This is a genomic window from Gemmobacter sp. LW-1 (assembly GCF_001303875.1).
GTDB lineage: Bacteria > Pseudomonadota > Alphaproteobacteria > Rhodobacterales > Rhodobacteraceae > Gemmobacter > Gemmobacter caeni.
Genome location: NZ_LJSC01000051.1, coordinates 121,378 through 178,594, shown reverse-complemented (window position 1 = coordinate 178,594; position 57,217 = coordinate 121,378). Strand labels below are relative to the sequence as shown.

The window sequence follows — 57,217 nt, the reverse complement described above, 5'->3', positions numbered from 1 at the left end:
GTCAACCAGGCGTTCCAGCTGGAAGGTCGCCTCGGGCCGACCCGCGCCGCGATAGGCGTCGACCGGCACGGTATTGGTGAACACCGCCTTCACGTTCACATAGATCAGCGGCGTGCGATAGTTGCCCGCCATCAGCGTGCCGTGCAGCCAGGTCGGGATCGACGGTGCGAAGGTCGAGAGGTAAGCCCCCATATTCGCGTAGGTTTCCGTCCGCAGCGCGGTAAAGTTGTTGTCCTTGTCCAGCGCCAGTTCGATCTTGGTCACGTGGTCACGCCCCTGCGCGTCGGAAATGAAGGCCTCCGAGCGGGTCGATGTCCATTTCACCGGCCGGTTCAAGGTCTTGGCGGCGAAAGTAACGAAAGCCTCTTCGGCATAGTGATAGATCTTCGACCCGAAACCACCGCCGACATCCGGCGCCACCACACGCAGTTTGTGTTCAGGGATACCCAGCACGAAGGCGCCCATCAGCAGGCGGATGACATGTGGGTTCTGCGAGGTGGTATAAAGCGTGTGCATGCCACCGGCGCTGTCGAAATCGCCGACGGCGACACGCGGTTCCATCGGGTTGGCGACCAGACGGTTGTTCACCAGTTCCAGCGTGGTGACATGGGCCGCGTTCTTGAACGCCTCTTCCACCGCAGCCTTGTTCTCTTCGACAAAACCCCAGTCATAACAGAGGTTTGAGCCGATCTCTTCATGCACCTTCGGTGCATCGGCGGCAATCGCAGCCTTCATGTCCAGCACCGGGGTCAGTTGGGTGATATCCACCTCAACCGCCTCTGCCGCGTCGCGCGCCTGTTCCAGCGTCTCGGCGACCACAACGGCGATCGGATCGCCGACATGGCGCACCTTGCCCTCGGCCAGAACCGGGTGCTTGGGCTCCAGCATCGGCTTGCCGAAACGGTCGGTCACCTGCCAGCCACAAGGAATGCCGCCCACACCCGCGAAATCGGCGGCGGTGAATACCTTCAGCACACCGGGCATCGCCTCGGCTGCCGCCACATCCACCTTGTTCAGCGTGCCATGCGCCACATCCGAGCGCACAAACCAGGCATGGGCCTGGCCGCGGATATTGATGTCGTCCGTATAGCGGCCCTTTCCGGTCAGGAACCGCACATCCTCGCGCCGCTTGGTGCTGGCGCCGATGCCACCGTCTTTCGGCATGAATACCTCCCTTATAGCGATACGTCAGAAACGCACCGCAAATCCCTGTTCCTGAAGCTTATTCCGCTGCAATCTGCCCGACATCCTGCCCCGAGGCCGCCAGCACCGCCTTGACGATGTTGTGGTAGCCCGTGCAGCGGCAGATATTGCCTTCAAGATGGTGCCGCACCTCTGCTTCGGTCGGTTTGGGGTTGTCGGCCAGCAGGGCCGCCGCGCTCATAACCATGCCAGGGGTGCAGAAGCCGCATTGCAGGCCGTGGTGATCCTGAAACGCCTGCTGGATCGTCGACAGCGATCCGTCGGCATTTGCCATGCCCTCGATGGTCCTGACTTCGGCGCCCGCCACATCCTGCGCGAAGGTGGTGCAGCTTTTCACCGCCTTGCCGTCGATATGCACGACACAGGCACCGCATTGCGAGGTATCGCAGCCGACATGGGTGCCGGTCATCCCCAGCCCCTCGCGCAAAAAGGTGGAAAGGAGCGTGCGCCCTTCCACCTCGCCGGAAACGGACTTGCCGTTCACCGTCATCGAGACTTTCGCCATTTCTTCCTCCCTGGCTTTATTGCGTGCTGGGTTGCGGTTCTCAGCTGATCAGCTTCTTGAACCAGCCCTTTTTCTGTTCCGGCGCGGCCTCGTCGGCGGCGGCTTCGGCCTCGGGTTCTGCCGGGCCTTCGACGGCCTGCTGGAACCGTTCGAAGAATTCATCGGCCATCTTCTTGGCAAAGCCGTCGATGATGCGGCTGCCAAGCTGCGCCAGCTTGCCCCCGACATTGGCCTCGACCTCATAGCTCAGGCGCGTGCCCTCGGGGATCGGCTCGAACCGGACCCTGGCGCCGCCCTTGGCAAAGCCCGCAGCACCGCCCTTGCCCTCGCCCGTGATGGTCAGGCTTTCGCCTTCCACAATGTCAGAAATGGTCACGACGCCCGTGAATTTCGCCTTCACCGGGCCGACCTTCTGCACCACCACGGCCTCATAGCCATCCGCGACGCTGCCGGTCACGCTTTCGCAGCCCGGCACCGCAGCACGCAGCATCTCCGGGTCCAGAATGGCGTCCCATACCGTTTTCGGATCGGCCTTGATGTCGCGCTGGTCTGTGAGTTGCATGGAAATCCCCCTCGTTCTGACCTACGCTAACAGCAATCCGGCGCAGGCCGCTATCAAACCATAGTCGTAAGTCTCACATCCCCGTGGGGAGTCGGGCAAGCCAGGATTCCAGCGCGCGCGGGTCCAGCGGTTTCAGGAACAGTTCTGCCCCCAGATCGAGGCAGGCGCGGCGGATGCCGGTTTCGCGGCCCGCCGTGATCAGGCTGACCGGCAGATGCGGGTGCCGTGCGCGGATCTCGCGCAGGAAATCAAGGCCCGAGCGGCCCTCGCCAAGCTGCTGGTCCACGATGAACACGTCGGGCAGGATACCGATTTCCTCGATCAGCGCCTCGGCCTCTTCGGCATTGGCGGCGTCCAGCACCGTCATGCCCCATTTTTCCAGCATCAGGCCAAGGGCACGGCGCAGGTCAGGTTCGTTCTCGATCAGAAAGACAATGCGATCCGGCGTGGGCCGCGCGGCAGGTTCGATGCGTGGCGGGGCGGGCAGTGCCTCCACTCCCGGTTCGGCACGGGCAAGCTGCACCATGAAGCAACTGCCACGCCCCGGCTCGGATTGCAGGCCAAGCGGATGGCCAAGCGCCGCGCAGGCGCGTTCGACGATGGCAAGGCCCAGCCCCATGCCTTCAGAGGCAGAGGCCGGGGCATCCAGCCGGTGAAACTCGCGGAAGATGGCGTCCTGATCTTCCTCCGCGATGCCGGGGCCGGTATCGCGCACCTCCAGCCGGATCAGCCCGCCCTGCCGCCGCACGCCCACCAGAACCCGGCCCTGCATCGTATAGCGCACAGCGTTGCCGATCAGGTTTTGCAGGATGCGCCGCAGATAGGCCGGGTCCGACACCACAACGGCCGAACTGGGCATCACGGTCAGCCGCAGCCCCTTGGCGGCGGCGATGGCGGCAAATTCCTCGCGCAGCGGATCGAGCACCCGGTTCAGCGTCAGCGCGCGCGGCGTCACCGCCAGACGGCCACTTTCCAGCTTGGAAATATCCAGCAGCGCACCAAGGATGCCTTCTACCTGCACCAGCGCGTTCTGGGCCTTGGTCACGGCCTCCTCCGCCGCCGGGTCCAGTTCCTCCGCCGGGATCGAGCCGATGAACAGCTTGGCTGCCGACAAGGGTTGCAGCAGGTCATGGCTGGCTGCCGCGACGAAACGCGCGCGGCTGGCATTGGCGCGTTCGGCATCGGCCAGCGCATCGGCCAGTTCCAGCGTGCGTTCGGTCACGCGCGCCTCCAGCGTTTCATTCACCGCAGCCAGCGCCGCCCGCGCCGCGCGTTCGGCGGTGATGTCGGTGAAGCTGAGCACGAAGCCGCCATCCGGCATTTCCTGCGCATCGGCCTGAAGGATGAACGGCCCGCGCCGCAGCTCGAAGCTCAGCGTCTGGCGTTGCTTCGCAGACGCCCAGGAGCGCAGCACCTCGGCGGTCATGCCATCGCCAAAGCTCGCCTCGGCACCAAAGCGTTCCATCAGCGTATCGAAGGTGACACCCGGGCGAAAGCGCGTCACGGGAATCGCCAGCAGATCACCCAGTCGCGCGTTCCAGCCCACCAGCCGGGTCGCGCTGTCGAAAATGCAGACCCCCTGGCTGATGTGATCCAGCGTGGCGCGGATGATGCGGGCCTGATCGTCCAGCATCTTGCCGCGTTCCTCGCGCTCCAGCCGGATGATATCGGTCACATCGGTTTGCAGGATCACGGTGCCGCCATTGGCGGTCCGGTGCTCTGACACCTGCAACCAGCGGTCCCAGATCAGGCGCACATTGAAGATGACATGCCGGTCCTGATGCCGCCGGCGCCGGCGCACCGCCCAGTCCTGCGGCGTTTCGCCTGCGGGCAGCGCCATGAAGCGCGAGCGGCTGACAAGGTCGATATAATCGTCAAAGGCAAGACCGGGGCGCAGATGGTCACGCAGGTCGAGCATCTGCATGCAGAAGCGCGAGTTGCACATGACCAGCACCTCGTCGGGGCCGAACAGGGCAAAGCCTTCCTGCACCGTCTCGATGGCATCGGCGAGGTTTCGGCGTGCGGCTTCGGCCTCGTGATTGGCGTCGGCCAGCCGGGCGTTCGACTGGTTCAAAAGGTCCAGCGCGCGTTCCAGATCACGGGTACGCGCGCGAACCTGATCTTCCAGCAGGGCCGCACGCTGGAACTGGGCATAGGCGGCACCGCTGTCATCGGTCACCTGCTCGACCCGGCGCATCAGCACCTCGGCAATGGTCATCAGCTTTTCTCGCTGACGTTCCGGCGGATCGGCGGGGTTCAGCAGGCTGGCGGCCCGCGGCGTCCGGTCAGGCATCGCGTCTCAGACCCCCGGCGGGTAGATGGCGACGCCGGTCATGGTCTGGTTCACATGCATGGAATTGAGCTGCTCGCCATAGGTGGAAAAACCGACCACCCGATGATCGCGCAGAATGGCGGACAATGCACCGGATTTCTGTTTCTCCATCGCCTCCATCCGGCGCAGGATGCAATCGCAGGCCAGAATGGCCGCTGGCGCGCTGCCGATGGCAAGCGCATCCAGCTCGCGCTGAAGGTGGGTCACCATGTCCTGCGGCTCGGCCAGCGTCAGCACGAGCCCCTCGTCGATGGCGGAAAAGAACACCAGATCGCCGTCAGGCGCGACGCGCTGGATGGCGCGCACATGATGCCGCCCGCCGATCCGCACCACTACCGGATGGGCGGCGAAGGTGAACGTATCCAGCTGGCCCGGATCTTTCCCCAAAAGCCGCGCATATTCCCGTGCCGCCGGTTCGGCATTGATGCAGCGCACGGTGCGGTTCGCAGGATTGGCTTCGGTCACCACCATGCGGGTTTCGGTCGGCACCAGATGATCCAGGTTGAACACCTTCACCCGGCAGCGTGACCGCACCATGGCAAGCACCGCCGCATTGCGCAGCGCGCGGCCCTCGTGGATCACGAATGTCTCGCGGAAGCGCGTGCCGTCGGCAGCCGATCCGCCAAACAGCGGCACCGGCCCAAGGCCCGAGGCCAGCGCGGCGGTCAGTTCATCTTCGCGGGTGGACAGGCCGTCGACCATGAGAAAGGCAAATTCATGTTCCCAGGTCGGTGCGCGTTCCGCCAACCCGTGCCGGCTGCGGATCAGCCGCCCGATCAGCGCGTCACGTTCGATGGTGGCCAGATCGGGAATCAGCAGGATGTCAGTGGCGAAGTATTCGGCATGAAGCCCGAAGGCCACGATACTGCCTTCCGCATAGCCGTCCGCCGAAATCTCGCCCGCCGTGGTGCAGCCGATCACCGGCGCGTCAAAGGCGTTTTCGGCCAGCAGTGCCGCCAGATCGGCCTCGGGCGAGATGAACAGGAAGATGCAGGCGAACGGTCCCACCCCCAGATCTGCCGCCAGACGCGCAGCGGCGCCGGGCGTTTCCGCAGGCACCTGCGCCGTCGCCACCAGCCCCTCGCCGATCCCCCCCAGCACCGGCGCCTCAGCCGTTTTCCGGCATGATGGCGCTGAAGCTCGCCTCGCCCGCGATCAGTACGGCCTGCGTGCGGCTTTGCACCCCCAGCTTGCGCATGATGGCAGTCACATGCGCCTTCACCGTGGTTTCGGCAATCGACAAATCATAGGCGATCTGCTTGTTCAGCCGCCCTTCGCAGATCAGTTGGAGGATCTTTGCCTGCTGCCGGGTCAGCAGCGCCAGCCGCGCCAGCGCCTGTTCGCGCGATGTCACCGGCCCGTCCTCGTCATCGGGGGGCACATAACCTTCGGGCTGATAGATACCGCCTGCCCGCACCGCCTCGAACGCGGCGCGAAATACCTCGCGCCTTGCGTGTTTCGGCACGAAACCCGCCGCCCCCGCCTGAAACACCGCCGCGATGACCCGGTTATCGGCAAGGCTTGACACCACCAGCACGGGCGCCGAGCCCGCCGCAGCCTTCAGCCGGATCAGCCCGTCAAGGCCGGTCACATCCGGCAGGTTCAGATCCAGCACGACGATATCGGGCATCGGCGACAGTTCCAGCCGCGCCAGCGCCGTTTCCAGCCGGTCCACCGTTTCGACCTGCGCCACCCCTGCCACGGCGCGCAATGTGATCGACAGCGCGTCGCAGAACAAAGGATGATCGTCGATGATCAGCGCCGTATTCACCACACGTTCCGCCATGGCATGACCTCCGTTCCTGCGATCAGTTTACCCCGGCGCGGGCGGGTGGCAAGCAAGCCGAAAGTCGTGGTTTCAACCAAACTTCCGGCCTGTCCGACCTCAGGTCACCACATCCGGTTCGGTCCGTCCGGTATACGCGGCGATCTTCGCCAGCGCATGTGCCGCACGGATCACCGGGGCCAGCGCCTCTTGCGGATCACGGTCCAGCCCCTCCGGCCCCGGAGTATAGCGTTCCAGATAGACCCGAAGCGTCGCGCCTTCCGTCCCGGTGCCGGAAAGCCGCATCACGATGCGCGAACCATCGGTGAACAGGATGCGCACGCCCTGCTTCTGGCTGACCGAGCCATCGACCGGATCGGTATAGGCAAAATCGTCGGCACCCGCGATCTCCATGCCTTCCACGCTTTGCCCCTTCAGGCCCGCGAGGCTGGCCCGCAACTCAGCCATCATCGCATCGGCCTTGTCGGTGGCAATCGCCTCGAAATCGTGGCGGGAGTAATAGTTACGGCCGAATCTTGCGAAATGTTCGGCCATGATCGTGGCGACCGATTGCTGGCGCACGGCCAGAATGTTCAGCCACAGCAGCACCGCCCAAAGCCCGTCCTTTTCGCGCACATGGTCTGACCCGGTGCCAAAGCTTTCCTCGCCGCAAAGCGTGGCGCGGCCCGCATCCAGCAGATTGCCAAAGAACTTCCACCCCGTCGGGGTCTCGTATTTGCCGATCCCCAGCGCATCGGCAACCAGATCGGCGGCGGCCGAGGTCGGCATCGAGCGCGCAACGCCCGCAAGCCCGCGCGCATAGCCGGGCGCCAGATGGGCATTGGCCGCCAGCACCGCCAGACTGTCCGAGGGCGAAACATAGACGCCGCGCCCGACCACCATGTTGCGGTCGCCATCGCCATCCGAGGCCGCGCCGAAGTCGGGGGCATCCGGCCCCATCATCTCGGCCATCAGTTCATGCGCCCAGGTCGGGTTCGGGTCCGGGTGCATGCCGCCGAAATCCGGCAAGGGCGTGCCATGCGTCACCGTGCCCCTGGCCGCACCGAGGCGGTTTTCCAGAATTTCCGCAGCATAGGGGCCGGTTACAGCGCACATCGCATCAAAGCGCATGCGGAAGCCGCCCGCAAACATCGCCCGGATCGCCGGGAAATCGAACAGGGTTTCCATCAGCGCGGCATAGTCGGTCACGCTGTCAACCACTTCGACCGCCATGCCATCCACCGAGGTGGCCCCGATGCGGCCAAGGTCGATATCCGCCGCGTCGGAGATGCGGTATTCGGTGATCTCGGTCGTGCGCCGGAACATGGCCTCCGTCACCGCCTCGGGCGCCGGGCCGCCGTTGGCCATGTTGAACTTGACCCCGAAATCCTCCTCGGGACCGCCGGGGTTATGGCTCGCCGACATGATGATGCCGCCATCGGTTTTATTGAGCCGGATCAAATGGCTGGCCGCCGGAGTTGACAGAACGGCATTCTGACCGACGATCACATTCGCCGCCCCGTTGGCCGCTGCCATCTTCAGGATGGTCTGCGCCGCGCGGTCGTTGAAATACCGCCCGTCACCGCCCAGAACAAAGGTCTTGCCCGCCGCGCCGCCAATGGCGTCGAAAATGGATTGCACAAAGTTTTCAAGATAATGTGCCCCCATGAACACCGGGGTTTTCTTGCGCAGGCCCGAGGTGCCCGGCTTCTGCCCGGCGATGGGCTGGGTGGCGATGGTCAATACGGTCATTCTGATCCTCGATCGAAGTCTGCCGAAAAGACAAGCACGGAATGCGCCGGAACCTCAAGCCCCGGCACGGCGGGTTCCCGCCCGGCATCGGGACGGGTGGTATCCAGTTCCAGCCGCCAGCCCGGCGCGGTATCGGGCAGCGTCAGCTTCACCGCAGACCCGGTATTGAACACGGCGAAAATCGCCTCACGGTCGGTCAGATCGCCTTCGGCTGCACGGCGCAATTCGACGCAAAGACAACGGAAGGCCGGGTCGTGCCAGTCCTCGGGCCGGGGCGTGGCGCCATCGGCGCGGCGCCAGATCACATCAGGCAGCCCGTCCACCGCGCGCGGCAACCCATGGAGAAAGCGCCGCTGCCGCAACACGCGATGATCCTGCCGCAGCGCGATCAGCCGCGCGACGAAGGCGGCCAGCCCGTCATCCGCCCGCGCCCAATCCACCCAGCCGATCTCGTTATCCTGCGCATAGGCGTTGTTGTTGCCCTGCTGGCTGTTGCCGATCTCGTCCCCCGCCAGCAGCATGGGCACGCCCTGCGACAGCATCAGTGTCGCCAGCAGGTTGCGTTTGCGCAGATCCCGCGCGGCGCGGATCGCCGGGTCGTCGCTTGGTCCCTCCACTCCCATGTTCGAGGAATGGTTGTCGTCATGGCCGTCGCGGTTGTCCTCGCCATTGGCGAAGTTGCGCTTGACGGTGAAGCTGACCAGATCCTCCAGCGTGAAACCGTCATGCGCGGTCACGAAATTGACCGAGGCGCAGGCGGTGCGCCCGGCCTTGTCAAACAGTTCCGCACTGCCCAGAAGCCGCCGCGCCAGATCGGGCACCACGCCCGCATCGCCGCGCCAGAGCCTCCGGATGCCATCGCGGAACCGGTCATTCCATTCGCTGAACGGATGCGGGTAATTGCCAAGCTGATAGCCGCCGGGGCCGATGTCCCACGGCTCTGCGATCAGCTTCACGCGGGCCAGCACCGGGTCTTGCCGGATCGCATCGAAGAAGCCGCCGTTCGGATCAAACCCATGCGGCTCGCGCCCCAGTACCGAGGCCAGATCGAAGCGAAAACCATCGACATGCATGACCTCGACCCAGTAGCGCAGACTGTCCATCACCATGCGCAGCACCATCGGATGCGACAGGTTCAGCGTATTGCCGGTGCCGGTGTCATTGACATAGAAGCGCCCGCCATCGCGCAGGCGGTAGTAGCTGCGGTTGTCCAACCCGCGGAACGACAGTGTCGGCCCCAGTTCGTCACCTTCACCGGAATGGTTGTAGACCACGTCGAGGATCACCTCGATCCCCGCCGCGTGGAAGCGGCGCACCATGGTCTGAAACTCCCAGACCTCACCCTTGGTCATATAACGCGGTTCGGGGGCGAAGAAGCCGATGCTCTGATAGCCCCAGTAATTGCGCAGCCCTTTCGCCACCAGAAAGCGGTCATCCAGAAAGGCATGGACGGGCAGCAGTTCGATGGCGGTGACGCCCAGCTTCACCAGATGCTCCAGCACCGCATCCGAGGCGAGGCCAAGGAAACTGCCGCGCAGCGCCTTTTCAACCCCCTTGTGCAGCGCGGTCAGCCCCTTCACATGCGCCTCGTAGATCACTGTCTCGTGCCAGGGACGGCGCGGCGCACGATCCGGTCCCCAGTTGAATGACGGGTCCACCACCACCGATTTCGGCACGGCAAAAGCACTGTCGCGAGGGTCAAAGGACAGATCGGCGCGCGGGCTGCCAACCTTGTAACCCATCAGCGCATCCGACCATTTCAGCCGCCCCGAAAGCTGCCGCGCATAAGGGTCCAGCAGCAGCTTGCTCGGGTTGAAGCGATGGCCGCCTTCAGGGGCGTAAGGCCCGTGCACGCGAAAGCCGTAATGCGTGCCCGGGGTCAACCCGCCGATATGGATATGCCAGATGTCGCCATCCCGGTCGCGCAGCGGTATACGGCACAGCTCACGCCGGCCATCGGGCGAAAACAGGCACAGCTCCACCCGTTCGGCATGGGCTGAGAAGAGCGCGAAATTCACCCCCTCACCATCGAAATTCGCCCCCAGGGGCCAGGGGCGCCCGGGGGTCAGCGTATGCCCGGACAGCCGGTCGGGAAGGCCGTGCGCCGCGATCATGGCCGCAGGATACCGTCATACAGCCGGGCATAGGCCGCGGCCGAGGCCGCCCACCCGACCGGCTGCGCCATGGCGCGGCGGCGGATCTGCGCCCAGAGTTTCACATCGGCATGAAGCGCCGCCAACTGCCGCAGCGCGCCCGCGAAGGCGGTGGCATCGGTCGGGTGGAAGATGATGCCGGTCGCCGTTCCCGCCGCCAGCGCCGCCGGATTCGCCGTAATCACCGTATCGGCCAGCCCGCCCACCGCCGCGACCACCGGAATGGTGCCATAGCGCAACCCGTACATCTGCGTCAGCCCGCAGGGCTCAAACCGCGAGGGCACCAGCACCGCATCGCCGCCCGCGAACATCCGGTGGCTCAGCGCCTCGTCGTAGCCGATCCGCACGCCGACCCTGCCGGGGAAGCGCGCTGCCAGATCCAGCATCGCCGCTTCCAGCGCCGGGTCACCGGAGCCGAGCATCACCAGCCCACCGCCCGCTGCGATGAATTCAGGCAGCACCTCGGGCAGCAGGTCCATCCCCTTCTGGTCGGTCAGGCGGCTGACCACGATGGCCAGCGGCCCCGGCACCTCCTCCAGCCCGAATTCGGTGCAAAGCGCGGCGCGGTTCGCGACCTTGCCCTTGATCCGGGTGGCGGTATAGGGCACCGCCTCGGCCTCGGGCGACCAGACGCTTTCGTCCACGCCGTTCAGGATGCCTTGCACCTCTGCCGCGCGCGCCGCCACGATGCCTTGCAGCCCCATGCCGAATTCGGGGCGCATCAGCTCCTCTGCATAGCGGGGCGAGACCGTGGTGATGCGATCCGCCGTCACCATCCCGGCCTTGAGGCTGGACAGCCCGCCGTAATACTCCAGCGAGGCGGCGTGGAACTCATGCGCGGGCAGCCGCAGCGTGGACAGCATCGAAGCCTCGGCCCAGCCCTGGAAGGCGATGTTGTGAATGGTCATCACCGTCGCCACATCGCGCGGGCCTCCGAAGGCAAGATAGGCGGGGGCGAAGCCCGCCTGCCAGTCATGTGCATGCAGCACCTGCGGGCGCCAGCCATCGACCAAACCATGCCGCGCGATTTCTGCCGCGACCCAGCTCAGCGCGGCAAAGCGCTGGGGATTGTCCGGCCAGTCCGCACCGCCGCTGTTATAGGGGCCGCCTTCGCGGTCATAAAGATGCGGCGCGTCCAGAAGCAGCACCGCAATCCCGTCGACCTCGCCCGCCTTCACCACGCCACGCCCGCCGAACAGATCGTCCCGCGCGAAAACCTCGGGCCAATCGGCACAAAGCGGGCGCAGGGCGCGATAGGCGGGCAGAACCACCCGCATCTCCCATCCCTGCCCGGCCAGCGCCCCCGGCAGCGCCCCCACCACATCAGCCAGCCCGCCGGTCTTGACCAGCGGCACGCATTCCGACGCCACAGACAGCACCCGCTTCATCGTCATCCCCGGCCCCTCATTTTCTGTCCACAAATATCCTGGGGGGTCGCAGATCGTGCACCATCGGTTCAAGACCGATCGGCGACGGGCAAAGCCCCCGGGTCTTTGAAGTCAGGTCACGCCCCCCATTTGGCGTGTTGCCCCTACAGCTTCACCCGCGACCAGCGGTCGATCATGTCCTGCGTGATCAGCACCACGCCGCCTTCGCTGCGCCGGAACCATTTCGCATCTTCCTCCGGGTCTTTGCCGATCACCAGACCCTCGGGGATTTTCACGCCGCGGTCGATGACGCAATGGCTCAGTTCCGCACGGCGCCCCACATCCACCTGCGGCAGCGCGACCACATGGTCAAGCGAGGCCCAGCTATGGGTGCGGCAGCCGGTGAACAGCAGGGAATTGCGCACCTCCGACCCCGAGACGATACAATCGCCCGAGACGAGCGAGGACACTGCATAGCCGCGCCGCCCGCCATCCTCGTCATGGATGAACTTCGCAGGGGGCACCAGCTCGGCATAGGTCCAGATCGGCCAGGAATTGTCGTACAGGTCCAGCTTCGGCACGAAATCCGTGAGGTCGATATTGGCCTGCCAGAAGGCGTCGATAGTGCCGACATCGCGCCAGTAGGGTTCATCCTCCAGCCCCGTCGTCACGCAGCTTTCGCTGAAGCGATGGGCCATGGCCTTGCCGTTCTTCACGATGTCGGGGATCAGGTCATTGCCGAAATCGTGGCTGGAGTTCGGGTCTTCGGCATCGCGCAGCAGCAGGTCGCGCAGGAAGTCCCAGTTGAAGACGTAAATCCCCATCGAGGCAAGGCTGTGCGCCGGATCACCCGGAATGGTCGGCGGGTTCTTCGGCTTTTCCAGAAAATCGGTAATGCGCCCGTCGCCGTCCACATGCATCACGCCAAAGGCCGTCGCCTCGGCCTTCGGCACGGTGAGGCAGCCGATGGTCACATCGGCGCCGGTCGCCACATGCTGCACCAGCATGATTTCGTAATCCATCTTGTAGATATGATCACCCGCCAAGATGATGACGTATTTCACCCCGTAGCTGTCCACGATGTCGATGTTCTGCGCCACCGCGTCGGCGGTGCCCAGATACCATTTGCTTTCATCGACGCGCTGGCTGGCGGGCAGGATGTCCAGATATTCGTTGCGTTCGGCGCGAAAGAAGTTCCAGCCGCGCTGCATGTGGCGGATCAGGCTGTGCGCCTTGTATTGCGTGGCAATTGCCATCTTGCGCACACCCGAGTTCAGCGCATTCGACAGCGCGAAGTCGATGATCCGGGTCTTGCCGCCGAAATAGACCGCCGGTTTGGCGCGCCGGTCGGTCAGCTCCTTCAGGCGCGAGCCGCGCCCGCCTGCCAGCACGAAGGCCATGGCCTGCGAGGAAAGTCTCTGGTTCGGTCTTGCCTTCATGGTGTCCTCCTCCGGGCCTCCTCGCCCGCACTAATGAATATCTTGCCGCAAAAAGACTGCCGACAGCGGCGGAAGCGTGATTTCGGCGGAATGCGCCTGTCCCTGATGCGGCACGGCTTCGGCGGTCACGCCGCCCATGTTGCCAAGATTGCCGCCACCATAGATTTCGGCATCGGTGTTCAGCGCCTCGGTCCAGGCACCACCTGCGGGCAGCCCGATGCGCAGGCGCCGCTCCACCGGCGTCATGTTCACGGCCACAGCCACCTGCGCCTCGCCCGGCGCGCCCTTGCGCAGCCAGGCATAGGTCGATCCCTCGGCATCATTGGCCTCAAGCCACTGGAATCCCTCGGGGCGGCAGTCGTTCACATGCAGCGCCGGTGTCGCACGATACAGCGTGTTCAGATCGCGGATCAGGCGCTGCATGCCCCGATGCTGCGGCCCCTCGCCCGGGTCATCCAGCAGATGCCAGTCAAGGCTCTGGCTGTAGTTCCATTCCCGCGCCTGCGCGAATTCGCAGCCCATGAACAGCAGCTTCTTGCCGGGGTGCCCCCACATGAAGCCGTAATAGGCGCGCAGGTTTGCGAACTTCTGTTCACCATCACCCGGCATCCGCGCCAGCATGCTGCCCTTGCCATGCACCACCTCGTCATGGCTGATCGGCAGGATATAGTTTTCCGACCACGCATAATGCAGGCCGAAGGTCATCTGGTGGTGGTGGTATTTGCGATAGACCGGATCGCGGCCGATATAGGCCAGCGTATCGTTCATCCAGCCCATGTTCCACTTGAAGCCGAAGCCCAGCCCGCCCCAATCCGCAGGACGCGACACGCCCGGAAAGGCGGTGCTTTCCTCGGCCACCGTCACGATGCCGGGGTATTCGCCGTAAGCCACCGTGTTCATCCGGCGCAGCATGGCGATGGCTTCGTAATTCTCGCGCCCGCCATCCTTGTTGGGCACCCATTGCCCTTCACCCCGCGAATAATCGCGGTACAGCATCGAGGCCACGGCATCCACGCGCAGCCCGTCGATGTGATATTCCTCCAGCCAATACAGCGCATTGGACACGAGGAAATTCTGCACCTCGGTCCGGCCGTAATTGTAGATCAGCGTGTTCCAGTCCTGATGGAAGCCCTCGCGCGGGTCGGCATGTTCGTAAAGCGGCGTGCCGTCGAAACGGCCAAGCCCATGCGGATCGGTCGGGAAATGCCCCGGCACCCAATCGAGGATGACGCCCAGCCCCTTCCTGTGCGCCGCATCCACCAGCGCGCGAAACTCGGCCGGCGTGCCATGGCGGATGGTGGGCGCGAACAGCCCGACCGGCTGATAGCCCCAGCTTCCGTCGAAGGGATATTCCGACACCGGCAGCAATTCGAGATGGGTGAACCCCATGTCGGCAGCGTAATCGACCAGTTGCTCGGCAAGTTCGGTATAGCTGAGCATCCGGTCGCCCGGCGCCCGGCGCCAGCTTCCCAGATGCACCTCGTAGACCGAAATCGGCGCGTCAATGGAATGGCGGCCCTTGCGGTGGTTCATCCAGCCCGCATCGCCCCAGTCCGCCCCGTCAATCCGCCGCACGACCGAAGCATTCTGCGGCGCGTGTTCGCTGCCAAACCCCACCGGATCGGCTTTCAGCGGCAGAACCTGCCCGTCCGGACCGCGGATTTCATATTTGTAGACGGTGCCTTCGCCCAGACCGGGGATGAAAGTCTCCCAAACGCCGGTCGCGCCGCGGCGGCGCATCGGGTGGCGGCGGCCATCCCAAAGGTTGAAGTTCCCCACCACCGAAACCCGCTCGGCATTGGGCGCCCAGACCGCGAAATGCGTGCCCTCCGCGCCCTCATGGTGGATCACATGCGCGCCCAGCACCTGCCAGAGCCGCTTGTGGGTGCCCTCGCCCAGCAGATATTCGTCCATCTCGCCCAGCACAGGGCCAAAGCGAAATGGGTCGTCCCAGTCCCAGCTCGCGCCGCCGCCTTCGGCGCGCAGCCGGTAGTCGGCGGAAGGCACTTCCCCCGCGAACAGCCCCTGCCCCAGCGCCTGCAATTCCAGCGGATCAGGCGTCAGCGCCCAGACCCGCTCCGCCCCCGGCTGGAACACACGCAGCACAAGGCGCTTGCCGTCGTGGTGCGGGCCCAGCACGGCGAAGGGATCGCCATGCCGCCCCTCGACCAGTGCGGTCGCCTCGGTCGCCGCGATCCAGCCGTCTCCTCCCCGAGCCTTGGCCATCGCTTCCTCCCGTTTCCGCCCTCAAAGGGCCGGTTCGACGGACCAGACATCCGCCATATAGCCCCGGATCGTGCGGTCCGAGGAAAAGAACCCCGACCGCGCGGTGTTCAGCGCGGCCATGCGCAGCCAGCGCATCCGGTCGGCATAGGCGGCATCCACCTCGGCCTGCGCGGCGCGGTAGGCGTCGAAATCCGCCGCCACGAGGAAATAATCGTGGTGCCAGACCCGGTGCACCAGTTGATGATAACGCGAAGGATCGCCTTCCGAGAACCGCCCTTCCGCGATCATCTGCAACACATCCTGCAAGGACTGGCTGGCGAGGATGGCATCGCGGGCATGATCGGGGTTGGCGCGGCGTTTCACCACCTCCTCCGCCGTCAGGCCGAACAGGAAGAAATTATCGGCCCCCACCTCTTGAAGGATTTCCACATTCGCGCCGTCCAGCGTGCCGATGGTCGGCGCGCCATTCATCATGAACTTCATGTTGCCAGTGCCCGAGGCCTCTTTCCCCGCGGTCGAGATCTGTTCCGACAGATCGGCAGCGGGGATCAGGCGTTCGGCAAGGCTGACGTTGTAATTCGGCGGATAGACCACCTTCAGCCGATCCCCGACCAGCGGATCGGCGTTCACCACCGCCGCCACATCATTGATCAGGTGGATGATTTCTTTCGCCACCACATAGCCCGGCGCGGCCTTGCCGCCGAAGATCTTGACGCGCGGCACCCAGTCCTTTTCCGGGTTCTGCCGGATGTCGTGCCAGCGCGCGATGGTTTCGAGGATGTTCAGAAGCTGGCGCTTGTATTCATGGATGCGCTTCACCTGCACGTCGAACAGCGCATCGGCCGAGACGCTGACGCCGCAATGCGCCTGCACCCAGCCCGCCAAAGCCTGCTTGTTCTGCCGCTTCGCCGCGCCGAAGGCCGTGAGGAACCCCGCATCGGCAACATGCGGCTCCAACTCCTTCAGCCGGTCCAGATCGGCCTCCCAGCCTGCGCCGATCGTGTCGGTGATCAGGCCCGCCAGCGGGCGGTTGCACATCTTCAGCCAGCGGCGCGGCGTTACGCCATTGGTTTCGTTGATGATACGCGGATGCAGCTTTTCCAGTTCGGGGAACAGGTTCTGCTTCACAAGATCGGAATGCAGCGCGGAAACACCGTTCACCTTATGCGCCATGATGAAGGCCAGTTCGCCCATCCGCACCTCATGGTGCTTGACGATGCCCACATAATGCGGCGGGTGGAAGGTGCGGCGGTGCCAGCTGTCGATGCGCTCGACGATCTGCATATGGCGCGGCAGGACATTCCCGAAAGTATAGGTCGCCCAGCGTTCCAGCGCCTCGGGCAGCAGCGTGTGATTGGTATAGCCGAGACAGGCGCGCGCCACCTCCGTCGCCGGGTCGAACTCCATCCCGTGCTCATCCATCAGGAGCCGCATAAGCTCCGGCCCCGCGATGGCAGGATGGGTGTCGTTCATCTGGATCGCCACATGGCGCGGCAGGTCAGCCACGGCATAGCCCCCCGCCAGATGCCGGCGCAGGATGTCTTGCAGCGCGGCGGAGGTCAGGAAGAACTCCTGCTTCAGCCGCAACTCCTTGCCCTGATAGGTGGTGTCGTCGGGGTAAAGCACCCGGCTCAGCGTGCGGGCCAGCGCCTCGGGTTCGGCGGCGGCGGCGTAATCGCCGCGGTTGAAGCGTTCCAGATCGAACTGCGTCGTGGGCTTCGCCCCCCACAGCCGCAGCGTATTGGCCCATTTGCCTTCCCAGCCGATGACCGGCGTGTCATAGGCTTCGGCCAGTACGGTTTCGCCGGGCTGCCAGACCTCGCGGCCGTCGCGGGTGATGATCTCGCCCTTGAAACCGATGGTATAGGCGGATTCCGGGCGTTCGAATTCCCAGGGGTGGCGTTGGCTCAGCCAGTCCTCGGGCGTTTCGACCTGACGCCCGCTTTCGAACCTTTGCCGGAACAGCCCGTGTTCATAACGGATGCCATAGCCATAGGCCGGGCAGCCCACCGTCGCCATGCTTTCCATGAAACAGGCCGCCAGCCGCCCCAGACCGCCATTCCCCAGCGCGGCATCGGGTTCATCCTCGACAATCGCGCGGAAATCCTGCCCCAGTTCGGCCATGGCGCTTTCCGCAATGTCGCGCAGGCCGAGGTTGATCGTCGCATCCTCCAGCAGACGCCCGATCAGAAATTCCATCGACAGGTAATAGACACGCTTGTGCCCCGTCTCCCATGTCTTGCGGGTCGAGGCGAACCACGGCTCCACGATCCGGTCGCGAATGGCAAAGCTCAGCGCCATGCGCCAGTCGTAAAGGCTGGCATGATCCGCGTCCTTGCCCAGCGTGAAGGTCAGGTGGCGCAGGATGTCGGCCCTGAGATGCGTTGGCGTCAGCTCTGTCACGTCATGTTCCAATCTGTCGAATGCCCGCCCCATCAGAGCGGGAACCACCGGCGGCGGCAAGACGGCGGAGAATTGCCCGCCCGGTGGTTCCACACCGGAACGCTGCTCCGGCGCGGTCTGCTGAAATCCTGACCTCTGTTAGCGCAATCATTTTCAGAAATCACTCAAAATTTTGAGCGTTTTTCCAGACGGATAGAAGAATCAAACCGATTTGGAGCGATTGCAACGATTCGTGCGCGGTTTCGCGCCGGGGAATTGCGTTATCTGATCCAGATCATTTTCTGCCGCGCCGCGCCGGGCATAATGCGCCGGTCACCCAAAAAGCCGAAAGCGCCACATGAGACTCACCATCCGCACCAATCTGGCCATGCGCACCCTGATGTTCTGCGCGGTCAATCCGGGGCGCATCGTCCGCAAGGCCGAAATCGCCGCCGCCTGCAATGCATCCGAGAACCATCTGGCGCAGGTGATACACCTGATGGCCCAGAAGGGATTTCTGCGCACGGTCCGGGGCCGCTCCGGCGGGCTGACGCTGGCGCGGCCCCCTGAGCAGATCGGGCTGGGCGAGGTGTTCCGCGCCTTCGAGGGCGAATTGCCGCTGACCGAATGTTTCGCGCGTGGCAACAATACATGTCCGCTTGCCGGATGCTGCCGCCTGAAATGTGCGCTTGCTGAGGCAGCGGACGCCTTCTATGGCTCGCTGGACCGGCTGCGCCTGTCGGACATGACCGAAGGTAATGACGCGCTGGAACGGCTGCTGAAAGTGGCCTGACCCGCTCAGCCGCCCCAGGTTTCGCGCAGGACGCGCATCCAGTTGCCCCAGCGCAGCTTTTCGATCAGCGCGGCATCATAGCCATGCGCCGCCATCGCCTCCAGGAGGCGCGGCAGGCCCGCGGCATCGCCAATCCCGTCGGGAACGGCGGCACCGTCGAAATCCGACCCGAAGCCCACGCAATCCTCGCCCAGCCTGTCGATCAGATGGTCGAGGTGCTGCATCACCGGCGCCCAGCCCATGTCGGTGCCGCGTTTGCCGTCTGGGCGCAGGAACACCGTGGCAAAGTTCAGCCCCACCATACCCCGGCTTTCGCGGATCATCGCCAGTTGCCGGTCGGTCAGGTTCCGGGTCGAGGGGGTCACGGCATGGGCATTGGAATGGGTGGCGACCAGCGGCGCATCGGACAGCGCGGCCACATCATTGAACCCCGCCTCGTTCAGGTGGCTGAGGTCGATCAGAATGCGCAAGGCATTGCATTCGCTCACCAGCCGTTTGCCCGCAGCCGTCAGCCCCGGCCCGGTATCGGGGGAGCCGGGAAACCTGAATGGCACGCCATGGCCAAAGATGGTCGGCCGCGACCAGACCGGCCCGAGCGAGCGCAGCCCCATGGCGTGAAAGGCGTGCAGCGCGTCCAGCCGTTCGTCGATCGCCTCGGCCCCTTCCATATGCATGACACCCGCGATGGCGCCGTCGGCCCGCGCAGCCTCGATCTCAGCCACGCTGCGGCACAGACGAAACGCCCCGCCCGAAGACCGCGCCATCCACAAAAGATGACCGGCCATCGACAGCGCGACCGGCTGCGCCACGCCCAGCGGGATCATCGCGGGCAACTCGATCTCATAGGGCGGGTTGTCCATCATCGCATCGTAATCCGGCGCGCCGGGAGCTGAGGGGCTGGGGATATAGATGGCGAACAGACCGCCCGTGAAGCCGCCCGCCTGCATGCGCGGCAGGTCCAGATGGCCCTGCCCCTCGCCCGTAAGCCAGATGGCCTCGCGTTTGCCCGGCGCCATTTGCAGGCGCAGCAGGATGTCGTTGTGGCCATCGAATACCGGCGCGGCGGTCATTGTGCCTCTCCCCTTCCCTTGTTTCGGGGGAGCCTGCCACGGGTGGCAGGGGAAGGCCAGAGCCTAACCGCCCGAGGGTGCGGCAAGCCCGCCGAGGATGGGGCAATCGGGCCGCTCGTCGCCCGCACAGGCGGCAACAAGATCGGAAAGCGTGCGCTGCATGGCCCGCAGTTCGGCAATTTTGGTGCCGATCTCCACCAGATGCGTGCGGGCAAGCCGTTTGACATCGGCGCTGGCGCGATCCTTGTCGTCGTAAAGCGCCAGCAGGCGGCGACAATCATCGATGGTGAAACCAAGGCTTCGGGCACGACCGATGAAAGCGAGCTTGTGCAGATCGGTTTCGGCAAAGACACGATAGCCGTTGGCCTGGCGGCGCGGCGCGATCAGGCCGATTTCCTCGTAATAGCGGATGGTCTTGACCGGCAATCCGGCGCGGGTGGCGACTTCCTTGATGTTCATGGCCTGACCTCCACCGCCTTCAGCCGCCGCAGGCGCAAGGCATTGGTCAGCACGAAGACCGAGGACAGCGCCATCGCCCCGGCGGCGAGCATCGGCGAAAGCTGCGGCCCGCCAAAGGGCACCAGCGCCCCCGCCGCCACAGGGATCAGCGCAGCGTTGTACCCGAAGGCCCAGCCAAGGTTCTGGCGGATATTGCGCATGACGGCGCGGCTGACGGTGATCGCGGTCGCGACCCCGGCGGGCTGGCCCGAGATCAGCACCACTTCTGCCGCCTCGATGGCGACATCGGTGCCGGTGCCAATGGCGATGCCGACATCGGCCGCCGCCAGCGCGGGGGCATCATTGATGCCATCCCCCACGAAGGCCACGCCGGGGCGCATATCTTCCACCGCCGCGACCTTGCCACCCGGCAGAACCTCTGCCGCGATGCGGCTGATCCCCAGTTCGGAGCCGATGGCCGCCGCCACGCGCTGCGCATCGCCCGTCACCATGGCGCTGTCCACGCCCAGATCGGCCAGTGCCACGACAGCGCCCCGTGCGCCGGGTTTCACCTTGTCGGCCACTGCCAGCACACCCAGGACCTTGCCCTCGACCGCCAGATAGATCGGGGTCTTGCCCTGAACGGCAAAGCCCTCGCCCTCGACCCGCCAATGGTTCGGCAGATCGGGGAACATCCGCGCCGCGCCAAGCGCCACGCGCTGCCCTTCCACCGTCGCTTCGGCGCCATGGCCGGGCGTGGCACTGAAATCGCGCGCAGCCGGAACCTCCAGCCCCTGCGCGGCAGCGGCCTGCACCACCGCAAGCGCCAGCGGATGTTCCGATTGCGCCTCGACCGCCGCCGCCAGACGCAGCAGATGCGGCGAGGCCGGTTTCAGATCGGTCAGCACCGGCTTGCCCTCGGTCAGCGTACCGGTCTTGTCAAAAGCCACGGTCTCCACCCCGGCAAGCGTCTGCAACGCCTCGCCCCGCCGGAACAGCACGCCCAGTTCGGCGGCGCGCCCGGTGCCCACCATGATGGAGACAGGCGTGGCCAGCCCCATCGCACAGGGGCAGGCGATGATGAGGACAGAGACCCCCGCCACCAGCGCCTCGGCCAGACCGGGGCCGAAGATCAGCCACAGGATCACGGTCAGCACCGCCAGCCCCATCACAACCGGCACGAACCACAGGGTGATACGATCCACCACCGCCTGCACCGGCAGTTTCGCGCCCTGCGCCTGTTCCACCATGGCGATGATGCGCGCCAGCGCCGTATCGGCGCCGACATGGGTTGCCCGCATCACCAGCGTGCCGGTGCCGTTGACCGTACCGCCGGTCACCCGGTCGCCCGGGGCTTTTTCCACCGGCATCGCCTCGCCCGTCAGCATGGCCTCGTCCACCGCTGATCGACCCTCCTCGACCTCGCCGTCCAGCGGGATGCGTTCGCCGGGGCGGATCATCAGCCGGTCACCGGGCCGCACCTGCGCCACCGGCACATCGGCAAAACCCTGCGGCCCCTCGACCCGCGCATGGCTGGGCTGCAAGCCGATCAACCCGGCAATCGCGGTCCCCGCCTGCCCGCGCGCCCGCGCCTCAAGGATACGACCGATCAGGATCAGCACGACGATCACCGCCGCCGCCTCGAAATAGACCGCCCGAGCCGCAGCGGGCAGCAGATGCGGCGCAAAGGTCGCCACAGTGGAATAGCCCCAGGCGGCGGCAGTGCCGACCGCGACGAGGCTGTTCATGTCAGGCCCGCCGCGCAGCAGCGCCGGAATGCCCTTGGCAAAGAAGCGCCGCCCCGGAAACACAAGAACCAGCGTCGCCAGCACGAATTGCGCGATCCACAGCATCTGTTGCGGCATCAGCCCCATCAGCCAGTGATGGAAGGCGGGCACGGCATGGCCCCCCATCTCGGTCAGGAAAACCGGCAGGGTCAGCAGCCCGGCGATCCAGCCGTCGCGCTTCAGCGCGGCATATTCGCGGACACGGGCATCGGGCGCGGCCTCGTCCGGCGGGGTGGCGGCAAAGCCTGCCCGGCTGACCACCTCGGCCAGCTTTTCAGCCGTCGTCGCACCTTCCCATACGGTGATCTGCGCCCGACGGGCCGCCAGATTGGCGGTGGCGTCGACCACGCCGGGCTGCGCTTTCAGCACCCGTTCGACCCGCCCGGTGCAGGAGGCGCAGGTCATTCCCTCGACCGACAGGGTCAGTGTCGCCTGCCGCACGGGATAGCCCGCCTTGGCCAGCGCCCCGGCCAGCGCGGCCGGTTCTGCCGGTGCGGCAAAGCGGATGTCGGCACTTTCATCGGCAAGATTCACCCGCGCCGCACTGACGCCCGGCTGGGCTTTCAGCACCCGTTCGACACGGGCAACGCAGGAGGCGCAGGTCATCCCCTCGGGGCGCAGGCGCAGGGTGGATTCGGCTGGATCGGTCATGGCGGTTTCCTTTCGCCATCGGATATGGGGCCTCCAGTAACTGGAAGGTCAAGCCCCCCGTTTCAACCGCCCCCGGAACGTGGCAATTCGCCGCCGTCCCCCCGCCGCCCCTTGACGCCGCCGCCCGCAGGCGATCCAGTTACGCCATTCCGCAACGCGTATCATGCCCGGCGGCATGGAGGAGCAGACGATGGCTGTCACCCTTTCGATTCCCGACATGAGCTGCGGTCACTGCCGCGCCTCCATCGAAGCCGCACTGAAGCCGCTGAACGGTGTGACCGGGCTGAGCTTCGACGCCGAGGCCCGCACGGCAACCATTGAAGGCGATGCGCCGGTAGCGGTTCTGGTGCAGGCGCTGGACGGAATCGGCTTTCCGGCCAGCCAGAAGGCCTGAAACCGACGGGAAATCGCGACTTCCCGCCGATGTGTGACAGTTTTGCATGGGATACAGGCTTTTCACAGGCTTGTGTCCCCGCCGCTTCGTGGCCTGCCTTGTTTGCCCGGCGTTTCGGACGTATTTCCGACAAACAACGCCACTTCCCGGCCTCACGCGCGACAGAAAGCGCTGTCAGTCTCCGAGAACTGGTACAAGTATAGTCGTGCCAAGGATACGGAGCATCATCATGGCAAAGACCCCGTCGCAATCCCAGCCGCAGCAAGGCGGCGCGTCGGTTCCCGCGCAACAGCAGGGCCAGAGCAGCGGCTCCGCCCCGCAGCAGCAGGGCGGCACCCCGATTATCCGGGACTGGGCGTCGATCTGAACCCGCCGATCTTCGACATCCGCGTGTCGGTGAGAACGAGTTGAAACAGCCGGGGCCAGCCGTAAGGTTGGCCCCAACTTTTTCCTTGTGCGCGGTGCCGCAATGCCTGACCCCGTCTCCTCGATCCCAAACCTTGGCCCGGCCTCCGAGGCGGCCTTTGCCCGTGCGGGCATCCGCTCAGCCGGAGAGATCCGGGCCATGGGGGCGGACGCAGCCTATCTGGCGCTGATGCGGTCCGGCACGCCGCCACATTTCATCGGGTATTATGTGCTGGTCATGGGCTTGCAGGGCCGCCCGTGGAACGATTGCAAGGGCGAGGAAAAGAAGGCCCTGCGCAGCCGCTTCGACGCGCTGAAGGCCGAGGCGCTGGCCGCGCCCGCGCTGTCGGGCCTGCCCCGCGCGCTGGACGAGGCGCTGGATCTGATTGGTGTAAGACCCGCGCGCAAATGAAAAGGCCGCCCCGAAGGGCGGCCTTCATAGGCGAACCGGGCGGCAATCAGCCAACCAGTTCAAGACCCGAGAAGAAGAAGCCGACTTCGCGCTTGGCCGAGTCGGGGCTGTCCGAACCATGGACCGAGTTTTCACCGACCGACAGGGCGAATTCCTTGCGGATGGTGCCTTCAGCAGCATTGGCCGGGTTGGTCGCGCCCATCACTTCGCGGTTTTTCGCAATGGCGCCTTCGCCTTCCAGAACCTGCACGACGACCGGCTCGGACGACATGAATTCGCACAGTTCGCCGTAGAACGGACGCTCCGAATGCTCGGCGTAGAACTGGCCGGCTTGCGCGGCGGACAGGTGGATGCGCTTCTGCGCGACGATGCGCAGGCCCGCTTCTTCGAATTTCGCGTTGATCTTGCCGGTCAGGTTGCGCTTGGTGGCGTCGGGCTTGATGATCGACAGGGTGCGTTCGATGGCCATGAGGCTCTCCATGTGAATAGGCGCGGGATGTGGCCCCCCGCGCCGGTTTTGTGGGCGCCTCCTACCATGCGACGGCGATGTTGAAAAGCCCGTGACGCATGCGCGTCGCTTCCCGCCCGGTCTGCGGCGGAAGCTGCGACAAAGCGGTGCATTGCGATATCGCACTCTTTTAGTAAGGATATCTGCAAGCAAACGGAGTTTCCGCCATGCGCGTCTGCGCCACCGCCCTTTTCGCCCTTCTGGCCACCCCGCTGGCCGCCGATCCCTTCGTGATGACCTATGAAGCCTTCGAACAGGCGGTGCCGCATATCGACCTGCTTGCCTGCCCCGTGGATCTGGACGGGCCGGGCCGGTTCTGCCGCCTGACCACCCATAATGACGCACTGAATGTCTTCGTCTTTTCCGAAGATGGCGACCAGCCGCTTGTCGCGCTGAAAAGCTGGCCTGCCGATCTGCTGGCCGGTTTGATGGATTAGCGGCGCATTGCCGTTCCCGGCCCAAGCTGTTAGGGGCTGGGCACCATGCTTCGGATATCAGACATCACCTATTCTGTCGAAGGCCGCCCTCTGTTCGAGGGCGCTTCGGCCACCATTCCGACCGGCCACAAGGTTGGCCTCGTAGGGCGGAACGGCGCGGGCAAGACCACGCTGTTCCGGCTGATCCGGGGCGAACTGGCGCTGGAAACCGGCGAAATTGCCCTGCCCGCCCGCGCCCGTATCGGGGGCGTCGCGCAAGAGGTGCCTTCGTCCTCCACCTCGCTGCTGGAGACGGTGCTTCAGGCCGATACCGAGCGCAGCGCCCTGCTGGCCGAGGCCGATACCGCCACCGACCCGCATCGCATCGCGGAAATCCAGACCCGTCTGGCCGATATTGATGCCTGGAGCGCGGAGGGCCGTGCCTCGGCCATCCTGCGCGGGCTTGGCTTTGACGCCGAGGCGCAATTGCGCCCCTGCTCCGATTTCTCGGGCGGCTGGCGAATGCGGGTGGCGCTGGCGGGTGTGCTGTTCGCGCAGCCTGATTACCTGCTGCTGGACGAACCGACCAACTATCTGGATCTGGAAGGCGCGCTGTGGCTGGAAAATTATCTTCAGAAATACCCCCACACCGTCATCATCATCAGCCATGACCGGGGCCTCTTGAACCGCGCGGTGCAGGGCATCCTGCATCTCGACAACCGCAAGCTCACCTATTGGCAGGGCGGCTATGACCAGTTCGCCCGTCAGGCCGCCGAACGCCGCGCGGTGCAGGCGGCCGAGGCCAAGAAGGTCGAGGCGCGGCGGGCACATCTGCAAAGCTTCGTGGATCGGTTCAAGGCCAAGGCCTCGAAAGCCGTGCAGGCGCAAAGCCGGGTGAAGATGCTGGAAAAGCTGACCCCCATCACGCCGCCGGAAGAGGCGCGCAAGATGGTCTTCACCTTCCCCGAACCCGAGGAACTGTCGCCTCCCATCATCAATATGGAAGGCGCGAGCGTCGGCTACGGCGGCAAGGCCATTCTGCGCCACCTGTCGTTGCGCATCGACCAGGACGACCGCATCGCGCTTCTGGGCCGCAACGGCGAGGGCAAATCCACGCTGTCGAAACTGCTGGCGGGCAAGCTGCCGGTCATGGGCGGTGAACTGCACCGCCATGGCAAGCTGCGCATCGGCTTTTTCGCGCAGCATCAGGTTGAAGAGCTGCATATCGACGAAACGCCCCTGCAACATGTGCAGCGGCTGCGCCCCGAGGAACATCAGGCCCGGTTGCGCGCGCGTCTGGCGGGCTTCGGGCTGATGGCGGAACAGGCGGAAACTGTGGTCGGGCGGCTGTCCGGCGGGCAGAAGGCGCGGCTGTCTCTGTTGCTGGCCACCATTGACGCTCCGCATCTGCTGATCCTTGACGAACCGACCAACCACCTGGACATCGAAAGCCGCGAGGCACTGGTCGAGGCGCTGACCGAATATCGCGGCGCGGTGATCCTCGTCAGCCACGACATGCACCTTCTGAGCCTTGTCGCCGACCGGCTGTGGCTGGTGAAGGCGGGCGCGGTCACGCCCTACGACAAGGATCTGGAAAGCTACCGCGCCGAATTGCTGGCCGGCGACGAACCCGCGAAACCGGCGGCGAAGCCTGCGGAAAAGCCGAAACGCGCCAGCCGTGATGAAATCCTGCTGCTGCGGGCCGAGGTCCGCAAATGCGAGGAACGTCTGGGCAAGCTGAACGACATGCGCGACAAGCTCGCCGCCAAGCTGGCCGACCCCGAATTGTACGAGGACAGCCGCAAGGGCGATCTGGCGGTCTGGAACAAGAAATACGCCGAGGTGATGGAGGCGCTGGACCGCGCCGAGGCGCTGTGGCTGGACGCGCAGGAGGCGCTGGAAACGACCGGGGCGGGCTGAAGCCCCGCCCCTCGGCGCATGGGTGAACGCGAGCCCTGCATGGGCGCACAGTTTGCCCGGTTGTGCCGCCAAGCCTTTGGGCACACATACTTGCTGCAACCGCATCATAGTTCGGAAGAGGCAAGACGATGACCAACGCAACCCTGCAAACCCTGAAAAAACGCCGCACGCAATATGCGCTGGGCAAGAAGCTGCCGCTCTCGAACGAGGCCGTCGAGGCGCTGATCAAAGAGGCCGTGCGGCTTTCGCCCTCGTCCTTCAACTCGCAAAGCTCGCGCGCCGTGATCCTGTTCGGCGAAGCCTCGGAACGGTTCTGGGAAATCACCACCGAAGCCCTGCGCGCCATCGTCCCGGCCGAGGCTTTCGGCCCGACCGAAGGCAAGATGAAAGCCTTCGCCGCCGGTGCGGGCACCGTGCTGTTCTATGAAGACCAGGCCACCGTGAAGGGCCTGCAAGAGCAGTTCCCGCTTTACGCCGATGCCTTCCCCGGCTTCTCGGAGCATTCGGCGGGCATGGCGCAGCTGGCGGTCTGGAACGTTCTGGCAGATGCCGGTATCGGCGCAAGCCTTCAGCACTACAACCCGGTTGTCGATGCGGCCGTCGCGAAAGAGTTCGACATCCCGTCCAGCTGGAAGCTGCGCGCGCAGATGCCGTTCGGCTCGCACGAGGGCGGGTTCGGTGACAAGACCTTCATCGAGGATGACAACCGCTTCCGCACCTTCGACAGCCTGGCCGTCGCCGCCGAATGATCGCAGCGGGGCGCCCGCCACGGGCGCCCCATTGCCTTGCGCCCCGATCCGGTCCACCATGCGCCGCGCGCACAGGGCAGGACATGATCGACACCGCTTTTCTGATTACCGCTTTTGCCACCCTGTTCGTGGTGATCGACCCGCCGGGTCTGGTGCCGCTGTTCATTGCGCTGACCCGCGGCATGGATGTCGAACGCCGCCGGTCCATGGCGCTGCGGGCCTGCGTCATCGCCACCATCCTGCTGACGGCCTTCGCGCTGATGGGCGAGGCGCTGCTGGGATTCATCGGCATTTCCATGCCCGCCTTTCGCATCGCGGGCGGCATCCTTCTGTTCCTGACCGCGCTGGACATGCTGTTCGAACGCCGCACCCAGCGACGCGAGGGGCAACAGGCGGACCCTGACCATGATCCTTCGGTCTTTCCGCTGGCCACGCCGCTGATCGCCGGGCCGGGCGCCATCGCCACGATGATTCTGCTGATGGGGCAATCGGGTGGTGGCTGGCTGGGGGCGTCGCAGGTGCTGGGTCTGCTTCTGGCGATGATGGTGGCCACCTTCCTGTTCCTGCTGGCCGCCCCGCCCATCGAACGCGCGCTGGGCCGCACCGGAACCGTGGTCATCACCCGGCTTCTGGGCATGTTGCTGGCGGCGCTGTCCGTCCAGTTCGTCATCGACGGGGTGCGCGGCACCGGGCTGATCTGACGCCGCGCCCTTGCACCCTGCCCGCCTGCGCCCCAGATCGGGGGAAAAGGAGACCCCGATGGACGGCGATATGACCGCGCGCATTCTCTACCTCAGCCTGCTGGTGGCCGCTGTCGGCGGCTGGGCCCTGGCGGAATATCGCGGCAAGCTGGGCGCTGGTCTGCGCACGCTGATGGCCTGGGGCATGATCATCGTCGGGCTGATGGCGGGATATGGTCTCTGGACCGACATGCGCAGCAACATCCTGCCCATGCAGCAGGTGGAGGGCCAGAGCATCCACATCCCCCGCGCCGCAGACGGGCATTTCTACCTGACGCTGGAGATAGAGGGCCGCAGCATTCCCTTCATGGTCGACACCGGCGCCACCAACATCGTGCTGTCGGCGCGCGATGCGGCACGGCTTGGCGTGACGACCGATGGTCTTGTCTACATGGGTGAGGCCAATACCGCCAATGGCACCGTGCGCACTGCGCGGGTCTGGCTGAAGGATGTGCAGCTTGGCCCCTTCCATGACGACAGCGTCACCGCCTATGTGACCGATGGCGCAATGGATGGCTCGCTTCTGGGAATGGATTACCTGCGCCGCTACCGGATGGAGATTGACGGCGACCAGATGATCCTCAGCCGGTAGCTTCCGCCGGCCGTTCGGTCTGCATCTGCCAGCGGCCGGATTCCTCGGACCAGTATTGCAGATGTGCCCCCTCGCCCGCGAGCCGCTTCCAGAGGCCCCGCGCCGCATTCACTGCGCCCTGATCCTGCCCGTCGAACAGAACCCAGACCCTTTCGAGCCCGGCCGCTTCGCCCGGTTGCGGCTCGGCCCCGTCCACCAGCATCAGCGCCCTTGCGTCATTGGCGACCGGGCCAAGGCCCAGCAGCAGCGGCTGCGCCGCCTCGCGCCCTGCGCCTTCAAGACCATGCGGCAGGAACCCGTCTTCCGGTTCCAGCCACAGCTTTTCGTCCAGCCATTCCAGCCGTCCGCGATCGGTGCCGCGCAGCATCACCCGCCAGCCCTGACCCAGCGCCCGCCCCGCAAGCTGCGTCACCGTTTCCGGCACGCCGCTGCGGGTCAGGTGGTAGAACAGCACACGCGACATGCGCTTACTTCTCGAACCTGTCGCGGATCATCCGGTTCAGCGCGGCGACGCCCCAGCCGGTTGCCCCTTTGGGCGCCAGTGCCGTATCGGCCTGCAACAGCGCCGTCCCGGCGATGTCGAGGTGAATCCACGGCGTTTCCGCCTTCACGAAGCGTTGCAGGAACTGCGCCGCGGTGATCGAGCCGCCATCGCGCCCGCCGATATTCTTCATATCCGCGATGCGCGATTTCAGCTTGGCGTCATAAGCGTCACCCATCGGCATGCGCCACGCGCCCTCGCCCTCGGCTTTTGCCGCCTTCAGGAACTGTTCGCAGAAGGCATCGTTGTTCGAGAATACGCCGGTGTTTTCATGCCCCAGCGCCACGATGATTGCGCCGGTCAGCGTGGCGAGGTCGATCACGCCGCAGGGGTTGAAACGTTCCTGCGCATACCACAGCACATCGGCCAGAACGAGCCGCCCCTCGGCATCGGTGTTGATGACCTCGATGGTGTCGCCCTTCATCGAGCGCACCACATCGCCCGGACGCTGCGCGCGCCCGTCGGGCATGTTTTCCACCAGCCCGACCAGACCCACGACATTGGCCTTGGCCTTGCGCAGTGCCAGCGTTCGCATCACGCCCGCCACCACACCGGCGCCGCCCATGTCCATCGTCATTTCTTCCATACCGCCCGCGGGCTTGATGGAAATGCCGCCGGTATCGAACACCACACCCTTGCCGACCAGCGCCAGCGGGGCCTCGTCCTTCGCGCCGCCGCGCCAGTGCATGACGACGACCTTGGACGGGCTTTCCGAGCCCTGCCCCACGCCCAGAAGCGCGCGCATGCCCAGTTTTGACAGATCCTCTTCCTCCAGGATCTCGACATCCAGACCCAGTTCCTGCATCGCGGCCAGACGGGCGGCGAAATCATAGGTGGTCAGCACATTGGCCGGTTCGTTCACCAGATCGCGGGTGAAGAACACGCCTTCCGCCAGCGCGGCCAGCGGCGCCGCCTCGGCCGCCGCCGCCTCGGGGTTCGGCACCATCAGCGTCACCGGGCCAGGCGCTTTCGCCGTGCCGGTCTTGTGCGCGGTGAAGTCATAGGCCCGCAGCGCCAGCCCGAACGAGAGTTCGGCCAGATGGCGTCCGCCTTCGGCCAGAACCAGCGTCCCTGCCTCGGACAGCGCGCGGCCGATGGCGCCGCCGGCCTTGCGGGCCTGCGCCACATCGGCCTTGCGGTCCAGCTTCACCACCTGCACCGCCTCGGCCGCCAGACCCGCGGGCCAGGCCAGAACCGTACCCTCGCCCGCTTTCTGATCCACAAAGGCCGGCGCCGCCAGATAACGCGCCAGCGCGCCCTTCATCAGCCGGTCAAGCCGCCGCCCGGCTGCGCCCAGCTTGCCGCCCTCGTCCACCACCACGACAATACGGCCCGTGGCCTTGGCCAGCGCCTCGGCATCGACGGGCTGGAACTGGATCGGAACGGGATGCGACATATTCATTCTCCGGCTGTCGGTCTTGCCCGCCACCCTGAAACCGGGCAGGCTTTCGCCGCGAGGCTAGCCGCCCGCGCCGTCCTTGACCAGATAGCAGTTTTCCCCGCCGGGGATTTCGGCTAGCGTCGCGCCCGTTCCGGGGTTGAAGCGAGGGTCCGCGTGTCGAGATTCGACAGATATCTGCTGTCGCATTTGCTGGCGTTGTTCGGGTTCTTCTCGCTGGTGCTGGTTGCGATCTACTGGGTCAACCGGGCGGTGGGGCTGTTCGACGAGCTGATCGGCGACGGCCAGTCGGCGCTGGTCTTCCTTGAGTTTTCTCTGCTGACCCTGCCCAATGTCATCCGTCTGGTACTGCCGATTTCCGCATTTGCAGCAACTGTTTACGGCGTGAATCGCCTGATGGCCGACAGTGAACTGATCGTGATGCAGGCCACCGGCTTTTCCTCGTTCCGGCTTGCCCGGCCCGTTCTTTGGTTCGGGCTGATCGTCGCACTGATGATGCTGGTTCTGATGCACGTTCTGGTGCCCGCCAGCCGCACCATGCTGGCCAGCCGGTCGGCGGAGATCGCGGAAAACGTGACCTCGCGCTATCTGTCAGATGGCGAGTTCATGCATCCGTCAAAGAATGTGACGCTGTTCATCCGCGAGATCACCGAGACCGGCGAATTGCGTGACCTGTTCATCGCCGATGATCGTGACCCGGCGGCGCGTGCCGTCTATACCGCCAGCCGCGCCCTGCTGGCGCGCAGCGATACCGGCCCCAAGCTGATCATGTTCGACGGTATGGTGCAGAACCTGTCCGGCACCGAGCGTCTGTCAGTGACCCGGTTTCAGGATTTCACCTATGACCTTGGCCGGCTGATCGAAACCGGCGCCCTGCCGCATCGCGATGTCGAGGATCTCTCGACGCTTGACCTGCTGCGCGCCGATCCCGCGCTGCTGGCCGAAACCGGCGAAAGCCGCGCGGCCTTCCTCAGCGAGGCGCATGCGCGGTTTGCCATGCCCTTCCTGGGCACAGCGGCGGCCCTGCTGGGCTTTTCGGCGCTGCTTCTGGGGGGATTTTCACGCTTTGGCCTGTGGCGGCAGATCGGCATCGCCGTGGGGCTTCTGATCTTCGTGCAGTTGATCCACACCACCGCCATGTCGCAAAGCCTGCGCGACCCGATGGCCTGGCCGCTGGTCTATGCCGCGCCGCTGACCGGGCTTGCGATCTCGCTTTTCCTTCTGTGGTGGTCGCAACGCCCGCGCAGGCGACCCAAACCGGCGGAGGCCACCACATGACGCTGAGCCTTTATGTCGCGCGGCGCTTCCTGTGGATGTTCGTCCGGGTATTCCTGATCTTCTTCGGCATCCTCATGCTGATCGACATGCTGGAGCAGCTGCGCCGGTTTTCCGACAAGGGCGCCGGTCTGGCGCAGGCGGCGCAACTGGCGCTGATGAATGTGCCGGACAGCCTTTACCGCATCCTGCCGCTCATCATGATCCTGTCCGCCATCGCGCTGTTTCTGGGCCTTTCGCGGTCGTCGGAACTGGTGGTGGTGCGCGCGGCGGGCCGGTCGGGCTTGCGGTTCCTGATGGCGCCGGTCATCGTATCCCTGCTGATCGGCGCCTTTGCGGTTGCGGTGCTCAATCCGCTGGTGGCGGCGACGACCAAGGAATATGACGTGCTTTACGCACGCTATGCACGGGGAGCGGAACGGGTGCTGTCGGTATCGGACGAAGGGCTCTGGCTGCGTCAGGGCGGCGGCGGGTCGCAGACTGTGATCCATGCCGCCCGTGCCAGCGCCGATGGAACCCGGCTGTTCGACGCGACCTTCCTGTCTTTCGACGAGACCGGCGTTCCGCGTGAGCGGGTCGAGGCCGCAGAGGCCCGGCTGGAACCCGGTGCCTGGGCGCTGACCGAGGCCCGGCGCTGGTCGCTGGATGCGGCCAACCCCCAGTCGGCGGTTGAAACCATGGCCAGTGGCACGTTCGCCTCGGATCTGACGGCGGCGGCCATCCGTGACAGTTTCGGCAGCCCCTCGGCCATTCCGGTCTGGGAACTGCCTTCCTATATCCGCGGGCTGGAACGCGCGGGCTTCACAGCGCGCAACCATCAGGTCTGGTTCCAGATGCAACTGGCGCTGCCGCTCCTGATGACCGCCATGGTGCTGATCGCGGCGGGCTTCACCATGCGCCACGCGCGCTTCGGGCGCACCGGCATGCTGGTGATGTTCGCCATTCTTGGCGGTTTCGCCATTTTCTTCTTGCGCAACTTCGCGCAGGTGCTGGGTGAGAACGGCCAGATCCCCGTGGCCATGGCCGCCTGGACCCCGCCGGTGACCGCGACGCTTTGCGCCATCGGGCTTTTGCTGCATCTGGAGGACGGCTGATGGGCTGGCGCGCTTCCCTTTTCGCGCTGGCTCTGGCGCTGCTGCCCCTCGGCGGCAATGGCCAGACGGTCGACCGTGCGACCCTGACCGCCAATCAGGTGTCGGTCAGCGGCGACAGCCTGCTGGTGGCGCAAGGCGATGTCGAGGTGCGGTATCGCGGCCAGCGGCTCCGGGCGCAGCGCATCACCTATGATCGCGCCGCCGACCGGCTGCGGTTCGAGGGACCGATCTACCTGACCGATGACAACGGCAATTTCGTCCGGGCCGAAACCGCGGATCTGAGCGCCGATCTGACCGAAGGGGTGATGAATTCCGCCCGTATGGTGCTGAACCGGCAGATGCAGATTGCCGCACGGCAGATGTTCCGCGCGGGCGGGCGATATACACAGCTCACGGACACCGTCGCCTCCTCCTGTCAGGTCTGCACCATTGACCCGGTCCCGCTGTGGGAGATCCGGGCGAAGCGCGTGGTCCACGACCAGCTGGAGCAGCAGCTTTACTTCGACCGGGCGCAACTGCGCTTTGCCGGGGTGCCGGTGTTCTATCTGCCGCGCCTGCGCATGCCCGATCCGACGCTGGACCGGGCGACCGGGGTGATGATGCCCGACATCCGCACCACCTCGGGTCTCGGCACCGGGATCAAGCTGCCGTATTTCATCACGCTCGGGTCGTCACGCGACCTGACAGTGACCCCCTATCTGAGCACGAAGAACGGGCGCACGCTGGAACTGCGCTATCGCGAGGCCTTCCGCACCGGCCAGATCGAGGTCACCGGCGCCACCTCGCGTGATGACATCCTGCCGGGCGAGGCGCGCGGCTATCTGCATGCCAGCGGCGATTTCGCGCTCCCCCGTGACTTTCGCCTGACCTTCCAGGCCGAAGCGGTCAGCGACCCGGCCTATCTGCTGGATTACGGCATTTCCGACAAGGACCGGCTGGACAGCCGGATCGAGGTCAGCCGCACCCGGCGCAACGAATATATCTCGGGCCGGTTCATCAACTTCCGGTCGATCCGTGACATCGACGGCGTGCCGGAAAGCAATGCGACGCTGCCGACGCTGATCGGGGATTTCACCCTGCACCGCCGCTTTTCCGGCGGGCCGCTGGGCGGCGAGGCGGGGCTGATGTTCCAGACCCATTCGCATTACCGCACCTCCACGCTGGATTATGACACCGACGTGGATTCCGATGACATCGCCGATGGCCGTGACATGTCGCGCGCCTCGTTGCGGCTGGACTGGCGCCGCAACTGGGTGACCGGGCCGGGAATTGTCGTCTCGACCATGGCGGAGGTTTCTGCCGATCTTTACAACATCCGGCAGGATGCCACCTATGGCGGCACGCACAGCCGTCTGCATGGGGCAACCGGGCTTGAATTGCGCTGGCCCTGGGTGGGCGGCACCGCGGACGGCGCCACGCATGTGATCGAGCCGGTGATGCAGCTGGTTCTGGCCAGCCGTGATGGCAGCGATATCCCCAACGAGGACAGCGCGCTGGTCGAGTTTGACGAGGGCAATCTGTTCGCGCTGGACCGTTTCGCAGGGTCAGACGCCCATGAAGACGGCGCGCGGCTGAATGTGGGTCTCAGCTGGACCCGCTATGCCCCTTCGGGCTGGAGCCTCGCGCTCGCCGGGGGCCGGGTGTTCCGGCGCGAGGATTTCGGCCAGTTCAGCACCGCCTCGGGCCTTGATGGCGTCACCTCGGACTGGCTCGCCACCGCGCAGGTCACCGTGCCGGGCGGGCTGTCACTGACCAACCGCGCGCTGTTCGACGGTGCGTTCGGCATCACCAAGGCCGAATTCCGGCTGGACCTCGACCGCGAGAAATACGCGCTCAGCACCTCCTACATCTGGTTGCAGGCTGATGCCGCGGAAAACCGCATCGCCGACACGCAGGAGCTTTATCTGAACGGCCGATATGCGCTGACCGATACATGGACCGGCAAGCTGAGCGGCCGTTACGATTTCGAGGCCGACCGTGCCACGCGCGCGGGCCTCGGGCTCGAGTTCCGCAACGAATGCCTTCTTGTCGATCTTTCCCTCTCGCGCCGCTTCACCTCCTCGACTAGTGTGAAGCCAACTACGGATTTCGGCCTTTCGGTCGATCTGCTCGGTTTCGGCGGCAGCGCCAAGCCCGGTCCGGCCCGCAAGTGCCGGGGCTGAACTGCCATGAACCGCCAGATCGCCGCGAAGGCCATAGCCAAGAGACTGCCCGAATGACCCGAGTTCTGCCCCTCCTGACCGCAAGCTTCCTCGCGCTGGCCGCTGTTTCCGGCCCCGGAGCCGCCCAACAGAACCTGTTCGCACCGCGGATCATCATCAATGACCGGGCGGTCACCGAATACGAATACCGGCAGCGCCTGCTGTTCATGCAGATCCTGCGCGCGCCGGGCGATCTGGAAAAAGAGGCGATGAAGGGGCTGATCGAAGACCGGCTGCGCCTTCAGGAGGCCAAGCGGATCGGCGTCAAGCCGACCGAGGCCGAGGTGCGCAAGGGCATGGAAGAATTTGCCAGCCGCGCCAACCTTTCCGCCGATGAATTTCTGAAGGTCATCGGCCAGGCCGGAATCGCGCCCGAGACCTTCCGCGATTTCGTAACCGCCGGGATGGTCTGGCGCGAGGTGGTGCGGGCGAAATACGGCGCCACCACCAAAGTGACTGAGGCCGAGATCGACCGCGCACTGGAAGCCGAAACCCGCAAGACCGCGCTGACCGTTGCGCTGTCGGAACTGATCATCCCCGCCCCTCCGGGTCAGGAGGATGCGGCGATGGCGCAGGCGCGCAGCATTCAGGGGCAGATCAATACCGAAGGTGGCTTTGCCTCGGCCGTGGCGCGCTATTCCGCCGCAGCATCGCGGGATCGGGGGGGGCGGCTGGCGCCGATGCCGCTGAGCAACCTGCCGCCGCAGATCGCCAGCGTCATCCTCGCGCTTGGCCCCGGTCAGGTTTCAGCTCCGATCACCATTCCGGGTGGGGTTGCCCTGTTCCAGCTGCGCGACGTGACCGCCTCGAAAGAGGCGAGCCCGGCGATGGTGCAGGTGGAATATGCCCGGCTGCGCCTGCCGAAGGCCGAGACCACCGCCACCGATTTCGCGCGGATCCGGGCCAATGCCGATACCTGCAAAGATCTCTATACCCCGGCGCGCGGCCTGCCGGAAAACCAGCTTCAGATCGAGACCAAGCCGATGTCGGCGGTTCCCNCCCGCCGATCTGGGGCTGGAACTGGCGCGGCTGGACCCGGGCGAAAGCGTGCTGCGTGATCTGGGAGGGGCCACCGAAATGCTGATGCTGTGTTCGCGCCAGCCGGTCAGTGAAACGCCGGTCGACCGCAGCGCGATCCGCAACCAGATCCTCAACCGCAAGGTCGAGGCGCAGAGCGACCTTTATCTGGCCGAGCTGCGCGCCAACGCCCTGATCCGCGAGCCCTGAGCCATGGCCGATCTGGCGCCGGTGGCGCTGAGCTGTGGCGAGCCTGCGGGCATCGGCCCGGAAATCGCAGTGAAGGCGCGTGCCGTTCTGGGGCGCGCCTTGCCTTTCTTCTGGATCGGCGATCCCCGGCATCTGCCTCAGGGCACCGATTTTACGGAAATCGCCCGCCCGGCAGAGGCGGTCGCTGTGCCGCCCGACCGGCTTCCGGTTCTGCCACTGCCCTTCGCCGCCCCTGCCACCCCCGGCGTGCTGGAACCTGCCAATGCGGCGGGAGTCATCGCCGCGATACGGCGGGGGGTAGAACTGGTGCAGACGGGCGAGGCTTCCGCGATCTGCACCGCCCCCCTGCACAAGAAGGCGCTGAAGGACGGCGCGGGATTTGCCTTTCCGGGTCATACCGAATTTCTGGCTGATCTCGCAGGCGGCGCCGATGTGGTGATGATGCTGGCTGCGCCGGAATTGCGTGTGGTGCCCGTCACCATCCACATCCCGCTGGCCGAGGTTCCTGCTACGCTGACCGCTAATCTGCTGGAGCGGGCCATTCGCATCACCCATGCCGGGCTGGTCCGCGATTTCGGAATTTCCGCACCGCGTCTTGCGGTGGCCGGGCTGAACCCCCATGCGGGTGAAGGCGGGGCCATGGGGCATGAGGATGCCACCGTGATCGCGCCGGTGGTCGCCCGGCTGGCGGCCGAAGGCATGGCGATCTTTGGCCCGCTGCCCGCCGATACAATGTTCCATCCACGCGCCCGCGCCGCTTATGACGTGGCGATCTGCATGTATCACGATCAGGCGCTGATCCCGATCAAGACGGTGAATTTCGACGGCGGCGTGAATGTGACGCTGGGCCTGCCCTTCGTGCGCACCTCGCCTGACCATGGCACGGCGCTCGACATTGCCGGGCGGGGCATTGCCGAGCCGTCAAGCCTTGTGGCGGCGCTGCGCATGGCGCATGACATGGCGGCGGCGCGGGGCCGGTAAGCCCCGGGGGGTTGCCCCGGACCCGGGATATTTGGACCAGAATAAAAGCAGGAGCCGGTTTCATGGCGACGATCGACGGTTTGCCGCCGCTGCGCGAGGTTATCCGGGCGCATGACCTGGTGGCGAAGAAGCAGCTTGGGCAGAACTTTCTGCTGGATCTGAACCTGACCGCCAAGATCGCGCGGCAGGCGGGCGACCTTTCGGGCTGCGATGTGCTGGAGGTCGGGCCCGGCCCCGGCGGCTTGACGCGCGGGCTGTTGGCGGAAGGTGCGCGGCGGGTGCTGGCGGTGGAGAAAGACGCCCGCTGTCTGCCCGCGCTGGCCGAGATTCAGGTGGCGTATCCGGGCAAGCTGGATGTCATCAACGGCGATGCGCTGGAGGTCGATGTGCTGGCGCATCTGACACCGCCGATCCGCGTGGTGGCGAACCTGCCCTATAATGTGGGGACCGAACTGCTGATCCGCTGGCTGACGCCCGCGAACTGGCCACCGTTCTGGGAAAGCCTGACGCTGATGTTCCAGAAGGAAGTAGCCGAGCGGATCGTGGCGAAGCCGAGGGGCGACCACTACGGGCGGCTCGCGCTTCTGGCGCAATGGCGCTGCGAGGCGAAGATCGTCCTGCATCTGCCACCCGAGGCATTCACCCCTGCGCCCAAGGTGCATTCGGCGGTGGTGCATCTGACCCGGCTGCCGGGGCCGCGCTTTCCGGCGGATGAGAAGATCCTGAGCCGGATCACCGCCATGGCCTTCAACCAGCGGCGCAAGATGCTGCGGTCCTCACTGAAGGGGCTGGGGCCGGACATCGAGGCGCGGCTGGAGGCGGCGGGGATTGCACCGACGGCGCGGGCGGAGGAAATCCCGCTGGAAGGGTTCTGCGCCCTGGCGCGCGAGATGGCAAAATGAAAACGGGGCCGCGTGGCCCCGTTTCTTATTCTGCGGCTTCCGGCTTTTCCGCCTCGGTCTTGGGTTTCGGCGTGCGCGGCTTGCGCGGGGCAGCCGGCTTGCGCGGCTTCGGCGCCTCGGCAGCGGAGGCCTCGGTGGCCGGGGCTTCCGGGGCGGTCGTCACCGGCGCCGGGGCCGAAGGTTCGGCAGGTGCTTCGGGCGTGACCGGGTGTTCGGCGGCGCCTTCAGTGCCTTCGCCACGCGGGGCACGACGGTCGTATTGCGGACGCGGGCCACGGAAATCGCGGCGGCTACGGTCGCCCTCGCGGCGCTGGTTCTGCCCTGCCTGCGGCTGCCCCTCGCGCTTCATTTCCGGCGTTTCGACCAGCGTGCTTTCCTCGTCAGCGGTCAGCGTCATGGCCTCTGCCGGAACCTCGGGCTGGTCGCCTGCCCCCGGGTCGCGGGCATCGTTCCGGTCGCTGCGGTCCTGATGGCGGGGATTGCCGCCGGACTGGCCGTTGTTCTGGCCGCCGCCCTGCTGGTTGTTGTGGTTCTGATATTGCTGCTGACGCGCCTCTTGCTCGGCCGCCAGTTCGCGTTGCGCCTCGCTGAGCATACGGGTGTAATGCTCGGCGTGCTGAAGAAAATTCTCGGCGGCGACGCGGTCATTCGAGAGCTGCGCGTCACGCGCGAGAATGAGGTACTTCTCGATGATCTGCTGCGGCGTGCCGCGCACCTTGCCTTCGGGGCCGGAGCTGTCGAAGACACGGTTGATGATGTTGCCCATCGTGCGCGGGCGGTTCGACTTCGAACGCGAGCGGGATTTAGAGGATCTCATCTTGTCCTATGATCCGGTAGTCCGGGGTGACTGGCCGACCTGCATCGTCTGCCGCGCGAGGGAAATTCCCTCCGGAGGTATGCTGTCATGCTTTCAGCTTGAAAACGGGGAGCGAGCCAATCGCCCCGCCGCTGAAACCGGAGTAACCATGCGACGTGCTGCGTGACAAGCAGATTCTGCGCAGAAAATTGGGGAAAACCTCGATTTTGTGCCAAAATGGCCGGAAGTCGCCGGTCATTGCGGTGCAATGGCGGAAACGACGCGGTGGCGATTGTCCAGATCGGTGAGGATTCGTGCCTGTGCCAGCCCGGCGGCGGAGAACAGCGCGGCAACGGCGGCCCCCTGTGTCGGGCCGATTTCCACCAGAAGCCTGCCCTGCGGCAGCAGATGGTCGCGCGCACCGGCTGCGATGGCGCGGTAGGCATCCAGCCCGTCGCCACCGGGGGTCAGGGCCAGATGCGGCTCCCATTCGCGGACCTCGGGGTAAAGCCCGGCCATTTCATCGGCGGCGATATAGGGCGGGTTGGAGACGATCAGATCGAAGCGACCGCTGACCGGGGCGAACCAGTCGCCTTGCAGGAAGGACGCGCGGTCCGTGAGGCCGAGGGCCACAGCATTGCCGCGCGCCACCTCCAGCGCGGCGTCCGACAGGTCGGTCGCAATTCCCGTCGCCCCGGACCGTTCTGCGAGCAGCGTCAGCAGGATCGCGCCCGAACCGGTACCAAGATCCAGAATACGGGAGAACGGCGCGGCCAGGGCTTCGGCGACCAGCGTTTCGGTTTCGGGGCGCGGGTCCAGCACATCACGGGTGACGCGGAAACTGCGCCCCCAGAACTGTCGCTGCCCGGTGATCTGACTGACCGGCTGACGCGCCAGACGCGCGGTCACGGCCTCTTCCAGCCGCATCGCCGCCGCTTCGGGCAGCGGATCATGCAGCGCCAGCATCACCCGGTCGGCTGAGATCTCAAGCGCATGCGCCATGAGAAGCCGGGCATCCCGTGCGGCATCGGGCAGACCGGCGGCCGTCAGGCGGGCGACAGCCTCGCGATAGGCTAGGGCAGCGGTCACGCCTCCATCTCCGCCAGTTTGGCGGCCTGATCATGCGAAACCAGCGCCTCGATCACCTCGCCCAGATCGCCCTGCATAATCTGCGGCAGGGCGTAGAGCGTCAGGTTGATGCGATGGTCGGTCATCCGCCCCTGCGGGAAGTTGTAGGTACGGATGCGCTCGGAACGGTCGCCGGACCCCACCTGCGCCTTGCGGTCGGCGGCGCGGGCCGAAGCGGCCTTGTCACGCTCCATCTCGAACAGACGGGCACGCAGCACCTGCATCGCGATGGCGCGGTTCTGGTGCTGCGACTTCTCCGACGAGGTGACGACGATGCCACTGGGGATATGGGTGATGCGCACAGCCGAGTCGGTGGTGTTGACGTGCTGGCCACCTGCCCCGCTGGCGCGCATCGTGTCGATGCGGATGTCGGTGGCGGGGATGTCGATGTCGACCTCCTCGGCCTCGGGCAACACGGCGACGGTAGCGGCAGAGGTATGGATGCGGCCCCCCGCCTCGGTTTCCGGCACGCGCTGCACGCGATGGGTCCCCGCCTCGTATTTCAGCCGGGCAAAGACGCCCTCGCCCTGCACATGCGCGGTGAATTCCTTCAGCCCGCCAAGATCGGAAAGCTGCTGTTCCAGCACCTCGAAGCGCCAGCCCATGCGTTCGGCATAGCGTTGGTACATCCGGGCCAGATCACCGGCGAAAAGGCTCGCCTCCTCGCCGCCGGTGCCGGGACGGATCTCAAGGATCGCCGGGCGCGCATCGGCGGCATCTTTCGGCAGAAGCGCCAGACGCAGGGCCTGCTCCATCTCGGGGATGCGGTCTTTCAGGCGGGGAAGCTCTTCCTCGGCCAAGGCGCGCATTTCGGGATCGGTCAGCATGGCCTCGGCCTCGGCCAGATCGGCCAGGGCACTGCGATAGGCCACGATTTCCGCCACCACGGGTTTCAGATCGGCATATTCGCGGCTGAGCGCGGCAATCTCGGCCGGGGCGGCGCCCTGTCCGAGCTTCGCTTCCAGATATTCGAAGCGGCGGGTGATCTGGTCGAGTTTATCGAAGGGAACCATGCGACCGATGTGGCGCGAAGGCCGCGCGCGGTCAAGAGGCGGATGGGGACAGCGCGGCCAGCCAGCGTTCGGCGCGCGCCCGGTTCACCCCCATATCGGAATAGCCAAACCGCGCGCGGGACCAGAGCCTGAGGCTGGCGCCTTGCGGTGTGGCGAAGGTTTCGACCGTGATGACATCGGGAAAACCCCAAAGGGCAGACCGCTGCACAAAGGTCATGCGCCCTTCCGCCGGGCTGCCCGCGATCAGGGTCGTGCGCGGCTCGGCCAGCGCCACGGCTTGCAGACGTTCGGCCAGTTCCCAGTTTGTCAGGCCAGGGAACACCGGGGCGGCGATCTCGCCGCCCTCGGGTCGCACCCGCACGTCATTCGGCTTGCCGGTGCGCAGAGGCTCGGCAAGGCTCACATGCCAGTCCGCCGGATCAAGCGGCGCGAACCGCACCGCCAGCGCGAGGCACAGCACAGCCAGCAGCGGCAGACCAAAAGTGACGGCGAGGATCAGTTTCATCGCCGGGTCTTGGCCCAATGGTGCAGGCAGAGGATTTCGTAGGCGACATGGGCGCCTGCAATGGCCGTGGCCCCGGTGGTGTCATAGGGCGGCGAAACCTCGACCACATCGCCCCCGACGAGGTTCACCCCCGCCAGATCGCGCAGAATCGCGGCGGCCTGCCAGCTTGCCAGCCCACCCCAGACCGGCGTGCCGGTGCCGGGCGCGAAGGCCGGGTCCAGCGCGTCGATGTCGAAGGTCAGATAGACCGGATGGTCGCCGACGATGGCTTTCACCTTCTCGACGATCCGCGCCACACCGATTTCATGGCATTTGCGGGCGTCGATGACATTCATCCCCAGATAATCGTCGCAGAAGGTGCGAATGCCGATCTGGACGGATCGCTTCGGGTCCACGATGCCGGTCTTGACCGCCTTATACATCATGGTGCCGTGGTCGATCCGAGTCAGGTCGTCATCGGCCCAGAGGTCGGAATGGGCGTCGAAATGGATCACACTCATCGGGCCGAATTTCTCGGCATAGGCCTTGAGGATCGGCCAGGTGATGAAGTGATCGCCCCCCAGCGTGATGCTGGAGGCGCCTGCCTTCAGGATGGTGCGGATATGATCGGTCAGCCGGTCGGGGAAATCCGCGACCTTGGCATAATCGAAAGCCAGATCGCCGTAGTCGATCACCGCCAGATCCTCCAGCGGGTCGGTGCCCCAGCCCTGCGGCGGATCATAGGGTTGCAGGCTCGATGCCTCGCGGATGGCGCGCGGGCCAAAGCGGGTCCCGGTGCGATGCGTCACCGCCTGATCGAAGGGCACGCCGGTCACGGCGACATCCACCCCCGTCAGATCCTTGGTATAGGTCCGGCGCAGAAAGCTGGTGGCGCCGGCAAAGGCGTTTTCAAAGGCATAGCCGCGCGGGCTTTTACGGGTAAAGGCGGTATCGACTTCGTTCTTGGCATCTTCAAGGGCCATGGAACGCTCCTCGGGTCTGAAGGTCGTCATTCTGGTCATCGGAGACGCGCCGGATCCGGGTGCGGCGAGATTGCCGCCCCGGTCGCCAAAGTCAAGCCTTGCGGCAGAATTTGATCATTTTGCGGTAGCGCGCAGCATCCAGGCTGCTTTTTCATGCGCAGCACAACGCCCGGTCAGCAGATCGGCCGTGACCGGGTCATTGCCCTTTTCGGCCGCCGCGATCACCTTGCGCATCCGCTTGGCCACCGCCTCGTGATCCGAGGCCAGATCCTCGATCATCTCATGCGCCGAGGGCAGCTTGGCCGGGTCGCTGATGATCGAGCCTTTGGCCATGGCATCCAGCTGGAACGGCGCCAGACGACCCAGCGCGCGCATCCGTTCGGCCAGATCATCGGCGGCCCGGAACAGATCGTTATACTGTTCCTCAGTCAGCAGGTGGATCGGATGGAACAGCGGCCCTTCCACATTCCAGTGATAGGCATGGGATTTAAACAGCAGCCGGTAAGTATCGGCCACGGCCTGCGACAGGCCCTCGGAAATGGCCAGCACATTCACAACCCCGGTGTCGATCCGGTCGGCCTGCGGGACGGTGTCCAGAACATCGGTCATGGCAGTCTCCTTTCCTGATGGCCGGGGCGGGATGCCCCGGCGGTCAGTCAGGCAACGTGCATTGCCGCCTGCGGGTTCCGCTCAACCCAGTTTCACGCCTTCGCACACCAGATCGTCGGCCACTTGCCGGATGGCACGCTCCAGCGTATCGCCCACCATCCCGACATCCTCGGCCGTCAGGGTCAGCGGCGGCGACATCACGTTCAGATGGCCCAGCGGGCGCACCATCAGGCCCATCGCCTCGCAGGTGTCGGCAATCCGGGTGCCCACGTCCAGATCCTCGGGCAGAAGCGCCCTGGTGGCCTTGTCGGCAACATTCTCGACGCAGATCATCAGCTTGCGGCCGCGCACCTGCCCGACCATGGGCAGCGCCTCCAGTGCCTTCATCCGCGCTTCGAACAGCGCACCCACGCGGGTGGCATTGCCCAGCAGGTCTTCCCGCTCGATGATCTCGATGTTCTTCAGCGCGGCGGCGCAGGCGACGGGATGGCCGGAATAGGTGAAGCCGCTGGTGAACCAGCGCGCGCCATCCGCCGCCATTGCCTGCCAGATCCGGTCGGAAAAGATCAGCGCGCCCAGCGGCAGATAACCCGAGGTCAGCCCCTTGGCGCAGGTGATCATGTCAGGCTGGATGCCGAATTCTGCCTCGCTGGCGAACCAGTGGCCCAGACGTCCGAAAGCGGTGACCACCTCATCGGCCACGAACAGGATGTCATGTTGGCGACAGATCGCGGCCATGCGTTGCAGATAGCCTTCGGGTGGCACGATCACCCCGCCCGAGGCCTGAATCGGCTCGGCGAAGAAACCGCCGACCTTCTCGGAGCCGATCTGGGCCAGTTTCGCCTCGAACTCCGCCACCAGCCAGTCGCAGAAGGCGGCCTCGTCCATGCCTTCCGGCGCGCGATAGGGGTTCGGCGCGGTCAGGTGATGGATGCCGGTTTCCTGATAGCGGAAGAATGGCACGCGGTCGCCGGGGCGCTTGCCCACCGATTGCGAGATATAGGTGGAGCCGTGATAGCTGTAATCCCGCGCGATCATCTGCGTCTTTTCGGGTCTCCCCATCGCGGTCTGATAGTAATGCACCATGCGATAGGCCGTATCGACAGCAGTGGAGCCCGAGGTGGTGAAATGCACCCGGTTCAGATCGCCCGGCGCAAGGCTGGCAAGCTTCGCCGCCAGCAGCGCCGCCGGTTCGTTGGTCGTGTCAACGAAGGTGTTGGAAAAGGCGAGCCGCGTCACCTGATCGGCTATCGCCTCGGCCATCTCGCGTCGGCCAAGGCCGATATTGGTGCACCACATGCCGCCGATAGCATCGAAATAGCGCCGCCCCCCGGCATCCCACAGCCAACAGCCCTCGCCCCGCGACATCACCAGCGCCCCCTTCTCCTCGAAGGGGCCAAAGTTGGTCCAGGGGTGCAGGTGATGGGCCTTGTCCATCGCCTGCACATCCTGTGGGCTGGGGCTATTGCGGGGAAAATCGGCGGTCATCACTCGCTCCGTTGCGGTTGGCGTCAGGAGCGACTGTAGCATTTTGATCAAAAGTCGGCCAGCCGGAGCCACCTACCAAAGGCTGTGGTTGCATAGATATTGTGGCCTAAAGGTTGATCCACCACGATATGCCGAAGCCGCCCGCTTTAAAGCGATTCGGCTAGGCCAGCCGATCCGGCAGGCGGCGATCCGACATCAGCGCCGAAACCTCCGCATCCGGCATCGCGGCAGCAGCATAGTCAAAGCAGCCTTCGCTCAGGATCTGTCTGGCAGCAGCCTGCACCGCGCCAAAGCCCGTGCGGAACAGTGACCCGCCCAGGCTGATGCGCTTCACCCCGGCCCCGGCCAGTTCCGCCACGGTAAAACGTGCCCCGGTCAAGCCCATCACCACATTGACCGGACGGTCGACCGACGCACAGACACTGCGGATTGCTGCCAGGTCACGCAGGCCCGGCGCGAACAGCACATCGGCGCCCGCCTCGGCAAAGGCTTGCAGCCGCGCGATGGTGTCATCCAGATCAGGGCGCCCCCACAGAAAGTTCTCGGCCCGCGCGGTCAGCAGAAAAGGCTGCCCCTGCACCGCCTCGGCAGCGGCGCGCACCCGTTCCACCGCATGTTCAAAGGGAAAGATCGGGTCGGTGGCGTCGCCGGTCGCATCTTCGATGGAACCGCCCGCCAGACCCGCAGCAAGCGCCAGACGCAGGGTTTCGGCGCAGTCCTCCGGCGCCGGACCAAAGCCATCCTCCAGATCGGCGCTGACCGGCAGGTCGGTCGCCGCCGCAATTTCGGCTGCATTCTGCAAAACGCCCCGGCGGCCAAGCGCCCCGGCGGAATCGCGAAGGCCTTGGGCATAGGCATGGCCCGCGCTGGTGGTCGCAAGGGCCGCAAACCCCGCAGCTGTCAGCAGACGGGCCGAGCCTGCATCCCAGGCATTTGCCACCACAAAAGCGCCGGGCGCCTGATGCAGCGCCCGGAACCATTCAAACTTTGCCGGCTGGTCCATGTGACATCTCCCTTTTCAGGAAGTCTGGGCCAACCGGAACAAATTGGAAACACCTATTTCGCAGGCAGCGCGGTTTCCACCAGCCGGGCAAAGAAGCTGGCCCCGACCGGCGCCGCCTCGTCGTTGAAATCAAAGGCCGGGTGATGCAGCCCCGCGCCCGGCCCGGTTCCGAGGAACAGATAGGCGCCTGGCCGCGCCTCCAGCATATAGCTGAAATCCTCGGACCCCATCTCGCGCCCGGCCTCGGCATTCACCAAAGCAGGGCCGACGACCTCGCGCGCGACAGAGGCCGCGAAATCGGCCTGATCGGCATGGTTGATCGTGGGCGGATAGCCCCAGTCATAATCAATCCGCGCGGTGACATTGAATGCTGCGGCATGCCCTTCGATGATCTCGTAGATCCGTTTTTTCAGCAGCGCCCGCACCTCGGGTTTGAAGCAGCGGATGGTGGCGGCAAACATCGCCTCTTCCGGCACGATATTGCTCGCCGTCCCGGCATGGATCATGGTGACGGACAGCACCGCCTCATCCATCGCAAAGATGTTGCGCGACAGAATGGTCTGCAACCCCTGCACCATCGAGACCACAGCCGGAATCGGGTCGATGCATTCATGCGGGGTGGCCGCATGGCCGCCGCGCCCGGTGACATGGACGACGGCAGTATCGACCGAGGCCATCAGCGCCCCGCGTGTGGTCTGGAACTGGCCGAAGGGCAGACCCGGCGCATTGTGGATGCCATAGACCTCGGCGATGTCGAACCTGTCCATCACCCCTTCCTGCACCATGACATTGCCGCCGCCGCCGTCCTCTTCGGCCGGTTGGAACAACAGCGCCACCCGGCCCGAAAACCGCCGCGTCTCGCACAGGTATTTTGCCGCGCCCAGCAGCATGGTCACATGGCCGTCATGACCGCAGGCATGCATCTTGCCCGACACTTTCGAGGCATGTTCCGCCCCTGTCGCCTCGTCGATAGGCAGCGCATCCATATCGGCGCGCAGCCCGATGGTCCGCCCGCCATCCTGCCCGTTGATGATGGCCACGACGCCCGAGGTCGCGATCCCTTCGTGGATTTCATCCACCCCCATCTCGCGCAGGCGCTCCACGATGAAGGCCGCCGTCTGGTGGCACTGGAATTCCAGTTCGGGATACTGGTGCAGATGCCTCCGCCATCCCTTCATCTCTTCGGCGAAATCGGCGATGCGGTTCAGGACTGGCATGAGGTGGACTCCCGGCACGTTTCAGGTCTAAGCCCGGAGGGAAGCCGAAAACCGGAGCCTCCGCAATGCCCAAGCGTCCCCTGCCCCGATCCGAAAGCGACGCCCTCGTGCATGACGCTACGGCAGGCATGCCCCGCCTGCTGGAGATCATGGCCCGCTTGCGTGCACCTGACGGCTGCCCATGGGACCGCGAACAAGACTTTACCACCATCGCCACCTATACGCTGGAAGAGGCGCATGAGGTCGCCGATGCCATCGCGCGCGAGGCATGGGACGAGCTGCGGCTTGAACTGGGCGACCTGCTTTTCCAGTCGGTCTATCACGCGCAACTGGCGGAAGATGCAGGGCTTTTCACTTTTGAGGATGTGGTTTCTGCGATTTCCGACAAGATGGTGGCGCGGCATCCCCATGTCTTTGGCGACGAAAGCAACGCGAAAAGCGCCGAACAGCAGACGGCGGATTGGGAACGGGTCAAGGCCGCCGAACGCGGCCCGGCCCGCACACTGGACGGTGTGGCCATGGCACTTCCGGCACTGACGCGGGCGGTGAAGCTGCAAAAGCGCGCTGCACGGGTAGGGTTTGACTGGCCCTCGACCGCCGAGGTCGTCGACAAGATCGTCGAGGAGGCGCAGGAACTGACCGAGGCCCGCGACCGGCTGACCGAGGCCGAGGTGTTCGAGGAATTCGGCGATCTGATGTTCGTCGTCGCCAATCTGGCGCGGCACCTTAAGATCGACCCTGAGGCCGCGCTGCGCGCCGCCAATGCCAAATTCACCCGCCGCTTTGGCCGGATCGAGGATTGGCTGGCCGAGTCAGGCCGCAGCCCCGCCGACAGCGACCTCGCGGAAATGGACGCGCTGTGGAACCGGGCCAAGGCGGAAGAAAAGGCGCGAGGCGAGGGGCAGATGCCAAATTCGGCGTGAACGAATATGTGAATTTCTTCCCGAAGAAATTTGCCCGCTCAATTCCGACTCGTTCAGTCAGGCATTGACCCAAGTGAAAGACTCGGGTTATCACGGCGCCAGAATTTTTGACAAAAGAGGTCAACAATGAAGCGCGCCCTGCTGGCACTCGCCCTCTGCTCGACGGCCCTTCCCGTCTTCGCGGACGAAGTGAACATCTATTCGCACCGTCAGCCCGAACTGATCCAGCCGCTGCTGGACGCCTTCACCGCCGAGACCGGCATCGAAACCAACGTGGCCTTCGTGGACAAGGGCATGGTGGAACGTCTGGTGGCCGAGGGCGACCGCTCGCCCGCCGATCTGGTGCTGACCGTTGACATCGCCCGGCTGAGCCAGGTGGTCGAGGCCGGTGTGACCCAGGCCGTCCAGTCCGACGTTCTGAATGCCAATATCCCGGCCGAGTTCCGCGACAAGAATAATCACTGGTTCGGCCTGACCAGCCGCGCCCGCATCGTCTATGCCTCGAAAGAGCGCGTGAAGGACGGCGAGGTCACCACTTACGAGGATCTGGCCGATCCGAAGTGGAAGGGCCGCATCTGCTCGCGCTCGGGGACGAATGATTACAACATTGCGCTGCTGTCGGCCTATATCGCCCATCACGGCAGCGAAGCCGCGACGCAATGGGCAGAAGGTCTGAAGGCCAATCTGGCACGCAAGCCCACGGGCAATGACCGCGATCAGGTCAAGGGCATCTGGGCTGGCGAATGCGACATCTCGATCGGCAATACCTATTACATGGGGCAGATGCTGGCCGACCCGGAGCAGCAGGAATGGGCCAATTCCGTTCGCATCGTCTTCCCGGTGTTTGAAGGCGGCGCCACGCATATGAACATCTCGGGCGTTGCCATGACCAAGGCCGCCCCGAACCATGACGCGGCTCTGAAGCTGATGGAATGGCTGTCGTCGGACGAGGCGCAGCGCATCTATGCCGAAACCAACAACGAATTCCCGGTGAAGCCGGGTGTGCCCGCGTCGGAACTGGTGGCAAGCTGGGGCACCTTCACCCCCGATGGCCTGTCGCTGGCCGATATCGCCGGGCACCGCGCCGAGGCGCTGAAGATCATGGAACAGGTCGATTTCGACGGCTGATCCCGGATCCTGCTCCGGCACGGCAGACGGGCGCCTCCGGCGCCCGTTTTTACTATATGGTCAAATGTCCGCTGCCGGAATAAACCTTGCAGGCCGCTGACATGCCAGGCAGGATCGCCGATAAACTCCGGGTTGAACGTGCAACTCCGGCCCTGCTATGCCAGCGTGTCCGACAGAGTCGCACAGGAGAGACCGATGCCTCAAGGCCCGCGCAAGATCATCATCGACACCGATCCGGGGCAGGACGATGCCGTGGCGATCCTGCTGGCGCTTGCCAGCCCCGAAGAGGTGGAGGTTCTGGGCATCTGCGCCGTGGCGGGCAATGTGCCGCTGGCGCTGACCGCCCGCAATGCGCGCATCGTCTGTGAACTTGCGGGCCAGCCCGGCGTGAAGGTCTTTGCGGGTTGCGACCGGCCGCTCAGCCGCAAACTGGTGACGGCGGAATATGTGCATGGGGCGACCGGGCTGGACGGGCCGCAACTGCCCGATCCCGTGATGAAATTGCAAGACCGGCATGCCGTCGATTTCATCATCGAGACGCTGCGGGCCGAACCCGCGGGAACCGTCACGCTTTGCCCGCTGGGGCCGCTGACCAATATCGCCACCGCCCTGCAACGCGCGCCCGACATCGCCTCGCGCATTCAGGAAATCGTGCTGATGGGCGGCGCCTATTTCGAGGTGGGCAATGTTACCCCGGCGGCGGAGTTCAACATCTATGTCGACCCGCAGGCGGCGGATATCGTGTTCCGCTCCGGCGCGCCGCTGGTGGTGATGCCGCTCGATGTGACCCATAAGGCGCTGACCACCCGCCCCCGGATCGAGGCTTTCCGCGCCATGGGCACCGAACCGGGCCGCATGGTGGCAGAATGGACCGACTTTTTCGAACGTTTCGACGTGCAGAAGTATGGCAGCGAAGGCGCCCCGCTGCATGACCCCTGCGTCATCGCCTGGCTGATCCGGCCCGAGTTGTTCACCGGGCGGCACATCAATGTCGAGATCGAAACGCAGTCCGAGCTGACACTGGGCATGACCGTCGCCGACTGGTGGGGCGTGACCGACCGCAAGCCCAATGCACTGTTCATCGGGGATCTGGATGCCGACGGTTTCTATGCGCTGCTGACCGAGCGCATCACCCGGCTTTAACCCAGCGGCAGAACCACGGTGAAGGTGCTGCCCTGCCCTTTTTCACTTTCGATGCGCAGCCGTCCGCGATGACGGTTGACGATATGCTTGACGATGGCCAGCCCCAGCCCGGTGCCCCCTTTCTCGCGCGAGCGGTGGGTATCGACCCGGTAGAATCGTTCGGTCAGGCGCGGCAGGTGCTGCGCCTCGATGCCTTCGCCCCTGTCGCGCACCGCCACCGAGACCGCACCGCCCGGCGATCCGGGCAAAGCCGCCTCGCGGCCGATGCTGACGGTGACCAGCTTGCCGGGCGTGCCGTATTTCACCGCATTCTCGACGAGATTGTGAAACACCTGGGTCAACTGGTCCGCATCGGCCCTCAGCTTTACCGGCGCCGCGCCGCCGGTCAGTTCCAGCGTCACCCCCGCCTGTTCGGCCATCGGGCGCAGCGTCGTCAGCACGCTGGCCAAAAGACCCGACAGATCGACCACGCCCTCGGGCCGCATACGCTCCTGCGATTCCACCCGGCTGAGCGACAGAAGATCGCGCACCAGCCGGGTCATCCGTTCGGCCTCGCGCGACATGATGCCCAGAAACCGCTCGCGGGCATTGGCGTCGTTCTTCGCCGGACCTTGCAGGGTCTCGATGAACCCCAGCAGCGCGGTCAGCGGCGTGCGCAGCTCGTGGCTGACATTGGCCACGAAGTCCCGCCGCAACTGGCCGATCAGCTCCTGTTCCGTCACGTCGAAGAAACTGCACAGCGCCCCGCCTCCCGGCGTCGGGCCGACGGTGATGTCATAGACCACCTCATGCGCGCTGGGGCTGAGATTGCAGCGCAGATGCTGTTTCTCGCCGCCGTGCATGACTTCTTCGATCGCGGCCACCAGCGCCGGCTGGCGCAGGCTCAGCCCGAAATGCCGCCCGACGGCCTGTGGCCCCAGAAGAGCCACCGCCCGCGCATTGGCCACACCGATCCGCATGTCGGGGCCGACATGCAGCATCGGCAGGGGCACCGCCTGCATGAAAGCCTCGCGTTCAGCCACGATCCGCGCCGTTTCACCATCCATATCCTGCATCCGCTCGGGCCTCCCGGGTTGAGGCAGGCTTACCGCCCTCCTGCCCTTGCCGCAACAGGAAGCCCTGCCCGATGACCGAACACCCGCCCGATCCCCCGCAGAATGTGCTGGTCATCGACTGCCCCGAGGCCATGCGGATCGCCGAAAACCTGGAGCCGCCGCCGATGGTCATTTCCATCGCCTTCCGGCAGCTCAGCCGCACGCTGCTGGAGGTTGTTGCCCCGGATTGCGTCGCCCTGCCGCTGCTGGGCAGCGGCTTTGACGCGGTGCAGGTGATCGAGCGCCTGCGGACCTTCGGCTACACCGGCCGGATCTGCGCCATCGCGCCGGACCTGCCCGATGCGGCCCTTGTCGCGGCAGAACTGACCGCGCTGGCCGACGGCCTTCCGGTTCATGTGATCACGCCGGGGCAATACCCCGGTTACAGGTCGCGCTGATAGATCCAGTCATGATCCGGGTCGTTCCGGAACCGCCATTTGCGCAGCGGCCCGGCCATGACGTTAAGGTAATACATCTCATAGCCATAGGGCGCGCCGCAGGGATGATGCCCCTTCGGGACCAGCGTGACATCATGGTTCCTCACCGCCATGGTCTCGTCCAGGCTGCCATCCTCGGTATAGACCCGCTGCACGCCAAAGCCCTGCGCCGGGTTCAGCCGCATGTAATAGGTCTCCTCCAGATAGGTCATTCGGGGGAAATCATCCTCGTCATGGCGATGACTGGGATAGCTTGACCAGTTACCGGCGGGGGTGAAGACCTCGGTCACCAGCAGGCTGTCAGCGACCTCCTGCATCTCCATCGCGATGTTGTTGACGAAGCGCGTGTTGGCACCCTTGCCGCGCTGGGTCAGCGTGATGCCGTCAGGCCCCAGCCGCCGCACCGGATGACCACCCTTGCCCGGCGCGGAACAGACTGCCAGCGTGCAGGAGGTGGTGGCCTCCGCCGACCAGTTGCTGCCGTTCGGCACATAAAGGCAATGCGGCGGCGTCTTCTCGAAAACATCCATCCTCTCGCCCATTTCACCGAAGGCAATACCGGCGGCCGTCAGCCGGGCCCTGCCCTCGACCAGCACAAGGATGACTTCACGCGTGCCCGTCGTCTCGGCCACGCGGTCCCCCGGCTCAAGGCGATAGAGAGCGAACCCCACATAGCCCCAGCCCGCGCTGTCGGGGGTCACGTCATGCACCTTGCCGCGTGTGCCCAGCGGCCGCACCAGAAGATCGCCCATCCTTCGCCCCTTCATCTGTTCCAAAATATCCTCGGGGGTACGGGGGGCAGACAGCCCCCGGTCTTCGTCCCCCTCACATCAGCCCGCTGGCCCGCGCCAGCCGTTTCAGCGTCGCGAGGCCCAGCGTCTGATACATCAGCGGATTGCAGCGCCTCGGGTCCTGCTCCGCCTCGATCACGATCCAGCCGTCATATCCGGCGGCCTTGAGTATCCGCATCAGCGGCGCGAAATCCACCCCGCCTTCCTGATCCCCCGGCACCGTGAAGGCGCCCGCCCGCACCGCCTGCAAAAAGCTCATCTCCTCCGTCCGGGCCCGGTGCACCACATCGGGGCGGATGTTCTTGGCATGGAAATGCCGGACCCGGCCGATATGGCGGCGCAACACCGCCTCGGGGTCGCCACCGCCAAAAGCGCAATGCCCGGCATCGAACAAAAGCTGCACATGCGGCCCCGTCGCCGCCATAAGCGCGTCGATGTCTTCCGGCGTTTCAATGATCGTGCCCATGTGGTGATGATAGACCAGCGTTACCCCTTCGCCCGCCAGATAGGCCGCGAAAGCCTCCAGCCGCGCCCCGAAGGCGCGCATCCCGGCCGCGGACAGCATGGGCCTCTCGCGCATTGGCCGGTCCGCCTCGCAATGGATCGCGTTCGAGGTTTCGCAGACGATGCAGACCTTGCAGCCATTGTGCTTGAGCTTTGCCAGATGGCCCTGCACCGCCGCGATTTCCTCGGCCACCGTGCGGGTCAGCAGCTCCGAAGAGTACCAGCCCGAGACGAAGCGCAGCCCGTATCCGGCAAGCAACGCGCGCAGCGCCTCCGGGTCGTCGGGCCAGCGATGTCCGTTCTCGATCCCGTCAAAGCCGATCTGGCGTCCGGCCTCGTCAAGGATCAGGGCGGTTGGAATATGCGCGCCGATGCTGGGATCGTAGTCATTGGCCCAGGCGATCGGATTGGTGCCAAAGCGGATCATGGCTGCGTCCTCAGTTCGTCAGCCGCGCGCGGGCGGTGTTGGCGATGTAGCGCTCATAGGCCTCCCGCATCGTGTCACGGTCGCCCGCTGCGGGAACCGCCACTTCCCAGAAATGACCGTGCGGGCCCGCGGCTGTCTCGATGCCGGTGCCCGGAAAATCACGGGCGGTGGTCTCGATCACGATGACGGTGGGTTTCTGCCGGCCCCGTGCCTCGCGGATGGCGCGCTGCAAGCCTGCCAGACCCGCCACCTTCACCGCATGTGCCCCCATCGAGGCCGCATGGGCCGCATAGTCGATCCGGGGCTGATCCTCGATCAGGCAGTCCTCGTAAAGATTGTTAAAGGCCGCCCCGCCACAGCCCAGAGTTTGCAGCCGGTTGATACAGCCATATCCCCGGTTGTCGGTCAGGACCACGGTAAAGGGGATGCGCCGCATCACCGCCGTGGCCAGTTCGGCATTGGCCATCATGTAACTGCCATCGCCCACGAAACAGATCACCTCGCGCGCAGGCTGCGCCAGTTTGAGCCCCATGGCCCCGGCCAGTTCATACCCCATGCAGGAATATCCGTATTCCATGTGATAGCCGCCCGGCGCCGCCTGCCACAGCAGCTTCAGCGCCCCCGGCATGGTTCCGGCGGCACAAAGGGCGATGGTCGCCTCCGTGCTGACCGCCTGAACGGCGCCGATCACCTGGGCGTCACTGGGCAGCGCATCCTCCGCCACCGGGGCGCCGCAATGGGCATCGACCGCCCGCAGCCAATCGGCCCGCGCCGCGGCGTCGATCCCGGCGCAATAGCCTTCCAGCAACGGCGACAGCGCCTCCAGTGCGACCCTGGCATCGGCCACAAGGCTCAGGGCACCATGCTTGGCCGCGTCATAACCATGGACGTTGATCGAAACCAGCCGCGCATCCGGCGCGAACAGCGTGCGTGAGCCGGTGGTGAAATCCTGCAAGCGCGTGCCAATGCCGATCACCAGATCCGCCGCGCGCAACGCCGCGTTGGCGGCGGCAGAGCCATCGACGCCCGCTGCGCCAAAGTTCATCGGATGGGCCTGCGCCAGCGCCGACTTGCCCGCCTGCGTCTCGGTCACCGCAATCCCATGGCGGCTGGCGAAAGCCGCCAGCACGGCCTCGGCGCCGGAATAGATCACCCCGCCCCCGCAAAGGATTACCGGACGCTCTGCCGCCCGGATCTGCGCCGAAACCTCTGCAAGCTCTCGGGCATCCGGGGCCGGACGCCGGATGTGCCAGACCTTCGGCGCAAAGAAGGCCTCCGGCCAGTCAAAGGCCTCGGCCTGCACATCCTGGCAGAACGCAAGGCAAACCGGGCCGCAATCCGCCGGATCGGTCATCACCCGCAAGGCACGGGGCAAGGCGGTCAACAGGTGTTCGGGCCGCTGGATGCGGTCGAAATAGCGCACCACCGGGCGAAAACAGTCATTCGCGCTGACCGTGCCGTCGTCGAAATCCTCGACCTGCTGCAAGACCGGATCGGGGCGGCGACTGGCAAAGACATCCCCTGCGATGAACAGGACCGGCAGGCGGTTCACATGCGCCAAGGCCGCCGCCGTGACCATGTTGGTCGCCCCCGGCCCGATGGACGAGGTAACGGCATGGGCCTGACGCCGCGCCCGTCCCTTGGCGAAGGCGATGGCGGCATGGGCCATGGTCTGTTCGTTCTGTCCCCGCCAGGTCGGAAACGGCGTATTGCCGCAAAGCTGCCCGTGCAGGCCCTGGTGCAATGCCTCGCCCAGCCCAGCCACATTGCCATGGCCGAAGATCGCCCAGCAGCCTTCGATGAAACGTTCACCCTCGGCGGTCATCTGGACCGACAGCCATTTCACCATGGCCTGCGCGGCGGTCAGCCGGATGGTCCGTGTCATGCTCCCGCTCCGTTCTGCGCACGCGCGCTGTCCCAGACCTGACAAAGACCCTGATACCGGGCCACCATCGCCGCAATCGCTTCGGCATCGCCGATCTCGCCCCGGAGCCAGCGCCGGGCGGCATCGGCAAAAATGGTGCGACCCACGGCGAAACCGCGCACCAGATCGTGCCGCGCCGCAAGGGCAAAGCTCTCGGCAAGCTGGTCTGCCGGGGCATCCAGACCCAGGACGACAATGCCGCGCACATGCGGGTCATTTTCCGTGATCGCTGCGCAGGCCTTTTCCCAGGCGACGGCAGAGGTGAAGGGTTCCAGCTTCCACCAGTCAGGATAGATCCCGATCTCGTAAAACCGCCGGATCAGCCGGGCCGAGGTGTCATCTTCCACCGGCCCCACCTTGGAGGGAATGATTTCCAGCAACATTTCCAGACGGTTGCGGCGGCAGGCGTGGAACAGACGCGTCACCGTCGCCTCCTGTTCCGCGCGCGTCTCGGGCGGATCATCAGGGTGGCTAAAGCACAGAACCTTCACCACCTGCTCCAGCGGCCATTCCGAAAGCCCGCCGTAATCCGGCCCGATCTCGGGTTCCAGTTCCAGCGGCCGCGAGCCCGGCCATTCCACCGGACGCCCGATCCACAGCCCCGAACCGGCAGCCGCGTAAAGCGCCTGTCGCCCCAGACGGCCATCGCAGAGGATGCCATAGCCTGGCCTCCCGGCCTGAACGCTTTTCGCAGCTTCCAGACACAAGAGCTTGAACGCGCCTATCTTTTCGGGCGTCGCGCCATCCATCGCCTCCATCTGCATCCGGTGATCGAAGGCGAAGACCCGCATGGTGGACCAGTCGCCATGGCGATTGGTCGCCCAGTGCACCTGCTCCAGCGCCGCATCCTTGCGCAGCGCCTTTTCCCGCACCCCGCGGCTGAGGAAGTAATTCATCTCCTCAAGGCTTGGGTAGGCCGGGGTGCAGCCATGGCGGCTGACGGCAAAGGCCCCGCAGGCATTGGCGTACTTCAGCGCGACCGGCCAGCTTTCGCCATCCAGCCAGCCCTTCAGCAGACCCGACATGAAGCCGTCGCCCGCCCCGAGCACATTGAATACCTCGATGGGGAATCCGGGGCCGGTTTCGCCGTCCTCCAGTTTATCAGGAATGGCGCCGGTGAAGGCCACCGCCCCAGCCGCCCCGCGCTTGCAGACCAGAACCGCGCCCGAAACCGCCCGCACGGCCCGGAGCGCTGCCACCGTATCGGTACTGCCACCCGCGATGTGAAACTCCTCTTCCGTTCCGACGATCAGGTCGAACAGATGCAGCGTGGATTGCAGCTTCGCCGTCACCGCCGCACTGGCGATGAAGCGGTTCTCGCCATCGCCATGCCCGGACAGACCCCAAAGATTCGGGCGATAGTCGATATCCAGCGCGGTCTGCGCGCCGCTTTCGCGCGCCAGATGCAGCGCCTTCAGGACCGCTGCCTCGGTCCGGGAATGGCTCAGATGCGTGCCGGTCGCCACAACGGCGCGCGCCTCAGCGATGAAGGACGGGTCAATATCATCTTCGCACAGCGCCATATCGGCACAGTTCTCGCGGTAGAAGATCAGGGGGAACTGGCTGTCATCGCGGATGCCCAGCAGAACGAGCGCGGTCAGCCGCTGGGGATCTGTCTTCACCCCGCGCACATCGACACCCTCGCGCGCCAGTTCCTCGCGGATGAAGCGCCCCATGTGTTCGTCGCCGACACGCGTGATCAATGCCGATTTCAGCCCCAGACGCGCGGTGCCTGCCGCCATATTGCAGGGGCTGCCACCGATGTATTTCTGGAACGATCCCATGTCCTCCAGCCGGCCACCCACCTGCGCGCCGTAAAGGTCGACCGACGACCGGCCAATGGTGATCACATCCAGCGTCTTCATCCACCCCTCCCTGCCTGCCGCACCCAAAAGGCGCGACTCCCTTAATGGAATATTTATTCTATTTTGATCTGCAAAGAAA

The 57,217-nt window shown here is 65.4% G+C and carries 50 protein-coding genes and 2 pseudogenes (1 of these 52 cut by a window edge); 20 read left to right on the top strand and 32 right to left on the bottom strand.

Annotation, left to right across the window (positions count from 1 at the left end; genetic code table 11):
- The 12 genes from AO684_RS14885 to AO684_RS14830 form a co-directional block, all read right to left on the bottom strand.
- Positions 1–1,164: the beginning of a xanthine dehydrogenase family protein molybdopterin-binding subunit gene (locus AO684_RS14885; protein ID WP_054303518.1), read on the bottom strand. It extends 1,209 nt beyond the left edge of the window; only the first 1,164 of its 2,373 coding nucleotides appear in the window; its start codon is at positions 1,162–1,164; its stop codon lies beyond the left edge, outside the window.
- Between the two features lie 58 nt (positions 1,165–1,222).
- Positions 1,223–1,708 (bottom strand): (2Fe-2S)-binding protein, encoded by a 486-nt coding sequence (locus AO684_RS14880; RefSeq protein ID WP_054303517.1) that lies wholly within the window; start codon positions 1,706–1,708, stop codon positions 1,223–1,225.
- A 40-nt stretch (positions 1,709–1,748) separates the two neighbouring features.
- Positions 1,749–2,270, bottom strand: coding sequence for a CoxG family protein (locus tag AO684_RS14875; RefSeq protein ID WP_054303516.1), 522 nt, complete (start codon positions 2,268–2,270; stop codon positions 1,749–1,751).
- A gap of 73 nt (positions 2,271–2,343) precedes the next feature.
- Positions 2,344–4,563 (bottom strand): PAS-domain containing protein, encoded by a 2,220-nt coding sequence (locus AO684_RS14870; protein WP_054303515.1) that lies wholly within the window; start codon positions 4,561–4,563, stop codon positions 2,344–2,346.
- Positions 4,564–4,569: 6 nt separating this feature from the next.
- Positions 4,570–5,703, bottom strand: a complete 1,134-nt coding sequence (locus AO684_RS14865; protein ID WP_054303514.1) for an FIST N-terminal domain-containing protein — start codon at positions 5,701–5,703, stop codon at positions 4,570–4,572.
- A 7-nt stretch (positions 5,704–5,710) separates the two neighbouring features.
- The gene (locus AO684_RS14860) at positions 5,711–6,388 is read right to left on the bottom strand and encodes a response regulator transcription factor (RefSeq protein WP_054303513.1); all 678 of its coding nucleotides are present in this window, start codon (positions 6,386–6,388) and stop codon (positions 5,711–5,713) included.
- 99 nt (positions 6,389–6,487) lie between these two features.
- Positions 6,488–8,119: an alpha-D-glucose phosphate-specific phosphoglucomutase gene (locus tag AO684_RS14855; protein WP_054303512.1), complete on the bottom strand. Its 1,632-nt coding sequence runs from the start codon at positions 8,117–8,119 to the stop codon at positions 6,488–6,490.
- Complete coding sequence (gene glgX, locus AO684_RS14850) at positions 8,116–10,233, bottom strand: glycogen debranching protein GlgX (RefSeq protein WP_054303511.1); 2,118 nt, start codon at positions 10,231–10,233, stop codon at positions 8,116–8,118. Before glgX ends, AO684_RS14855 begins: the two co-directional genes overlap by 4 nt.
- A complete protein-coding gene (glgA, locus tag AO684_RS14845; RefSeq protein ID WP_054303709.1) occupies positions 10,230–11,660 on the bottom strand; it encodes a glycogen synthase GlgA in 1,431 nt (476 codons plus the stop codon). The genes glgX and glgA overlap by 4 nt, the downstream gene beginning before the upstream one ends.
- A gap of 143 nt (positions 11,661–11,803) precedes the next feature.
- A complete protein-coding gene (gene glgC / locus AO684_RS14840; RefSeq protein WP_054303510.1) occupies positions 11,804–13,078 on the bottom strand; it encodes a glucose-1-phosphate adenylyltransferase in 1,275 nt (424 codons plus the stop codon).
- A 30-nt stretch (positions 13,079–13,108) separates the two neighbouring features.
- Positions 13,109–15,304, bottom strand: a complete 2,196-nt coding sequence (glgB, locus tag AO684_RS14835; RefSeq protein ID WP_054303509.1) for a 1,4-alpha-glucan branching protein GlgB — start codon at positions 15,302–15,304, stop codon at positions 13,109–13,111.
- Between the two features lie 21 nt (positions 15,305–15,325).
- On the bottom strand, positions 15,326–17,740 hold the full coding sequence (locus AO684_RS14830; RefSeq protein ID WP_054303708.1) for a glycogen/starch/alpha-glucan phosphorylase: 2,415 nt from the start codon (positions 17,738–17,740) through the stop codon (positions 15,326–15,328).
- Positions 17,741–18,044: 304 nt separating this feature from the next.
- On the opposite strand from AO684_RS14830, the gene AO684_RS14825 reads away from it, so the two are divergent.
- Positions 18,045–18,479: an Rrf2 family transcriptional regulator gene (locus tag AO684_RS14825; RefSeq protein WP_054303508.1), complete on the top strand. Its 435-nt coding sequence runs from the start codon at positions 18,045–18,047 to the stop codon at positions 18,477–18,479.
- 5 nt (positions 18,480–18,484) lie between these two features.
- Here AO684_RS14825 and AO684_RS14820 read toward each other — a convergent pair whose 3' ends face one another.
- From AO684_RS14820 to AO684_RS14810, 3 genes are all read right to left on the bottom strand, one after another.
- On the bottom strand, positions 18,485–19,549 hold the full coding sequence (locus AO684_RS14820; protein ID WP_054303507.1) for a dipeptidase: 1,065 nt from the start codon (positions 19,547–19,549) through the stop codon (positions 18,485–18,487).
- A 63-nt stretch (positions 19,550–19,612) separates the two neighbouring features.
- The gene (locus AO684_RS14815) at positions 19,613–20,008 is read right to left on the bottom strand and encodes a Cu(I)-responsive transcriptional regulator (RefSeq protein WP_054303506.1); all 396 of its coding nucleotides are present in this window, start codon (positions 20,006–20,008) and stop codon (positions 19,613–19,615) included.
- Positions 20,005–22,425: a heavy metal translocating P-type ATPase gene (locus tag AO684_RS14810; RefSeq protein ID WP_054303505.1), complete on the bottom strand. Its 2,421-nt coding sequence runs from the start codon at positions 22,423–22,425 to the stop codon at positions 20,005–20,007. The genes AO684_RS14815 and AO684_RS14810 overlap by 4 nt, the downstream gene beginning before the upstream one ends.
- Positions 22,426–22,615: 190 nt before the next feature.
- Here AO684_RS14810 and AO684_RS14805 point away from each other — a divergent pair, with 190 nt between their 5' ends.
- The 3 genes from AO684_RS14805 (at position 22,616) to AO684_RS14800 (ending at position 23,636) form a co-directional block, all read left to right on the top strand.
- On the top strand, positions 22,616–22,819 hold the full coding sequence (locus AO684_RS14805; RefSeq protein ID WP_054303504.1) for a heavy-metal-associated domain-containing protein: 204 nt from the start codon (positions 22,616–22,618) through the stop codon (positions 22,817–22,819).
- A gap of 229 nt (positions 22,820–23,048) precedes the next feature.
- Positions 23,049–23,186, top strand: a complete 138-nt coding sequence (locus tag AO684_RS21850; protein ID WP_158640436.1) for a hypothetical protein — start codon at positions 23,049–23,051, stop codon at positions 23,184–23,186.
- Between the two features lie 102 nt (positions 23,187–23,288).
- Entirely contained in the window at positions 23,289–23,636 is a 348-nt protein-coding gene (locus AO684_RS14800) for a TfoX/Sxy family DNA transformation protein (protein ID WP_054303503.1), read from the top strand.
- Between the two features lie 46 nt (positions 23,637–23,682).
- Here AO684_RS14800 and ndk read toward each other — a convergent pair whose 3' ends face one another.
- Positions 23,683–24,105 (bottom strand): nucleoside-diphosphate kinase, encoded by a 423-nt coding sequence (ndk, locus tag AO684_RS14795; protein ID WP_054303502.1) that lies wholly within the window; start codon positions 24,103–24,105, stop codon positions 23,683–23,685.
- Between the two features lie 206 nt (positions 24,106–24,311).
- Here ndk and AO684_RS14790 point away from each other — a divergent pair, with 206 nt between their 5' ends.
- From AO684_RS14790 to AO684_RS14770, 5 genes are all read left to right on the top strand, one after another.
- Positions 24,312–24,581: a hypothetical protein gene (locus tag AO684_RS14790; protein WP_054303501.1), complete on the top strand. Its 270-nt coding sequence runs from the start codon at positions 24,312–24,314 to the stop codon at positions 24,579–24,581.
- Positions 24,582–24,626: 45 nt separating this feature from the next.
- Positions 24,627–26,480 carry an ABC-F family ATP-binding cassette domain-containing protein gene (locus AO684_RS14785; protein ID WP_054303500.1) on the top strand — a complete coding sequence of 618 codons (1,854 nt, stop codon included), beginning with the start codon at positions 24,627–24,629 and terminating at the stop codon, positions 26,478–26,480.
- A 128-nt stretch (positions 26,481–26,608) separates the two neighbouring features.
- Entirely contained in the window at positions 26,609–27,229 is a 621-nt protein-coding gene (locus AO684_RS14780; RefSeq protein ID WP_054303499.1) for a nitroreductase family protein, read from the top strand.
- An 83-nt stretch (positions 27,230–27,312) separates the two neighbouring features.
- Complete coding sequence (locus AO684_RS14775; RefSeq protein WP_054303498.1) at positions 27,313–27,930, top strand: MarC family protein; 618 nt, start codon at positions 27,313–27,315, stop codon at positions 27,928–27,930.
- Between the two features lie 58 nt (positions 27,931–27,988).
- Positions 27,989–28,561: a TIGR02281 family clan AA aspartic protease gene (locus tag AO684_RS14770; RefSeq protein WP_054303497.1), complete on the top strand. Its 573-nt coding sequence runs from the start codon at positions 27,989–27,991 to the stop codon at positions 28,559–28,561.
- Here the strand turns inward: AO684_RS14770 and AO684_RS14765 are convergent.
- The gene (locus AO684_RS14765) at positions 28,551–29,024 is read right to left on the bottom strand and encodes a DNA polymerase III subunit chi (protein WP_054303496.1); all 474 of its coding nucleotides are present in this window, start codon (positions 29,022–29,024) and stop codon (positions 28,551–28,553) included. The genes AO684_RS14770 and AO684_RS14765 overlap by 11 nt on opposite strands.
- A gap of 4 nt (positions 29,025–29,028) precedes the next feature.
- Positions 29,029–30,498, bottom strand: a complete 1,470-nt coding sequence (locus AO684_RS14760) for a leucyl aminopeptidase (protein WP_054303707.1) — start codon at positions 30,496–30,498, stop codon at positions 29,029–29,031.
- A gap of 159 nt (positions 30,499–30,657) precedes the next feature.
- Between AO684_RS14760 and lptF the strand changes: the two genes are divergently transcribed.
- From lptF to rsmA, 7 genes and pseudogenes are all read left to right on the top strand, one after another.
- Positions 30,658–31,779: an LPS export ABC transporter permease LptF gene (gene lptF / locus AO684_RS14755; protein ID WP_054303495.1), complete on the top strand. Its 1,122-nt coding sequence runs from the start codon at positions 30,658–30,660 to the stop codon at positions 31,777–31,779.
- Positions 31,776–32,870 (top strand): LPS export ABC transporter permease LptG, encoded by a 1,095-nt coding sequence (gene lptG / locus AO684_RS14750; protein WP_054303494.1) that lies wholly within the window; start codon positions 31,776–31,778, stop codon positions 32,868–32,870. The genes lptF and lptG overlap by 4 nt, the downstream gene beginning before the upstream one ends.
- Positions 32,870–35,032 (top strand): LPS-assembly protein LptD, encoded by a 2,163-nt coding sequence (locus tag AO684_RS14745; protein WP_054303493.1) that lies wholly within the window; start codon positions 32,870–32,872, stop codon positions 35,030–35,032. Before lptG ends, AO684_RS14745 begins: the two co-directional genes overlap by 1 nt.
- Before the next feature lie 53 nt (positions 35,033–35,085).
- Positions 35,086–36,069, top strand: a pseudogene (locus AO684_RS14740) (peptidylprolyl isomerase); the annotation flags it as partial.
- A gap of 1 nt (position 36,070) precedes the next feature.
- Positions 36,071–36,298, top strand: a pseudogene (locus AO684_RS22375) (peptidylprolyl isomerase); the annotation flags it as partial.
- Between the two features lie 3 nt (positions 36,299–36,301).
- Positions 36,302–37,279, top strand: a complete 978-nt coding sequence (gene pdxA, locus AO684_RS14730; RefSeq protein ID WP_054303490.1) for a 4-hydroxythreonine-4-phosphate dehydrogenase PdxA — start codon at positions 36,302–36,304, stop codon at positions 37,277–37,279.
- Positions 37,280–37,341: 62 nt separating this feature from the next.
- Positions 37,342–38,181 carry a 16S rRNA (adenine(1518)-N(6)/adenine(1519)-N(6))-dimethyltransferase RsmA gene (rsmA, locus tag AO684_RS14725; RefSeq protein ID WP_054303489.1) on the top strand — a complete coding sequence of 280 codons (840 nt, stop codon included), beginning with the start codon at positions 37,342–37,344 and terminating at the stop codon, positions 38,179–38,181.
- Positions 38,182–38,206: 25 nt separating this feature from the next.
- On the opposite strand, the gene AO684_RS14720 is transcribed toward rsmA, so the two are convergent.
- The 9 genes from AO684_RS14720 to AO684_RS14680 form a co-directional block, all read right to left on the bottom strand.
- Complete coding sequence (locus AO684_RS14720; RefSeq protein ID WP_054303488.1) at positions 38,207–38,998, bottom strand: DUF4167 domain-containing protein; 792 nt, start codon at positions 38,996–38,998, stop codon at positions 38,207–38,209.
- 234 nt (positions 38,999–39,232) lie between these two features.
- Positions 39,233–40,066: a peptide chain release factor N(5)-glutamine methyltransferase gene (prmC, locus tag AO684_RS14715; RefSeq protein WP_054303487.1), complete on the bottom strand. Its 834-nt coding sequence runs from the start codon at positions 40,064–40,066 to the stop codon at positions 39,233–39,235.
- The gene (gene prfA / locus AO684_RS14710; protein WP_054303486.1) at positions 40,063–41,118 is read right to left on the bottom strand and encodes a peptide chain release factor 1; all 1,056 of its coding nucleotides are present in this window, start codon (positions 41,116–41,118) and stop codon (positions 40,063–40,065) included. The genes prmC and prfA overlap by 4 nt, the downstream gene beginning before the upstream one ends.
- A gap of 31 nt (positions 41,119–41,149) precedes the next feature.
- Positions 41,150–41,623: a DUF1499 domain-containing protein gene (locus AO684_RS14705; RefSeq protein WP_054303485.1), complete on the bottom strand. Its 474-nt coding sequence runs from the start codon at positions 41,621–41,623 to the stop codon at positions 41,150–41,152.
- A complete protein-coding gene (gene speB, locus AO684_RS14700) occupies positions 41,620–42,585 on the bottom strand; it encodes an agmatinase (protein ID WP_054303484.1) in 966 nt (321 codons plus the stop codon). The genes AO684_RS14705 and speB overlap by 4 nt, the downstream gene beginning before the upstream one ends.
- A 114-nt stretch (positions 42,586–42,699) precedes the next feature.
- On the bottom strand, positions 42,700–43,194 hold the full coding sequence (locus AO684_RS14695) for a Dps family protein (RefSeq protein ID WP_054303483.1): 495 nt from the start codon (positions 43,192–43,194) through the stop codon (positions 42,700–42,702).
- Between the two features lie 81 nt (positions 43,195–43,275).
- Complete coding sequence (locus AO684_RS14690; RefSeq protein ID WP_054303482.1) at positions 43,276–44,682, bottom strand: aminotransferase; 1,407 nt, start codon at positions 44,680–44,682, stop codon at positions 43,276–43,278.
- Positions 44,683–44,842: 160 nt separating this feature from the next.
- Positions 44,843–45,685 carry an oxaloacetate decarboxylase gene (locus tag AO684_RS14685; protein ID WP_054303481.1) on the bottom strand — a complete coding sequence of 281 codons (843 nt, stop codon included), beginning with the start codon at positions 45,683–45,685 and terminating at the stop codon, positions 44,843–44,845.
- A gap of 53 nt (positions 45,686–45,738) precedes the next feature.
- Entirely contained in the window at positions 45,739–46,902 is a 1,164-nt protein-coding gene (locus AO684_RS14680; RefSeq protein WP_054303480.1) for a M20 aminoacylase family protein, read from the bottom strand.
- Between the two features lie 128 nt (positions 46,903–47,030).
- Here AO684_RS14680 and mazG point away from each other — a divergent pair, with 128 nt between their 5' ends.
- The 3 genes from mazG (at position 47,031) to AO684_RS14665 (ending at position 50,096) form a co-directional block, all read left to right on the top strand.
- Positions 47,031–47,825, top strand: coding sequence for a nucleoside triphosphate pyrophosphohydrolase (gene mazG, locus AO684_RS14675; protein ID WP_161806023.1), 795 nt, complete (start codon positions 47,031–47,033; stop codon positions 47,823–47,825).
- A 126-nt stretch (positions 47,826–47,951) separates the two neighbouring features.
- Positions 47,952–48,953 (top strand): Fe(3+) ABC transporter substrate-binding protein, encoded by a 1,002-nt coding sequence (locus AO684_RS14670; protein ID WP_054303478.1) that lies wholly within the window; start codon positions 47,952–47,954, stop codon positions 48,951–48,953.
- Positions 48,954–49,148: 195 nt separating this feature from the next.
- On the top strand, positions 49,149–50,096 hold the full coding sequence (locus AO684_RS14665; RefSeq protein ID WP_054303477.1) for a nucleoside hydrolase: 948 nt from the start codon (positions 49,149–49,151) through the stop codon (positions 50,094–50,096).
- Here the strand turns inward: AO684_RS14665 and AO684_RS14660 are convergent.
- Positions 50,093–51,142, bottom strand: a complete 1,050-nt coding sequence (locus AO684_RS14660) for a cell wall metabolism sensor histidine kinase WalK (RefSeq protein ID WP_054303476.1) — start codon at positions 51,140–51,142, stop codon at positions 50,093–50,095. The two genes, AO684_RS14665 and AO684_RS14660, sit on opposite strands and share 4 nt — an antisense overlap.
- Before the next feature lie 80 nt (positions 51,143–51,222).
- Between AO684_RS14660 and AO684_RS14655 the strand changes: the two genes are divergently transcribed.
- Positions 51,223–51,588, top strand: coding sequence for a hypothetical protein (locus tag AO684_RS14655; RefSeq protein WP_054303475.1), 366 nt, complete (start codon positions 51,223–51,225; stop codon positions 51,586–51,588).
- Here AO684_RS14655 and iolB read toward each other — a convergent pair.
- From iolB to iolC, 4 genes are all read right to left on the bottom strand, one after another.
- Positions 51,573–52,379 (bottom strand): 5-deoxy-glucuronate isomerase, encoded by an 807-nt coding sequence (gene iolB / locus AO684_RS14650; protein ID WP_054303474.1) that lies wholly within the window; start codon positions 52,377–52,379, stop codon positions 51,573–51,575. The two genes, AO684_RS14655 and iolB, sit on opposite strands and share 16 nt — an antisense overlap.
- Positions 52,380–52,452: 73 nt before the next feature.
- Positions 52,453–53,349, bottom strand: coding sequence for a myo-inosose-2 dehydratase (gene iolE, locus AO684_RS14645; protein ID WP_054303473.1), 897 nt, complete (start codon positions 53,347–53,349; stop codon positions 52,453–52,455).
- Positions 53,350–53,359: 10 nt separating this feature from the next.
- A complete protein-coding gene (gene iolD / locus AO684_RS14640) occupies positions 53,360–55,234 on the bottom strand; it encodes a 3D-(3,5/4)-trihydroxycyclohexane-1,2-dione acylhydrolase (decyclizing) (RefSeq protein WP_054303472.1) in 1,875 nt (624 codons plus the stop codon).
- A complete protein-coding gene (gene iolC / locus AO684_RS14635; protein WP_054303471.1) occupies positions 55,231–57,138 on the bottom strand; it encodes a 5-dehydro-2-deoxygluconokinase in 1,908 nt (635 codons plus the stop codon). Before iolC ends, iolD begins: the two co-directional genes overlap by 4 nt.
- Positions 57,139–57,217: the final 79 nt, after the last annotated feature.

Excerpts from the sequence above, each read along its gene's own strand:
- AO684_RS14880 (WP_054303517.1), bottom strand. The coding sequence starts at position 1,708 with ATGGCGAAAGTCTCGATGACGGTGAACGGCAAGTCCGTTTCCGGCGAG.
- mazG (WP_161806023.1), top strand. The coding sequence starts at position 47,031 with ATGCCCCGCCTGCTGGAGATCATGGCCCGCTTGCGTGCACCTGACGGC.
- AO684_RS14695 (WP_054303483.1), bottom strand. The coding sequence starts at position 43,194 with ATGACCGATGTTCTGGACACCGTCCCGCAGGCCGACCGGATCGACACC.
- glgB (WP_054303509.1), bottom strand. The coding sequence starts at position 15,304 with ATGGCCAAGGCTCGGGGAGGAGACGGCTGGATCGCGGCGACCGAGGCG.
- AO684_RS14785 (WP_054303500.1), top strand. The coding sequence starts at position 24,627 with ATGCTTCGGATATCAGACATCACCTATTCTGTCGAAGGCCGCCCTCTG.
- AO684_RS14655 (WP_054303475.1), top strand. The coding sequence starts at position 51,223 with ATGACCGAACACCCGCCCGATCCCCCGCAGAATGTGCTGGTCATCGAC.
- iolE (WP_054303473.1), bottom strand. The coding sequence starts at position 53,349 with ATGATCCGCTTTGGCACCAATCCGATCGCCTGGGCCAATGACTACGAT.
- AO684_RS14765 (WP_054303496.1), bottom strand. The coding sequence starts at position 29,024 with ATGTCGCGTGTGCTGTTCTACCACCTGACCCGCAGCGGCGTGCCGGAA.
- AO684_RS21850 (WP_158640436.1), top strand. The coding sequence starts at position 23,049 with ATGGCAAAGACCCCGTCGCAATCCCAGCCGCAGCAAGGCGGCGCGTCG.
- speB (WP_054303484.1), bottom strand. The coding sequence starts at position 42,585 with ATGGCCCTTGAAGATGCCAAGAACGAAGTCGATACCGCCTTTACCCGT.
- AO684_RS14790 (WP_054303501.1), top strand. The coding sequence starts at position 24,312 with ATGCGCGTCTGCGCCACCGCCCTTTTCGCCCTTCTGGCCACCCCGCTG.
- AO684_RS14670 (WP_054303478.1), top strand. The coding sequence starts at position 47,952 with ATGAAGCGCGCCCTGCTGGCACTCGCCCTCTGCTCGACGGCCCTTCCC.
- AO684_RS14875 (WP_054303516.1), bottom strand. The coding sequence starts at position 2,270 with ATGCAACTCACAGACCAGCGCGACATCAAGGCCGATCCGAAAACGGTA.
- AO684_RS14805 (WP_054303504.1), top strand. The coding sequence starts at position 22,616 with ATGGCTGTCACCCTTTCGATTCCCGACATGAGCTGCGGTCACTGCCGC.
- glgX (WP_054303511.1), bottom strand. The coding sequence starts at position 10,233 with ATGATCGCGGCGCACGGCCTTCCCGACCGGCTGTCCGGGCATACGCTG.
- AO684_RS14685 (WP_054303481.1), bottom strand. The coding sequence starts at position 45,685 with ATGGACCAGCCGGCAAAGTTTGAATGGTTCCGGGCGCTGCATCAGGCG.
- AO684_RS14705 (WP_054303485.1), bottom strand. The coding sequence starts at position 41,623 with ATGAAACTGATCCTCGCCGTCACTTTTGGTCTGCCGCTGCTGGCTGTG.
- AO684_RS14690 (WP_054303482.1), bottom strand. The coding sequence starts at position 44,682 with ATGACCGCCGATTTTCCCCGCAATAGCCCCAGCCCACAGGATGTGCAG.
- rsmA (WP_054303489.1), top strand. The coding sequence starts at position 37,342 with ATGGCGACGATCGACGGTTTGCCGCCGCTGCGCGAGGTTATCCGGGCG.
- pdxA (WP_054303490.1), top strand. The coding sequence starts at position 36,302 with ATGGCCGATCTGGCGCCGGTGGCGCTGAGCTGTGGCGAGCCTGCGGGC.
- AO684_RS14800 (WP_054303503.1), top strand. The coding sequence starts at position 23,289 with ATGCCTGACCCCGTCTCCTCGATCCCAAACCTTGGCCCGGCCTCCGAG.
- AO684_RS14855 (WP_054303512.1), bottom strand. The coding sequence starts at position 8,119 with ATGACCGTATTGACCATCGCCACCCAGCCCATCGCCGGGCAGAAGCCG.
- AO684_RS14775 (WP_054303498.1), top strand. The coding sequence starts at position 27,313 with ATGATCGACACCGCTTTTCTGATTACCGCTTTTGCCACCCTGTTCGTG.
- AO684_RS14745 (WP_054303493.1), top strand. The coding sequence starts at position 32,870 with ATGGGCTGGCGCGCTTCCCTTTTCGCGCTGGCTCTGGCGCTGCTGCCC.
- lptG (WP_054303494.1), top strand. The coding sequence starts at position 31,776 with ATGACGCTGAGCCTTTATGTCGCGCGGCGCTTCCTGTGGATGTTCGTC.
- prfA (WP_054303486.1), bottom strand. The coding sequence starts at position 41,118 with ATGGTTCCCTTCGATAAACTCGACCAGATCACCCGCCGCTTCGAATAT.
- AO684_RS14665 (WP_054303477.1), top strand. The coding sequence starts at position 49,149 with ATGCCTCAAGGCCCGCGCAAGATCATCATCGACACCGATCCGGGGCAG.
- AO684_RS14860 (WP_054303513.1), bottom strand. The coding sequence starts at position 6,388 with ATGGCGGAACGTGTGGTGAATACGGCGCTGATCATCGACGATCATCCT.
- glgC (WP_054303510.1), bottom strand. The coding sequence starts at position 13,078 with ATGAAGGCAAGACCGAACCAGAGACTTTCCTCGCAGGCCATGGCCTTC.
- AO684_RS14660 (WP_054303476.1), bottom strand. The coding sequence starts at position 51,142 with ATGGATGGTGAAACGGCGCGGATCGTGGCTGAACGCGAGGCTTTCATG.
- AO684_RS14810 (WP_054303505.1), bottom strand. The coding sequence starts at position 22,425 with ATGACCGATCCAGCCGAATCCACCCTGCGCCTGCGCCCCGAGGGGATG.
- iolC (WP_054303471.1), bottom strand. The coding sequence starts at position 57,138 with ATGAAGACGCTGGATGTGATCACCATTGGCCGGTCGTCGGTCGACCTT.
- iolB (WP_054303474.1), bottom strand. The coding sequence starts at position 52,379 with ATGGGCGATCTTCTGGTGCGGCCGCTGGGCACACGCGGCAAGGTGCAT.
- AO684_RS14830 (WP_054303708.1), bottom strand. The coding sequence starts at position 17,740 with ATGGGGCGGGCATTCGACAGATTGGAACATGACGTGACAGAGCTGACG.
- AO684_RS14680 (WP_054303480.1), bottom strand. The coding sequence starts at position 46,902 with ATGCCAGTCCTGAACCGCATCGCCGATTTCGCCGAAGAGATGAAGGGA.
- AO684_RS14720 (WP_054303488.1), bottom strand. The coding sequence starts at position 38,998 with ATGAGATCCTCTAAATCCCGCTCGCGTTCGAAGTCGAACCGCCCGCGC.
- glgA (WP_054303709.1), bottom strand. The coding sequence starts at position 11,660 with ATGAAGCGGGTGCTGTCTGTGGCGTCGGAATGCGTGCCGCTGGTCAAG.
- AO684_RS14870 (WP_054303515.1), bottom strand. The coding sequence starts at position 4,563 with ATGCCTGACCGGACGCCGCGGGCCGCCAGCCTGCTGAACCCCGCCGAT.
- AO684_RS14780 (WP_054303499.1), top strand. The coding sequence starts at position 26,609 with ATGACCAACGCAACCCTGCAAACCCTGAAAAAACGCCGCACGCAATAT.
- ndk (WP_054303502.1), bottom strand. The coding sequence starts at position 24,105 with ATGGCCATCGAACGCACCCTGTCGATCATCAAGCCCGACGCCACCAAG.
- iolD (WP_054303472.1), bottom strand. The coding sequence starts at position 55,234 with ATGACACGGACCATCCGGCTGACCGCCGCGCAGGCCATGGTGAAATGG.
- AO684_RS14820 (WP_054303507.1), bottom strand. The coding sequence starts at position 19,549 with ATGACCGCCGCGCCGGTATTCGATGGCCACAACGACATCCTGCTGCGC.
- AO684_RS14825 (WP_054303508.1), top strand. The coding sequence starts at position 18,045 with ATGAGACTCACCATCCGCACCAATCTGGCCATGCGCACCCTGATGTTC.
- AO684_RS14760 (WP_054303707.1), bottom strand. The coding sequence starts at position 30,498 with ATGTCGCATCCCGTTCCGATCCAGTTCCAGCCCGTCGATGCCGAGGCG.
- AO684_RS14815 (WP_054303506.1), bottom strand. The coding sequence starts at position 20,008 with ATGAACATCAAGGAAGTCGCCACCCGCGCCGGATTGCCGGTCAAGACC.
- AO684_RS14770 (WP_054303497.1), top strand. The coding sequence starts at position 27,989 with ATGGACGGCGATATGACCGCGCGCATTCTCTACCTCAGCCTGCTGGTG.